The sequence below is a fragment of the Streptomyces sp. NPDC044033 genome (assembly GCF_056434425.1).
On the sequence record NZ_JBWKFF010000016.1, the window covers coordinates 1 to 57,042 of the forward strand.

47 protein-coding genes (1 of these 47 only partly in view) are annotated in these 57,042 nt (G+C 72.7%); 20 read left to right on the forward strand and 27 right to left on the reverse strand.

Annotation, left to right across the window (positions count from 1 at the left end; all coding sequences use genetic code 11):
* Positions 1-552: FAD-dependent monooxygenase (locus tag AC07AB_RS25820; protein WP_478571112.1), on the reverse strand; the 552-nt coding region annotated here is incomplete at its 3' end.
* 139 nt (positions 553-691) lie between these two features.
* Here AC07AB_RS25820 and AC07AB_RS25825 point away from each other — a divergent pair.
* The 6 genes from AC07AB_RS25825 (at position 692) to AC07AB_RS25850 (ending at position 6,790) form a co-directional block, all read left to right on the forward strand.
* Entirely contained in the window at positions 692-1,303 is a 612-nt protein-coding gene (locus AC07AB_RS25825) for a TetR/AcrR family transcriptional regulator (protein ID WP_478571113.1), read from the forward strand.
* A gap of 182 nt (positions 1,304-1,485) precedes the next feature.
* Positions 1,486-2,328, forward strand: coding sequence for a TIM barrel protein (locus AC07AB_RS25830; protein ID WP_478571115.1), 843 nt, complete (start codon positions 1,486-1,488; stop codon positions 2,326-2,328).
* A 168-nt stretch (positions 2,329-2,496) separates the two neighbouring features.
* Complete coding sequence (locus AC07AB_RS25835; RefSeq protein ID WP_478571118.1) at positions 2,497-3,393, forward strand: 2-hydroxy-3-oxopropionate reductase; 897 nt, start codon at positions 2,497-2,499, stop codon at positions 3,391-3,393.
* Positions 3,394-3,425: 32 nt separating this feature from the next.
* Complete coding sequence (gene gcl / locus AC07AB_RS25840; RefSeq protein ID WP_478571606.1) at positions 3,426-5,129, forward strand: glyoxylate carboligase; 1,704 nt, start codon at positions 3,426-3,428, stop codon at positions 5,127-5,129.
* A 252-nt stretch (positions 5,130-5,381) separates the two neighbouring features.
* A complete protein-coding gene (locus AC07AB_RS25845) occupies positions 5,382-6,113 on the forward strand; it encodes a hypothetical protein (protein ID WP_478571120.1) in 732 nt (243 codons plus the stop codon).
* Between the two features lie 290 nt (positions 6,114-6,403).
* Positions 6,404-6,790, forward strand: coding sequence for an MmcQ/YjbR family DNA-binding protein (locus AC07AB_RS25850; RefSeq protein ID WP_478571123.1), 387 nt, complete (start codon positions 6,404-6,406; stop codon positions 6,788-6,790).
* A 21-nt stretch (positions 6,791-6,811) separates the two neighbouring features.
* Here the strand turns inward: AC07AB_RS25850 and AC07AB_RS25855 are convergent, their stop codons facing one another.
* Together AC07AB_RS25855 and AC07AB_RS25860 are read right to left on the reverse strand one after the other, a co-directional pair.
* Positions 6,812-8,446, reverse strand: coding sequence for an AMP-binding protein (locus AC07AB_RS25855; protein WP_478571125.1), 1,635 nt, complete (start codon positions 8,444-8,446; stop codon positions 6,812-6,814).
* Entirely contained in the window at positions 8,443-10,146 is a 1,704-nt protein-coding gene (locus AC07AB_RS25860) for an AMP-binding protein (RefSeq protein ID WP_478571127.1), read from the reverse strand. The genes AC07AB_RS25855 and AC07AB_RS25860 overlap by 4 nt, the downstream gene beginning before the upstream one ends.
* Positions 10,147-10,216: 70 nt before the next feature.
* Here AC07AB_RS25860 and AC07AB_RS25865 point away from each other — a divergent pair, with 70 nt between their 5' ends.
* The gene (locus AC07AB_RS25865; protein ID WP_478571130.1) at positions 10,217-11,089 is read left to right on the forward strand and encodes a helix-turn-helix transcriptional regulator; all 873 of its coding nucleotides are present in this window, start codon (positions 10,217-10,219) and stop codon (positions 11,087-11,089) included.
* A 196-nt stretch (positions 11,090-11,285) separates the two neighbouring features.
* On the opposite strand, the gene AC07AB_RS25870 is transcribed toward AC07AB_RS25865, so the two are convergent.
* Both AC07AB_RS25870 and AC07AB_RS25875 read right to left on the reverse strand, forming a co-directional pair.
* Entirely contained in the window at positions 11,286-11,801 is a 516-nt protein-coding gene (locus AC07AB_RS25870) for an RNHCP domain-containing protein (protein WP_478571133.1), read from the reverse strand.
* Between the two features lie 267 nt (positions 11,802-12,068).
* Positions 12,069-12,656 carry a TetR/AcrR family transcriptional regulator gene (locus tag AC07AB_RS25875; RefSeq protein ID WP_478571136.1) on the reverse strand — a complete coding sequence of 196 codons (588 nt, stop codon included), beginning with the start codon at positions 12,654-12,656 and terminating at the stop codon, positions 12,069-12,071.
* A gap of 283 nt (positions 12,657-12,939) precedes the next feature.
* Between AC07AB_RS25875 and AC07AB_RS25880 the strand changes: the two genes are divergently transcribed.
* From AC07AB_RS25880 to AC07AB_RS25890, 3 genes are all read left to right on the forward strand, one after another.
* Positions 12,940-13,413: an SAV_915 family protein gene (locus tag AC07AB_RS25880; RefSeq protein WP_478571138.1), complete on the forward strand. Its 474-nt coding sequence runs from the start codon at positions 12,940-12,942 to the stop codon at positions 13,411-13,413.
* A gap of 255 nt (positions 13,414-13,668) precedes the next feature.
* A complete protein-coding gene (lysA, locus tag AC07AB_RS25885; RefSeq protein ID WP_478571141.1) occupies positions 13,669-15,024 on the forward strand; it encodes a diaminopimelate decarboxylase in 1,356 nt (451 codons plus the stop codon).
* A gap of 198 nt (positions 15,025-15,222) precedes the next feature.
* Positions 15,223-16,377 carry a magnesium and cobalt transport protein CorA gene (locus tag AC07AB_RS25890; protein WP_478571144.1) on the forward strand — a complete coding sequence of 385 codons (1,155 nt, stop codon included), beginning with the start codon at positions 15,223-15,225 and terminating at the stop codon, positions 16,375-16,377.
* Positions 16,378-16,527: 150 nt separating this feature from the next.
* Here AC07AB_RS25890 and AC07AB_RS25895 read toward each other — a convergent pair whose 3' ends face one another.
* Positions 16,528-18,069 carry an alpha/beta hydrolase gene (locus AC07AB_RS25895; protein ID WP_478571146.1) on the reverse strand — a complete coding sequence of 514 codons (1,542 nt, stop codon included), beginning with the start codon at positions 18,067-18,069 and terminating at the stop codon, positions 16,528-16,530.
* Between the two features lie 99 nt (positions 18,070-18,168).
* A complete protein-coding gene (locus AC07AB_RS25900; RefSeq protein WP_478571149.1) occupies positions 18,169-19,377 on the reverse strand; it encodes a serine hydrolase domain-containing protein in 1,209 nt (402 codons plus the stop codon).
* 207 nt (positions 19,378-19,584) lie between these two features.
* Here AC07AB_RS25900 and AC07AB_RS25905 point away from each other — a divergent pair, with 207 nt between their 5' ends.
* The gene (locus AC07AB_RS25905) at positions 19,585-20,151 is read left to right on the forward strand and encodes a DUF6314 family protein (RefSeq protein ID WP_478571152.1); all 567 of its coding nucleotides are present in this window, start codon (positions 19,585-19,587) and stop codon (positions 20,149-20,151) included.
* Positions 20,152-20,375: 224 nt separating this feature from the next.
* Here AC07AB_RS25905 and AC07AB_RS25910 read toward each other — a convergent pair whose 3' ends face one another.
* The 8 genes from AC07AB_RS25910 to AC07AB_RS25945 all read right to left on the reverse strand — a co-directional run bounded on the left by AC07AB_RS25910 (position 20,376) and on the right by AC07AB_RS25945 (position 30,146).
* The gene (locus AC07AB_RS25910; protein WP_478571154.1) at positions 20,376-20,600 is read right to left on the reverse strand and encodes an MbtH family protein; all 225 of its coding nucleotides are present in this window, start codon (positions 20,598-20,600) and stop codon (positions 20,376-20,378) included.
* Between the two features lie 115 nt (positions 20,601-20,715).
* Positions 20,716-21,786, reverse strand: coding sequence for a 4-hydroxyphenylpyruvate dioxygenase (gene hppD / locus AC07AB_RS25915; protein ID WP_478571156.1), 1,071 nt, complete (start codon positions 21,784-21,786; stop codon positions 20,716-20,718).
* Between the two features lie 283 nt (positions 21,787-22,069).
* Positions 22,070-23,056: a streptomycin biosynthesis protein gene (locus AC07AB_RS25920; RefSeq protein WP_478571159.1), complete on the reverse strand. Its 987-nt coding sequence runs from the start codon at positions 23,054-23,056 to the stop codon at positions 22,070-22,072.
* 148 nt (positions 23,057-23,204) lie between these two features.
* Positions 23,205-23,690 (reverse strand): cold shock domain-containing protein, encoded by a 486-nt coding sequence (locus tag AC07AB_RS25925; RefSeq protein ID WP_478571161.1) that lies wholly within the window; start codon positions 23,688-23,690, stop codon positions 23,205-23,207.
* A gap of 1,072 nt (positions 23,691-24,762) precedes the next feature.
* On the reverse strand, positions 24,763-27,615 hold the full coding sequence (locus AC07AB_RS25930) for a helix-turn-helix transcriptional regulator (protein ID WP_478571164.1): 2,853 nt from the start codon (positions 27,613-27,615) through the stop codon (positions 24,763-24,765).
* Positions 27,616-28,129: 514 nt separating this feature from the next.
* Positions 28,130-28,945: an SAM-dependent methyltransferase gene (locus AC07AB_RS25935; RefSeq protein WP_478571167.1), complete on the reverse strand. Its 816-nt coding sequence runs from the start codon at positions 28,943-28,945 to the stop codon at positions 28,130-28,132.
* A gap of 101 nt (positions 28,946-29,046) precedes the next feature.
* Positions 29,047-29,280: a DUF397 domain-containing protein gene (locus AC07AB_RS25940; RefSeq protein ID WP_363129973.1), complete on the reverse strand. Its 234-nt coding sequence runs from the start codon at positions 29,278-29,280 to the stop codon at positions 29,047-29,049.
* A gap of 5 nt (positions 29,281-29,285) precedes the next feature.
* Positions 29,286-30,146, reverse strand: a complete 861-nt coding sequence (locus tag AC07AB_RS25945; protein WP_478571170.1) for a helix-turn-helix domain-containing protein — start codon at positions 30,144-30,146, stop codon at positions 29,286-29,288.
* Positions 30,147-30,442: 296 nt separating this feature from the next.
* On the opposite strand from AC07AB_RS25945, the gene AC07AB_RS25950 reads away from it, so the two are divergent.
* Positions 30,443-30,871: an ATP-binding protein gene (locus AC07AB_RS25950; protein ID WP_478571173.1), complete on the forward strand. Its 429-nt coding sequence runs from the start codon at positions 30,443-30,445 to the stop codon at positions 30,869-30,871.
* Between the two features lie 63 nt (positions 30,872-30,934).
* Here the strand turns inward: AC07AB_RS25950 and AC07AB_RS25955 are convergent, their stop codons facing one another.
* From AC07AB_RS25955 to AC07AB_RS25985, 7 genes are all read right to left on the reverse strand, one after another.
* Complete coding sequence (locus AC07AB_RS25955) at positions 30,935-32,188, reverse strand: SLC13 family permease (protein WP_478571175.1); 1,254 nt, start codon at positions 32,186-32,188, stop codon at positions 30,935-30,937.
* Positions 32,189-32,267: 79 nt separating this feature from the next.
* A complete protein-coding gene (locus AC07AB_RS25960; RefSeq protein ID WP_478571178.1) occupies positions 32,268-33,443 on the reverse strand; it encodes a glycoside hydrolase family 6 protein in 1,176 nt (391 codons plus the stop codon).
* Between the two features lie 103 nt (positions 33,444-33,546).
* On the reverse strand, positions 33,547-34,857 hold the full coding sequence (locus AC07AB_RS25965; protein WP_478571180.1) for an XdhC family protein: 1,311 nt from the start codon (positions 34,855-34,857) through the stop codon (positions 33,547-33,549).
* 30 nt (positions 34,858-34,887) lie between these two features.
* Positions 34,888-36,345: an NCS2 family permease gene (locus tag AC07AB_RS25970; RefSeq protein ID WP_478571183.1), complete on the reverse strand. Its 1,458-nt coding sequence runs from the start codon at positions 36,343-36,345 to the stop codon at positions 34,888-34,890.
* A 196-nt stretch (positions 36,346-36,541) separates the two neighbouring features.
* Positions 36,542-38,923 carry a xanthine dehydrogenase subunit D gene (gene pucD / locus AC07AB_RS25975; RefSeq protein WP_478571185.1) on the reverse strand — a complete coding sequence of 794 codons (2,382 nt, stop codon included), beginning with the start codon at positions 38,921-38,923 and terminating at the stop codon, positions 36,542-36,544.
* A 2-nt stretch (positions 38,924-38,925) separates the two neighbouring features.
* A complete protein-coding gene (locus AC07AB_RS25980; protein ID WP_478571188.1) occupies positions 38,926-39,726 on the reverse strand; it encodes a (2Fe-2S)-binding protein in 801 nt (266 codons plus the stop codon).
* Positions 39,717-40,616 (reverse strand): FAD binding domain-containing protein, encoded by a 900-nt coding sequence (locus AC07AB_RS25985; protein ID WP_478571190.1) that lies wholly within the window; start codon positions 40,614-40,616, stop codon positions 39,717-39,719. The genes AC07AB_RS25980 and AC07AB_RS25985 overlap by 10 nt, the downstream gene beginning before the upstream one ends.
* 317 nt (positions 40,617-40,933) lie before the next feature.
* Here AC07AB_RS25985 and AC07AB_RS25990 point away from each other — a divergent pair, with 317 nt between their 5' ends.
* From AC07AB_RS25990 to AC07AB_RS26000, 3 genes are all read left to right on the forward strand, one after another.
* Positions 40,934-42,601 (forward strand): PucR family transcriptional regulator, encoded by a 1,668-nt coding sequence (locus AC07AB_RS25990; RefSeq protein WP_478571193.1) that lies wholly within the window; start codon positions 40,934-40,936, stop codon positions 42,599-42,601.
* A gap of 169 nt (positions 42,602-42,770) precedes the next feature.
* On the forward strand, positions 42,771-44,147 hold the full coding sequence (locus AC07AB_RS25995) for an MFS transporter (protein WP_478571196.1): 1,377 nt from the start codon (positions 42,771-42,773) through the stop codon (positions 44,145-44,147).
* A 315-nt stretch (positions 44,148-44,462) separates the two neighbouring features.
* Positions 44,463-45,167, forward strand: a complete 705-nt coding sequence (locus AC07AB_RS26000; RefSeq protein ID WP_478571198.1) for a glycoside hydrolase family 75 protein — start codon at positions 44,463-44,465, stop codon at positions 45,165-45,167.
* 122 nt (positions 45,168-45,289) lie between these two features.
* Here the strand turns inward: AC07AB_RS26000 and AC07AB_RS26005 are convergent, their stop codons facing one another.
* Positions 45,290-46,345 carry an alpha/beta fold hydrolase gene (locus tag AC07AB_RS26005; protein ID WP_478571200.1) on the reverse strand — a complete coding sequence of 352 codons (1,056 nt, stop codon included), beginning with the start codon at positions 46,343-46,345 and terminating at the stop codon, positions 45,290-45,292.
* Between the two features lie 426 nt (positions 46,346-46,771).
* On the opposite strand from AC07AB_RS26005, the gene AC07AB_RS26010 reads away from it, so the two are divergent.
* A complete protein-coding gene (locus AC07AB_RS26010; RefSeq protein WP_478571609.1) occupies positions 46,772-47,563 on the forward strand; it encodes a hypothetical protein in 792 nt (263 codons plus the stop codon).
* A 152-nt stretch (positions 47,564-47,715) separates the two neighbouring features.
* On the opposite strand, the gene AC07AB_RS26015 is transcribed toward AC07AB_RS26010, so the two are convergent.
* On the reverse strand, positions 47,716-48,135 hold the full coding sequence (locus tag AC07AB_RS26015; RefSeq protein ID WP_478571203.1) for a GNAT family N-acetyltransferase: 420 nt from the start codon (positions 48,133-48,135) through the stop codon (positions 47,716-47,718).
* Between the two features lie 323 nt (positions 48,136-48,458).
* Here AC07AB_RS26015 and AC07AB_RS26020 point away from each other — a divergent pair, with 323 nt between their 5' ends.
* Positions 48,459-49,163, forward strand: a complete 705-nt coding sequence (locus AC07AB_RS26020) for a TetR/AcrR family transcriptional regulator (protein ID WP_478571206.1) — start codon at positions 48,459-48,461, stop codon at positions 49,161-49,163.
* A 54-nt stretch (positions 49,164-49,217) separates the two neighbouring features.
* On the opposite strand, the gene AC07AB_RS26025 is transcribed toward AC07AB_RS26020, so the two are convergent.
* Positions 49,218-50,015, reverse strand: a complete 798-nt coding sequence (locus AC07AB_RS26025) for a DUF4232 domain-containing protein (protein ID WP_478571209.1) — start codon at positions 50,013-50,015, stop codon at positions 49,218-49,220.
* 297 nt (positions 50,016-50,312) lie between these two features.
* Positions 50,313-51,119 carry a GntR family transcriptional regulator gene (locus AC07AB_RS26030; protein ID WP_478571212.1) on the reverse strand — a complete coding sequence of 269 codons (807 nt, stop codon included), beginning with the start codon at positions 51,117-51,119 and terminating at the stop codon, positions 50,313-50,315.
* 152 nt (positions 51,120-51,271) lie between these two features.
* On the opposite strand from AC07AB_RS26030, the gene AC07AB_RS26035 reads away from it, so the two are divergent.
* Together AC07AB_RS26035 and AC07AB_RS26040 are read left to right on the forward strand one after the other, a co-directional pair.
* Complete coding sequence (locus AC07AB_RS26035; RefSeq protein ID WP_478571215.1) at positions 51,272-52,096, forward strand: (2Fe-2S)-binding protein; 825 nt, start codon at positions 51,272-51,274, stop codon at positions 52,094-52,096.
* Positions 52,097-52,294: 198 nt separating this feature from the next.
* Positions 52,295-53,332 (forward strand): DUF2637 domain-containing protein, encoded by a 1,038-nt coding sequence (locus AC07AB_RS26040; RefSeq protein ID WP_478571217.1) that lies wholly within the window; start codon positions 52,295-52,297, stop codon positions 53,330-53,332.
* A gap of 36 nt (positions 53,333-53,368) precedes the next feature.
* Here AC07AB_RS26040 and AC07AB_RS26045 read toward each other — a convergent pair whose 3' ends face one another.
* Positions 53,369-53,788, reverse strand: a complete 420-nt coding sequence (locus tag AC07AB_RS26045) for an ATP-binding protein (RefSeq protein WP_478571219.1) — start codon at positions 53,786-53,788, stop codon at positions 53,369-53,371.
* Between the two features lie 271 nt (positions 53,789-54,059).
* Here AC07AB_RS26045 and AC07AB_RS26050 point away from each other — a divergent pair, with 271 nt between their 5' ends.
* Positions 54,060-57,042, forward strand: the 5' portion of a protein-coding gene (locus AC07AB_RS26050; protein WP_478571222.1) for an alpha-mannosidase. The gene runs 221 nt beyond the window's last position; 2,983 of the gene's 3,204 nt are visible here — the first part of the coding sequence; the start codon lies at positions 54,060-54,062; its stop codon lies off the right edge, out of view.

Consider the following 57,042-nt stretch of genomic DNA (forward strand, 5'->3'; position numbering starts at 1 on the left):
TTGGGGGGGGAAGAATTTGCGTGTGGGTGTGCTGGGTGGGTGTTTTTCTCGTCCGCTGGGACAGAGGGTGGGGCGGCGGGTTGGGGCCTGCCCCCTTCCCCCCCCCACGACGAAGTCGAAGGTGCGCGGCTCGCCCTGCTCGAACTCGACCAGCACCTCGTCCTCGCCCTGGACCACGGACGCGATGGAGTCGCCGAAGACGTATTCGGAGTCGTCCCGGGTCGCCTCGTACAGGATTCGCGTCACGTCGCCCCGGAGGACTTCGAGTTCACCGGACATGAACTCGGCCGGCAGCGTGGCGAGGGTCTCGCCCGCGCCGTTCACCATGGTCACGCCCTTCATGGCCGTGTCGTGTTCGCGCACGGCCTCGAAGAGGCCCATCCGCTTCAGGACGTCCACCCCGGCGCCGCGGAAGTCGATGGCGTGGCCGCCGTCGCGCAGATCGGGCGCACGCTCCACGAGGGTGGTGCGGAAGCCGTAGCGGTGCAGCCAGTACGCGAGGGCGGGCCCGGCGACGCTCGCGCCGGAGATGAGTACGGACTTCTGGTTCATGGTGGCTCCGATTCCGTAAGGGCGCCGCGAGGCGGTGACGATCCCACTCGCGGCGACCCGCTCAGAAAAGCACAGTCACTAAAAAGATGCAATGACTAAACTTATTGAGCGGGTCCACCCATGCGGTAGCGTGGAGGGCATGACTCAGCCGACCGGGCGCCGCGAGCGCAAGAAGGCCCAGACCCGCAAGGCCCTGGCGGACGCGGCCCTGCGGCTGTTCTCCGAGCGGGGCTACGACCAGGTGACCGTCGCGGACGTGGCGGAGGCCGCGGACGTCTCGGTGACCACGCTCTTCAAGCACTTCCCGGGCAAGGAGGCCCTGGTCTTCGACGAGGACGCCGACCGGGCGGAGGGCCTGGTCGGGGCGGTGCGCGACCGGCCGGCGGGCCAGTCGATCCCGGCCGCCCTCCACTCCCATCTGCTGGAGGCGCGCCCCCTGCACGCGAAAGCGCCGGAGTTCCACCAGTTCGTCTCCCTGATCAGGTCGACCCCCGTGCTGAGCGATCACTTCCGGCGGATGTGGGAGCGCCACGAAGAGGCGCTGGCCCGCGCCATCGGCGAGGCGACCGGGGCGCCGGAGGGGGACCTCGCCACCCGCGCCCTGGCCCGGTTCATCCTCCAGGCGCCGCTGCTCGCCGAGAACGAACCCGATCCCGCGCAGGCGCTGACCACGATCTTCGATCTGCTGGAGCACGGGTGGGGGGCGCTCGGCACACGGACCGAGACGCGGACCGGAACGGAGACCGAGTAGCGCGCACCGACCGGCACATGGCGAGTAGTGAGCGGCTTCGAGCCGCGCACCACTCGCCGTCGCGCGCCCCCGCCCCTCTCGGCAGCCACCCCGACGGGTCCCTTGACAGCCGCGAGACGCCGCATGCACTCTTCCGTTGAGCAGAAGCATCTTTCCGCTATACGGAAGGAGTTGAGCGCCATATGGTCGCCCCCGATCAGCGCTTCGATGTGAACCTCTCGATCCTCTTCACCGAGCTCCCGCTCCTCCAGCGCCCCGCGGCCGCCGCCGCGGCAGGGTTCACCGCGGTGGAGCTGTGGTGGCCCTGGGCCGGGACCCCCACCCCGGAAGAGTCCGAACTCGACGCGCTACGAGGCGCGTTGAAGGAAGCGGGGACGCGGCTCGTCGGGCTGAACTTCTACGCCGGGCGGCTCCCCGGGCCGGACAAGGGCGTACTGTCCCTGCCCGGCGAGCCCTCCGACCGCTTCCGCGCGAACCTCGACGTGGCCGCCGGCTTCGCCCGCTCGGTCGGCTGCACGGCGCTCAACGCGCTGTACGGAAACCGGGTCGAGGGCGTGGACCCGCGAGCGCAGGACGCGCTGGCGCTGGAGAATCTCGTACGGGCCGCCCGCGCGGCCCACCGGGCCGGCGCGGATCTGCTCATCGAGGCGCTCAACGCCCCCGAGGCCCCGCTGTACCCGATCGTCAGCGCCGCCGCGGCCGTCGAGCTCGTGGACAAGGTCAACGCGGCCACCGGACTGGGCAACGCCAAGTTCCTGATGGACCTCTACCACCTGGCCATGAACGGTGCGGACCTCCACGAGGCCATCGAGCGCTACGCGCACAAGACCGGCCATGTGCAGATCGCGGACTGTCCGGGGCGCGGCGCCCCCGGCACCGGCTCCCTCGACATCGCCGGGCTCCTCGCCCGGCTGGCCGGGGCCGGGTACGAGGGGCGGATCGGCCTTGAGTACCGGCCGGGTGACGGACCGAGCGCCGACGCCTTCGCATGGCTCCCGGCGGAAGCCCGGTCCGCCGACCGCTGACCGGCCCTGCGCGCGCGACCAGCGCCGCGCCCGTACCGGCACTCATGTCCGTATCCGCGCCCGCACCCGCGCTCACGCTCGTACCGGCGCTCAGGCCCGTACCCGCACTCACGCCCGTACCGCATCCGCCCCGAGGCACACGACCAGCCATACGAGAGGTACATCGTCATGAGCAACCTCCCCAAGATCGCGTGGATCGGTCTCGGGATCATGGGCTCCCCCATGGCCGAGAACCTGCTGAAAGCGGGCTACGACGTCACCGGCTTCACCCTGGAACGACCCAAGACCGAACGGCTGGTCGCCGCCGGCGGCACCGGGGCCGCCTCGGTCGCCGAGGCCGTCCGCGACGCCGATGCCGTCATCACCATGGTTCCGGCCTCCCCCGAGGTCGAGGCCGTCGCCTACGGACCGGGCGGCATCCTCGCGAACGCCCGGCCCGGCGCGCTGCTGATCGACATGTCCTCGATCACCCCGCGGACCTCCGTCGAACTCGCCGAGGCCGCGGCCGTCAAGGGCATCCGCGTGCTGGACGCCCCCGTCTCCGGCGGTGAGGCCGGCGCCGTCGAGGCAGTCCTGTCGATCATGGTCGGCGGGGATACGGCCGACTTCGAGGCCGCCCGGCCGATTCTCAACGCGCTCGGCAGGACCGTCGTACGGTGCGGCCCGCACGGCAGCGGCCAGACGGTGAAGGCCGCCAACCAGCTGATCGTGGCGGTCAACATCCAGGCGTGCGCCGAGGCCGTGGTCTTCCTGGAGAAGTCCGGCGTGGACCTCGCCGCGGCCCTCGACGTCATCGGCGGCGGGCTGGCCGGCTCCACCGTGCTCGCCCGCAAGCGGGACAGCCTCCTCGCCCGCGACTTCGCGCCGGGCTTCCGGATCGACCTGCACCACAAGGACATGGGCATCGTCACCGCCGCCGCCCGCGAGGTCGGCGCGGCGCTCCCCGTCGGCGGCGTGGTCGCGGGCCTGGTCGCCGCGGTGCGCGCGCAGGGCGACGGCGGGCTGGACCACTGCGCGCTGCTGCGCGGCGTGGAGCGGCTGTCGGGGCACGGGGTGAGGGGGTGAGCGCCTCGGCCGGCGGGCGGCGGATTCCCGCGATGCAGGCAGCCGTCATGATCATGAAGGACGAGGGCGTCGACATCGCCTTCGGCTGCCCGGGAGCGGCGATCCTGCCGCTCTACAAGGCGATGGAAGTCGTGGGCGGAATCGAGCATTTGACGGTACGTCATGAAGAGGGCGCGACCCATATGGCCGATGGCTGGGCCCGTACGAACGGCAAGGTCGGCGTGGCGATCGCCACCTCCGGGCCCGGCGCCACCAACCTCGTCACCGGGCTGTACACCGCGCTCGCCGACTCGGTGCCGATGCTCTGCGTCACGGGCCAGGCGGTCTCGGCCAAGCTGCACCAAGAGGCGTTCCAGGCGGTCGACATCGTGGGGATCGCCGGGCCGGTCACCAAGTGGGCCGTCCAGATCAAGGAGGCCGCGCAGATCCCGTGGGCCTTCCGGGAGGCGTTCCGGATCGCCCGCCAGGGCCGCCCCGGCCCCGTACTCATCGACATACCCGTCGACCTGGCGCAGCGGGAGATCCGCTACGACGCCGGGATCGACACGAGGCTCCCCGTCGCGCCCGTACCGCCGCATCCGCCGCGCGTCGAGGCCGCCCTGGATCTGCTGCTGGCGGCCGAGCGGCCGCTGGTCCTCGCGGGCGGCGGGGTGATCCTCGCGGAGGCGGGCGAGGAGCTGCGCGAACTGGTCGAGTACGTGCGGGTGCCATTCCAGGTCACGCTGATGGGCAAGGGGGCAGTCGAGGACGGCCACCCGCTGAATCTGGGCACGACCGGCGTCCAGACCTCGCAGCGCTATGCCAACGCCGCCTTCCTGGAGTCGGACTTCGTCCTCGCCGTCGGCGCGCGCTTCGGCGACCGGCACACCGGCGCGGACCTCGGCGTCTACCGGGGCGACCGCACGTTCGTGCACGTGGACATCGAGCCGACGCAGCTCGGCAAGGTCATCGAACCGGAGCTGGGCATCGTCTCCGACGCCAAGCTGTTCCTGCGGGCCCTGCTGGCGGCGGCGCGCGAGCGCGGGGTGCGGGCCGAGGTGGGCGGATGGATCGAGCGGTGCGGGCACCTCAAGCGCACCCTGGTCCGCCGCGAGGACTTCGCCTCGGTCCCGGTCAAGGCCCCGCGCGTCTACAAAGAGATCAACGAGGCGTTCGACGAGGACACCTACTTCGTGACCGCCATCGGGCTGTACCAGATCTGGGGCGGCCAGCACCAGAAGGTCCACAAGCCGCGCCACTACCAGGTCTGCGGCCAGGCCGGGCCGCTCGGCTGGGAGATCCCCGCGGCCATCGGCGTACGGAAGGCGCTCGACGCCATGGGCGAGCGGTCCGCGGAGGTCGTCGGAATCGTCGGCGACTACGGTTTCCAGTACATGGCCGAGGAGCTGGCGGTCGCGGCGCAGTACGACATCCCGTACGTCCTGATCATGCTCAACAACGAATACCTGGGCCTCATCCGGCAGGCGTCCATCGGCTATGGGATGAACTATCAGGTCGACATCCACTACGACGAGTTCGGCACGGACAACGTGAAGCTCATGGAGGCGTACGGCTGTTCAGGGCGTCGCGTCGTCGACCCCTCGGACATCCGGCCGGCCCTCGACTGGGCCCGCGGGCAGGCCGCTTCGACCTCGCGTCCGGTGCTCGTCGAGATCATGATCGAGCGCGAGGCGAACACCCCGCACGGCCCGGACATCGACGCGGTACGAGAGTTCGAGCCGGCCCCGCCGGAGTGAGCCCCACCGGAGTGAGCCCCGCCGGAGCCCGCCCCACCGGAGTGAGCCCCGCCAGGGTCGGCCCCTGCCGGGTGGGCCCGGCCCCCTCGTCCCCGCCCGGCGGCGCGAGCGTCCATCGCGCCCGCCGAGATCGCGCCGCTGGGCGGCCCCCGTCCGTACCGCCGCGAGGCGAACCGGAGTTTCCTTCCCCAACTCGTCGCACATCATGGACGATGGACAGAACCTCCCCTACGGACCGCGCAGGAGCCGAACATGGCAGAGAGCGTGCCGGTGCACTGCCCGGCGTGCCGCCGCGAGCACTGTTTCACCCCGCCGACCTTCCCCTGCGCGTGCGGAGCTCCGCTCACCCTGCCCGTACTGCCCGGCGGCAGGCCGGAGTTGCTGGAGCACCGCACCTGGCAGGAGTCGTGGGTGACCGTGCGCTGCCCGTCCTGCGAACGCCAGGACTCCTGGCCCGCGCCGGAGCTGGGCTGCGCCTGCGGCGCGGTCGTCCGACTGCCCGTCACTCCCCCGCCGGGCCCCGGCCACCGGGAGGCCGGCCTCGCCACCGCCGCTACGTCCGCGGGCCCCGGCCGGCCCCCGTCGCCCACCTCGGCGGTGCTGCGGCCCGCGTTCCACCCGGTCACCATCCGCACGGCGCGGGACGCGGTGACGGCGGCGGCGCAGTATCTGAAGTGGCTGGGCTTCTCGGGCATCAGGCAGTCGCAGGACCGGTCGATATCCAAGGTGGACCTGCGGGGCCCGGGCATCATCGCCCAGGTCGACCCGACCACCCACCCCACCGGTCTGCGCGCCATCGAGTGCCTGTGGCTGCACGGCATGGGCGATTCGGCGCTCGGCGTCTTCTTCTCCCTGGCCGGGTACGGGCGCGACGCCCGGCAGCGCGCGGACGACCTGCTGATACCGCTGTTCGTCATGGACCTCACGGGCACCCCGCAGCCGGTCAACGACCCGGCGGACGACCTGATCCGGATGGGCCCGTGAGCCGGTTCGCACGGTCGCGGCAAGGGCCGCCGGCCCCGGTCGCACGGGCTGTCGCGGCACGGGCTGTCGCGGCACGGGCTGTCGCGGCACGGGCCCCAGCCACGGCCATAAGGGCAGTCGCGACCGTAAGGGCAATCGCGGCCGTAAGGGCAGCCGCGGCCGTAAGGGCAGCCGCGGCCGTAAGGGCAGCCGCGGCCAATACCGTCAGTCACGGCCGTGCCGATCGTGGGCCACGCCGCCCGGAAGCGGGCGTTCCGGGCCGCCCGGCGGCCCGGCGGCATACTGGTGCCATGACCCCCGACCAGCTCAGAGCGGCCTGCCTGGCGTTGAACGGCGCCACCGAGGAGTTCCCCTTCCACCGGAACCCGGACGTCTGCACGTTCAAGGTCGGCGGCAAGATCTTCGCGCTCACCACGCTCACCCATCGGCCGCTGACGGTGAGCCTCAAGTGCGATCCGGACCTGGCCGAGCGGCTGCGCGCCGCCCACCCGGAGATCGTCGCCGGCTACCACCTGAACAAGCGGCACTGGAACACGGTCACGCTGGACGGCGGGTCGCTGGCGCGGCGCATGGTGCTCGACATGATCGAGGACTCGTACGACCTGATCGTCGCCGCCTTCCCCCGCGCGCGGCGGCTCCTGCTCGACTGGCCCGGCGAGCGGGCGGGCCGCGAGTGAGAGTCGCCCGCCACCCCGCGGCTACGCGCCGGAGGTCCGCGCCGCCGCCTGTTCGCGCAGTTCGATCTTGCGGACCTTGCCGCTGACCGTCATCGGAAAGGCGTCGAGGATGCACAGATAGCGCGGGACCTTGTAGTGCGCGAGCCGGCCGCGGCAGTAGCGGGCCAGCTCCTCGCGGCTGAGCGTCCCGGCCTGGTCCCGGAGTATGACGCAGGCCATGATCTCCTCGCCGTACTTCTCGTCGGGGACGCCGATGACCTGGACGTCCGAGATCTTGGGGTGCGAGTAGAGGAACTCCTCGATCTCCCGCGGATAGACGTTCTCACCACCCCGGATGATCATGTCCTTGATGCGGCCCACGATCACCACATAGCCGTCCTCCCGCATGACCGCGAGGTCCCCGGTGTGCATCCAGTGGCTGCCGTCGACGACCTCGGCGGTGCGCTCGGGCTCGTTCCAGTAGCCGAGCATCACCGAATAGCCGCGGGTGCACAGCTCTCCGGCCTCGCCGCGCTCCAGGGTGCCCCCGGTCGCCGGGTCCACGACCTTCACCTCGATGTGCGGCAGCACCCGGCCGACCGTGCCGGTGCGGCGCTCCAGATCGTCCTCGCGCCGGGTCTGGGTGGAGACCGGTGAGGTCTCGGTCATGCCGTAGCAGATGGACACCTCGGCCATGTTCATCTCGCTGACCACGCGCTTCATCACCTCGGCCGGGCACGGCGAGCCGGCCATGATGCCGGTGCGCAGCGTCGAGAGGTCGTACGTCGCGAAGTCGGGCAGGCCCAGTTCGGCGATGAACATGGTGGGGACGCCGTAGAGCGCGGTGCAGCGCTCACGTTCGACGGCGTGCAGGGTGGCGACGGCGTCGAAGGTCGGCGCGGGGATGACCACGCAGGCACCGTGGCTGGTCGCGCCGAGGTTGCCCATCACCATGCCGAAGCAGTGGTAGAAGGGCACGGGCAGGCAGATCCGGTCCCGCTCGGTGTAGCCGACCGTCTCCCCCACGAAATAGCCGTTGTTGAGAATGTTGTGGTGGGAGAGGGTGGCGCCCTTGGGGAAGCCGGTGGTGCCCGAGGTGTACTGGATGTTGACGGGGTCGTCGCAGGAGAGCTGCGCCTCGCGCTCGGCGAGCCGGGCGCCCGGTACCCCGGCGCCCGCGCGTACCAGGCCCTGCCAGGTGGGGTCGCCGATGTAGACGACATCGCGCAGCGCGGGGCAGCGGCAGCGCACCTGCTCGACCATCCGCCGGTAGTCGCTGCTCTTGTGCTCGACGGAGGCGACCAGCACCTCGATGCCGGACTGCCCGAGCACGTACTCCAGCTCGTGCACGCGGTAGGCCGGGTTGACGTTGACCATGATCGCGCCGATGCGCGCGGTGGCGTACTGGATCAGCACCCACTCGGGGCAGTTGACCGCCCAGATGCCGACCCGGTCGCCCTTGCCGACGCCCTTCGCCAGCAGCCCGAGGGCGACCTCCTCGACGGCCCGGCCGAACTCCGCGTACGTCCAGCGGCGGCCGCTCGGGACGTCGACGAGCGCGTCCCGGTCACCGAACCGCTCGACCGCGCGCGCCAGGTTCGCGCCGATCGTGTCGCCGAGCAGCGGGACCTCGCCGACGCCGCTCGCGTACGACAGGGAGCTCTGCGGTGCGTTCATCGGTGGTCTTCCTCTCGGAACTCCGCGCCGCCGCCCTGCGCCGTGCGCTCGCGCAGTTCGATGCGGCGGATCTTCCCGGAGACGGTCTTGGGCAATTCCGCGAACTCCAGCCGGCGGATGCGCTTGTACGGCGCGAGGGCCGCCCGTGAGTGGGCGAAGAGCGCCGTGGCCGTCTCGGTGCTGGGCTCCCAGCCCGCCGCGAGGACCACGTACGCCTTGGGCACCGCGAGCCGCAGCGGGTCGGGGGCGGGGACGACGGCCGCCTCCGCGACGGCCTCGTGTTCCAGCAGCGCGCTCTCCAGCTCGAAGGGCGAGATCTTGTAGTCGGACGCCTTGAAGACGTCGTCGGCGCGCCCGATGTAGGTGATGTAGCCGTCGGCGTCGCGCGAGCCGATGTCGCCGGTCCGGTAGTAGCCGCCGGCCATCGCCTCGGCGGTGCGCTCCGGGTCTCCCTCGTAGCCCGTCATCAGCCCGACGGGCCGGGTGGACAGGTCGAGGCTGATCTCGCCCTCGTCGCCGGGCTTGCCGGACACCGGGTCGAGGAGGGCGACGGTGAACCCGGGGCTGGGGCGGCCCATGGAGCCGGACTTGATGGTCTGGCCGGGGCAGTTGGCGATCTGCACGGACGTCTCGGTCTGCCCGAACCCGTCGCGGATGGTCACGCCCCAGGCGCGCCGCACGGAGTCGATGACCTCGGGGTTGAGCGGCTCACCGGCGGCGACGGCCTCGCGGGGCGGGGTGCGCAGCGCGCCGAGGTCGGCCTGGATCAGCATCCGCCACACGGTGGGCGGGGCGCAGAAGCTGGTGACGCCGCAGCGGTCCATCTCGGCCATGAGGCGGGCGGCGTCGAAGCGGGTGTAGTTGTGGACGAAGACGGTGGCCTCGGCGTTCCACGGGGCGAAGAGGTTCGACCAGGCGTGTTTGGCCCAGCCGGGCGAGGAGATGTTGAGGTGGATGTCGCCGGGCCGCAGCCCGATCCAGTACATCGTCGACAGATGGCCGATGGGGTAGGAGACATGGGTGTGCTCGACCAACTTCGGCTGGGCCGTGGTGCCGGAGGTGAAGTAGAGCATGAGGGGGTCGCCGGCGAGGGTGGGTCCGTCCGGCTGGTACGCGCCGGGGTACTGGTAGGCGTCCTCGTAGACGAGCCAGCCGTCTTCCGTGCCGTCCGTGCTGTCCGTATCTTGCGGTCCCCCGCCGACGACGATCCGCGTGTAGTCGCCCGGCACGTCGGTGAACTTGTCGCGGTCCTCGGCCCGTACGAGCACATGGGCGGCCCGGCCGCGCTCGATGCGGTCGGCGAGGTCGGCGGGGCCCAGCAGCGGGGTGGCGGGGATGACGACGGCGCGCAGCTTCATCGCGGCGAGCGCGGTCTCCCACAGTTCGGCCTGGTTGCCGAGCATGACGACGATCCGGTCCCCGGCCCGTACGCCCTGGGCGCGCAGCCAGTTCGCGACCCGCCCGGACCGGTCGCGCAGCGCGTCGAAGGACAGCCGGGTCTCGGCGCCGCCCTCTTCCACGATCCACAGGGCGGTGCGCTCGTTGCCCACGGCGATCCGGTCGAACCAGTCGAGCGCCCAGTTGAATTCCTGCGGGCGGGGCCAGGAGAATCCAGCGCAGGCGGCCGTGTAGTCCTCCCGGTGCCCGAGCAGAAAGTCCCGTGCCGCGCGGAACTCTTCGGTCACATCGGTAGCCGTCACATGTCCTCCTCATTGCAGAACCCGCTCGTTAGCATCGTGCGACGAGTGATCTGAGTCTCACCACCCCCGGATGGGGGTGACCGCAATTCGCGAATTCTGGGAGTTGGCCGTGGCGCATCCGGACGGGGCGACAGAAGTACGCGCGGCGCTGCTGCGGATGCGCCGGTGCGGCGGGCTGCCGGTCGCCTTCGGCGGGCTGTTCGCCGGGCCCCGGCAGTTCCGTATCTCGGAGCTGGCCGGCACGGAGTCGGGGGCGCTGGGCGGGCTCGCGATCCGGCCGGGGTCCGGGCTCGGCGGCAAGGCGGCCACGCTGAGCCGGCCGCTCTCGGTGACGGACTATCACGCCTCGCGCGTGATCAGCCACGAGTACGACGCGGCGGTGGCGGCGGAGGGGCTCCGCTCGATGCTGGCGGTGCCGGTGGTCGTACGGGGCCGGGTGCGCGGCGTCCTGTACGGGGCGCTGCGCCAGCCGCTCTCGCTGGGCGACCGGCCGCTGTCGGTGGCGGTCGAGGCGGCGCGCGAGCTGGAGCAGGCGCTCGCTGTGCGGGACGAGATGCGGCGGCTGCTGTCCGTGGCCCGGCAGCCGGCGGCCGATCCGGCGGTGTGGGAGGAGGTGCGCGAGGCGCACGGCGATCTGCGGGCGCTGGCGCACCGGGTCGCGGACCCGGAGCTGCGGGAGGAGCTGCTGTCGGCGTGCGGCCGGCTGGCGGCGGCCTCGGGGGCCGTCCCGGACCGGGAGCGGCCGGCGGTGGAGCTGTCGCCGCGCGAGGTGGACGTGCTGGCCCGGGTGGCTTCGGGCGCGACGAACGCGAGCGCGGCGGAGCGGTTGGGGCTGCGGCCGGAGACGGTCAAGAGCTATCTGCGGTCGTCGATGCGGAAACTGGGCGCGCACACCCGGCTGGAGGCGGTGGTGGCGGCGCGCCGGGCGGGGCTGCTGCCGTGAGCTGACGCTCCGCCAGACCCGGCGGAGCGGTGCTGTGCGGTGGCTCATGGTGAGGTGCCGCCCTGAGGTGACCGTCGTCGGCGAGCCACGATGGAGTGAATGCCCGGCGAATTGACGACTCGTTCGAGTGAAGTTGCCCGATGAGGTGACCCGACCCCCGTGACGGGTCACCTCATCGGTTCTCACACCTGGTACGTCACAGCCCGGCGAGCCGTTCAAAGGGGAACGGCGGCTGGGCCAGTGGGCGGACCGCGAGCCGTGTGAGCGGCAGCGCGTTGTCGTCGCCCGCCGTCCGGTTGGCGTGCAGGACGCCGCAGCCGGTGCAGCGGTGGACGATCACCCACTCGCCGTCCTTGCGGACCGATATGGCGAGCGGCTCCATCCGCGCACCGCAGTCGGCCGCCCGGTCGCCGGGGGTGTCGTCGAGGTGACGGCTCCACAGGCAGTTGGGGCAGTGGTTGCGGTGACTGGTGCCGGCGGCGCTCATCGGTACGTCGAGGCCGCAGTTGAGGCAGCGGAAGGAATGGGCACGCGCCTGCTTGGCGGTGGCGCGGATGGTGCTGGGTTCGCGGTGGTCGCGATGGTCGCGGTTCTCGCGGTTCTCGTGGTGGTCGCGATGGTCGCGGTATTCGTCGCTGTCACGGTATTCGCGGCGATCACGGCGTGGGCGTCGGTCTCGGGATTCAGGCTGATCGCGGTGGTCACGGGACATGGTGAAGAGGACTCCTGGCTGCTGCGAGGTGACGGGACTGTACGGTCACCGCTCGCGTCCGAGGAGTACGTGCCGGGGTCAGCCCTGCCGGTCGGGCAGCGCCGCCGATGCGGACCGTCCTCGATGACGGGAGCAGTTCCGCGGGGCCCTGGGCATACAACACCACCTCATCCGCACCGCCCCGGCCGAGTTGCCGGGGTCGCGTGTCGCCCTCGATGAAAGCCGGTGTTCCCGCCTCGCGGCAACCGGTTTTCGGTGGGGGTGCGGCTACCCGCCGTCCAGGCCGAGGAGCCCGGCGACGGCGGGCGCGTACAGGTCGGCCACCTCGTCCGCGGTGAGCTCGGCGACGGCGGGGACCCGGATGAGATAGCGGGTGAGGGCGAGGCCCAGGAGCTGGGCGCAGAGCAGCCCGGTGCGACGGGCGTCGGTGATGGTGCCGAGCACGGGCGCGACCTGTTCGGCCAGGAGCCCGCGTACGTGCTCGGCGGCCCGTTCGTTGGTGACGGCGCAGCGCAGCAGGAGCAGCAGCGCGTCGTCGGTGGGGTCGCCCTCCCAGCGGTCGAGGAAGTGGCGCACGAGCCGGCGCGGAACATCGGCGCGGGGCACGTCCCGCAGCTCGGGCAGGCGCAGGTCGATGTCGAGGGCGGCGGCGAAGAGCCGGTCCTTGCTGCCGTAGTAGCGCATGACCATGGCGGGGTCGATGCCGGCGTCGGCGGCCACGGCGCGGATGGTGGTGCGCTCGTACCCGTGCTCGGCGAAGCGGTAGCGGGCGGCCGCGAGGATGGCGGCGCGCGTGCTGTCCGACCGCCGTACGGCGCGGTCCTCGCGCCCGCCGCTCCCGGCCCGTGTCGTCACACCGCCGACTGTAGGCCAACGCCTGTTGGCAGGTCACTCGGCCGGGAGGCGGCGATGCCCGGCGGTCTCCCCCACCCCTCAGCGGCCGGCTCCCCGGCGCCCCCGCCGGCCGGCCTCCGCGAACGTCCCGGGCGGCCTCGGCGACGTCCCCGGTGGCCTCGGCGTCAACAGCCCGTCAAATCCCCGTGACAGGGAATCAACAGCTTGTCAAGGCCCGGTACCGGGCCATGGCGGGCGGCCTAGCGTAAGAAGTGCACTGTTCCGACGCCTCGCAAGGACCGTCATGCATATCAGCCGCACCCCCGCCGAGACGCTCACCGCCGAGCCGCGTTCCGCCGGCGCCCTCCGCGCCACGGAGGACGGCGACCCCTCCGATAGTCGCGAGGCAGGGCCCCTGTACGTGCCCGTACAGACCTGCCCCGCCGGCTGCGCCCTGCGCGTCTTCCGCACCCCGCTCGGCACCCGGACCGCCGTCGCCTTCACCTCCAGGCGGCGGCTCTCGCACGTCCTGGGCCCGCAGCAGCCCTTCATCCGGCTCGCCCGGCCCGCCGTGCTGGCGCTGGCCGAGCCCCTCGGCATCGCACGGCTCTCGGTGGACCCGCTACTCACCGCCCGCGCGCCGAAGGCGCGGCAGCCCGAGCCCGGTCCCAAGCCACGCGCTCCGCGACGGCCCTCCTGGAACCCGGACGCCGTCGGCGCGCCGCGCGTGACGGGCACGGCCGCGGCCGTAGCCGCCCTCCAGGCATTCCTCACCTGAGCCGGGCGCCCCCGCTTCCCGCCGCTCGCCATGGTCCCCGGTCTCCCGCGCGTTCCCCTCCATCCGCGCGCCCCGATCCGCCCGCCCGTTCCCGTCCACCCTCGCGGCCCGCGCGGCCCTCACGGCCCTCGCGGCTCGATCCGCCCGCGCGCCCCGCTCCCTCCGCGCATCCGCACCCGGCCGCTCACCCGCGCCCACCCGCTCGGCGGACCCCCGCGGTTGTCGCCCCGCCCCGCCCCCGAAGGAGGCACTCCCATGTCTCTGTCACTCGCGCCCGTACCCCCGCCGCTGTCCCCGCGGCCCGCCGAGGAGAGCGCCGCGACGTCCCCGTGGCCCGCCTCGACGCGGTCCCTGCCGTCGGGCGACCTCTCGGTCGGCGGCGTCGCGCTCGCCCATCTCGCCGACCGCTTCGGCACCCCCGCCTACATCATCGACGAACAGGAGGTACGTGCGCGGGCCCGCGCCTGGCGCGCCGCGCTCCCACACGCCGAGGTCGCCTACGCGGGCAAGGCGTTCCTCTCCCGCGCCATGGTCCGCTGGGTCGAGGAGGAGGGGCTCTCCCTCGACGTCTGCTCGGCGGGCGAGCTGGATCTGGCCGCCCACGCGGGGTTCCCGGGCAGCCGGCTCGTCCTGCACGGCAACGCCAAGAGCCCCGCCGAACTGCGGATCGCCCTGCGGCTGGGCGTCGGCCGGATCGTCATCGACAGCACCGGCGAGATCGCCCGGCTCGCCGCCCTGGTGCCCGCGGGCAGCCGGCAGCGGGTGCTGGTCCGCGTCGTGCCGGGCGTCGAGGCGGGCGCGCACACGGCCGTACGGACCGGGGTGGAGGGCCAGAAGTTCGGGCTTCCGGTGGCGGGCGGCGAGGCGGCGGACGCCGTCGCGCGCATCCTCGGCCAGCCCCGGCTGGACCTGGTCGGCCTGCACTGCCACCTCGGCTCGCAGATCGCCGGCCTGGACCCGTATGTCACGGCCGTACGGCGGCTGGTGCCGCTGCTCGCCGAGATCCGCGACCGGCACGGCGTGGCGCTGCCCGAACTGGATCTCGGCGGCGGCTTCGCCATCGCCTACCGCGTGGGCGAACCGACGCTGGAGCCGCGGGCGTACGCCGACCGGGTCGGCGGTGAACTCGCCCTGAACTGCGCCCGGTTCGACCTGCCCGTGCCCCGGCTGGCGATCGAGCCCGGCCGGTGGATCGCCGGTCCGGCGGGGGTCGCGCTGTACCGCGTGCTGTCCGTCAAGCACACCGGCGACCGCACGTTCGTCGCCGTCGACGGCGGCATGAGCGACAACCCGCGCCCCGCCCTGTACGGGGTCCGCTACACCGTCCGGCTGGTGGGCCGCGCCTCCGACGCGGCCCCTCGCGCCGTGACCGTCGTCGGCCGGCACTGCGAGGCGGGCGACATCCTCGCCGACGGCGTCGAACTGCCCTCGGACATCCGCCCCGGCGACCTCCTCGCCGTCCCGGCCGCAGGCGCGTACCACGTCTCCATGGCCTCCGGGTACAACCTCGTGGGCAGGCCGCCGGTGGCCGCCGTCTCCGGCGGACACGCCCGGCTGCTCGTACGCCGCGAGACGTCGGCCGACCTCCGGAGCCGCGACGTCGGCGAATGAGACAGGGCCGCGGCCGGGGCGCGCACCCCCGACCCCCGGCCGCGGTCCACCTCATCCTCACGGTCTCGAATTTCGGCCCGTATATCCTGCTCTGTGATCCAGCGGTCCGAAGTGGTCCGGTCACAGCGCGGCCGGGCGGCGGTGTCCGCCCGGTGTACCCGCCGATGTCCCAGCGACCGTTACCGTGAAGGAATCCCGATGCCCGATCGCCGGAAACCGCCCCGGAGGACCGGGGCCTCCACCAAGAAGCACTCTTGGCTGCGGCCGCCCGGAACGCCCGGCGAACCGGACCCGCCGGCCTCCGCGCCCGACGCGGCGGAGCCGGCCGGCCAGGGCAGTGTCGTGCGGGCGGCGGTCTACCGGGACGGCCACCGCGTCGCGACCCCGGCCACGCTCGCCGACACCTACCGGCAGCTGCACGCGGAACCGTCCGGCATGGCGTGGATCGGTCTGCACCGCCCCAGCGAGGCCGAACTGGTCTCCCTGGCCGAGGAGTTCGACCTGCACCAGCTCGCGGTGGAGGACGCGCTCGAAGCCCATCAGCGCCCCAAGCTGGAGCGGTACGGAGAGACGCTCTTCGTCGTGCTGCGCGCCGCCCGCTACCTCGACGCCTCGGAGGAGGTGGACTTCGGCGAACTGCACGTCTTCGTCGGCCCCGACTTCGTCATCACCGTCCGGCACGGCGCGGCCCCCGCCCTGTCCACCGTGCGCAGCCGGATGGAGGCCACGCCCGAGCTGATGGCGCTGGGTCCGGAAGCCGTCCTCTACGCCATCCTCGACGCGGTCGTCGACGGCTACGCCCCGGTGGTGGAGGGCGTGCAGAACGACATCGACGAGATCGAGACCGAGGTCTTCGGCGGCGACCCCGCCGTGTCGCGGCGCATCTATGAACTCTCGCGCGAGATGGTCGAGTTCCAGCGGGCCACCCGCCCTCTGGTGGGGATGCTGCGAGGGCTGATGGCGGGGTTCACGAAGTACGGCACGGACGAGGAGCTACAGCGCTATCTCCGCGACGTCGCCGACCACGTCACCCACACCAGCGAGCGCGTCGACGGCTTCCGGTCGGCTCTCGCCGACATTCTCGCCGTCAACGCGACGCTGGTCACCCAGCAGCAGAACGCCGAGATGCGGGCGCTCGCCGAGGCCGGTTTCGAGCAGAACGAGGAGGTCAAGAAGATCTCCAGCTGGGCGGCGATCCTCTTCGCCCCGACCCTCGTCGGCACGATCTACGGCATGAACTTCGACCACATGCCGGAGCTGCACTGGCTGCTCGGATATCCGTTCGCGATCGGCCTGATGGTGCTGGTCTGCGTGAGCCTGTATTTCATTTTCAAGCGGCGCGACTGGCTCTGACGGTTCCGATGACGCTGATGGCTCTGTCGGCTCCGATGGCTCTGTCGACTCGGTCGGCTCTGTCGGCTCCGATGGCTCCGATGGCTCCGATGGCTCCGATGGCTCCGATGCGGAGGGAGCCGGCCGCGCCGATCGGGGTTCCGGCGGGCGTCAGTTGCCTGCCGCGGCCTTCTCGCACGTGGCGTCCTTCACGGGCAGCCGGCCCGTACGCAGATAGTCGTTGACCTGCCGGTCCACGCAGGCGTTCTGATAGAAGCCGTACACGCCGTGCACCCGCGCCTTGAGGGTGATCAGCCGGGAGTTCGGCATCTTCCGGTGCAGGCCCTGCCCGTTGGCGTAGCTGGTGCGCGGGTCGCCGGTCGACTGGACGATGAGGCCGGGCACGTCATTGCCGGTGAGCACCGGCGCCTCCACCGGCTTGCCGGGCCAGAACGCACAGGGGGACACGGCGTTGAAGAGCGGCCCGTACAGCGGGGCCTTCGCCCGACTGGCCTCGATATTGTGCCGGTACCAGGACAGGTCACGCGGCGCTGCCCGGTCCGCGCATATCAGGGCCTGCTGCAGGGAGTTCTGGGTGTCCGTCTCGGCGTCGGGCGGACCGAACGCGGCGGCCAGGGTCTCGGTCGGCTCCACCGTCCGGCCCTGGGCCGCGTCGTACAGCAGCCGGATGTTCTTGGCCGCCTCGGCGAACTCCCGGTCGCTGGACATCATCATGGCCAGCGCGGACGGCACCTGCTGGCCGTCGGCGGTGTACGGGCCGATCTTCAGCGGTTCGCGGGCGGCCTGCCGGGCTATACCCTCGACGGTCGCCCGCGCCTTCGCGGGCGTGTCGCCCAGACCGTACGTACCGTTCTTCGGCGCCACCCACCGCGCCCAGGCGTCCAAGAACTCCTCATTGGCCTGTGTCGCGTCCCTGAACGCCTGGACGCCCCACCGGGCGGGGTCTATGGCGCTGTCCAGCAGCAGCCGATCCACGCGGCCGGGGAACATGTTGGCGTAGGCCGCCCCCAGATACGTGCCGTAGGAGACGCCGAAGTAGGAGGTCTTACGCTCCCCCAGGACCGCGCGGAGCAGGTCCATGTCACGGGCGGTGTTGCGGGTGGTGAAGTGCCGCAGATACGGCACCTTCTGCCCGTACTTCTGCTGGCAGGACTTCACCAGGCCGGCCTCGTAGCGGGCCTGGGCGTTGAACCCGGCGGTGTCGTAGCCGGCGGAGCGCAGCCAGTGGCCGCCGGTGTCGCAGTGCAGGGGGCTGCTGCGGCCGACGCCGCGCGGATCCATGCCGATCAGGTCGTACCGGGCGGCCAGATCCTTGCCCATCGCCGCCCTCGACATCAGGGGCATATCGAGGGTGACGCCGCCGGGGCCACCGGAGTTGTGCATCATCAGCCCGATGCGGTGACGGGTGTCGGTCGCCTTGATCCGAGAGAAACCGACGGTCAGCGTGGGCCCGTCCGGCCGGCTGTAGTCCAACGGCACCCGGACCGACGCGCACCGCGCCCCTGCCTCGTCCAGACCCTTGACGCCGCACTTCTCCCAACGCACCTTCTGCTGGGTGAACTTCCGGAGGTTCGAGGGCTCGGCGCGCTGCTGAGCGGCGGCGGTCGGGGCGGGGGCGAGCAGGCCCGCGGTGGTGGCCGCCGCCAGCGCGGCGACGGCCGCGGTGCGGCGCAAGGGTCGCAGTCTCTTCATGGGAGGATGCACTCCATACCTGGGTAGTCGGCTGGAAAGACAGCTGATGCACGGCCAGTTGACAGGCCGTCAGCTGATGAGTCGACGGCTGGTGGGCAGTCAGCCGGATACGGCCGCGGGTACGGCCTGGAAGATGTGGTCGACCGCGTCCACGACCGCCTGGGAGGCGTTCTCGCGTTCGGGGACCTCGTTGACGGCGACGAACACGGCCCGGCCGTCCTCGGTGACCCCGCCCCGGGTGCGGGTCCCGTCGACGGTGCCGCCGTGGCCCCAGTACCGGCCCCCGGTGCCTCCGTCGATCGGATAGCTCGCCAGCCCCAGCCCGTACTCGGCCCCGCGGGCGATGTCGGCGGGCATGGTGTCACGCATCGCCGCGAGCTGCGCGGGCGGCAGCAGCTCCCCGGCCAGCTGGGCCGAGTAGAGCGCGGTGAGGTCCTGCGCGGTGGACACCAGGGCTCCCGCCGCGCCGATCAACGAGGTGTTGATGAACGTGATCTTCCGGTGCCCGCCGCCGGCCACCGGGGCGTACGCCTGCGGGTGCGGCCCGCGCAGCCGCTGCTCGGGCCAGCACGGCCAGTAGGTGTGCGCCAGCCCCAGCGGCTCGATGACCCGCCGCTCCACCTCGCGCCCGTAGCCGTGCCCGGTGACCCGCTCGACGAGCATGCCCAGCAGGATGTAGTTGAGGTTGCAGTACGACCACCGGTCCCCCGGCGGGAACAGCGGCGGCTGGGACAGCATCCGCCGGGTCAGCACCTCGGGGGTGAAGTGCCCGGGGGTCTCGTCGGTCAGACCGTCGGGGAAGTCCGGCAGGCCGCTGGTGTGCTGGAGCAGCTGGTGCACGCTGATGCGGCGGCCGTCGTTGCCGTTCCCCCGGACCACACCGGGCAGATAGCGCTCCACCGGCGCCTCCAGCCGCACCCGCCCCTCCGCCACCAGCTGAAGCACGACCGTCGCGACGAACGACTTGCTGTGGCTGGCCACCCGGAGCCGGGAGAGGTGCGGATACGGACGTCCGGTGGCCAGGTCGCCGGCCCCGGCGCCGACCTCCCGCACCCGGCCGTCGGCACCGGTGATCACCGCCTGCGCCCCCGGCAGCCCCTCGGACGCGACCAGATCGGCCAGCACCCGCCGTATTCGCCCCAGGTCGGGAGCGTCCCGGCTGCCGGGCGGGCGCGGTGACGCGGCGTGCGCCGCCCCTAACCCGGACCCCGCGCCCAGCGCGGCCACGGCGGCGACGGACGTGCCGCGAAGGATTTGGCGCCTGGTGACGGACGCCCGTGGGGTGGCCTTCGGGGCGGGCGTGTTCAAAGGTTCTCTGTGAACTGCTGTCATGGCACAGCAGCCTCCAGCACCCCCGGCCCGCCGCCAATGGGGCTCCCTCCCCGGCGGACGGTGTACCCAAGTCACCGCCGAAGGGTAGGGGTTACCCGATTGCGCGGGTCCGCCACGCCTCCCGACGCCCCCCGATACGCCCCCGGTTCGCGTCGGCGGGCGGTGGAATCGGACAATGGGGCCATGCCCTCCGCTGCACCGCCTCCGCACCCGGCCGACAGGCCCTCGGCCGGGGTCCATCCCGTTCCCGACGTCGCGGCCTACCTGTCCGGCGCTTGGACGGTCGACCGTGAACTGCTCGACCTCAGCACCGGCACCAGCGGCAGCTTCCACGGCACCGCCGTCTTCCGCGACGGCGACAGCGACGGCGGCGGTGACGGTGACAACGGCAGCGACGACGGCAGTGGCAGCGACAGCGACAGCCGCGGGGTGCTGCTGCACATCGAGGAGGGCGAGCTGACCTGGGACGGCTCGGTGAGCCGGGCGGGCCGCACCCTGCGGCTGCTCCCCCGCCCGGACGGCACCGCGGAGGTGACCTTCGCCGACGGGCGCGCGTTCCACGGCCTCGACCTGCGCACCGGGGTCTGGACCGCGCGCCACCCCTGCGTCGACGACCTGTACGAGGGCGCATTCACCGTCGTCTCGCCGGACGAGTGGCGGGTGAGCTGGCGCGTCGGCGGCCCGGCGAAGGACCAGTCGCTGCGCTCCGTCTACCGGCGGCGCCGGCCGTACGGCTCAGAACGCCCGTAACCGCTCGGCGCTCTGCGCGGCCGGGCGGTCGGCCCCGGCCTCGGCCGCAGCCGCAACCGCAACCGCAGCCGCAGCCGCAGCCGCAGCCGCAGCCGAGCGTGCTGACCACCGATCGCTCCGGGGGTTCGGCGCACGCGCAGGGACCGGACGAGCCATAGGCTCGCCCGGTCCCAGGCCACGCGCCCCTTCCGTCCTCGCGGCCGGGGTGCCGGCCGCTCAGGAACTCAGGCCGTCTGGCGGTCGTCGCTCATTTCCGCGATGAGGCTCTTCGGGCGCATATCGGTCCAGTTCTGCTCGATGAACTCGATGCACGCCGCCCGGGTGTCCTCGTTGTGCACGACCTCCCAGCCGTCGGGCACCTCGGCGAAAGCGGGCCAGAGCGAGTGCTGTCCCTCATCGTTGACGAGCACCAGGAAGGTGCCGTTCTCGTTGTCGAACGGATTGCTCATGGTTCAGTCCTCTTCGGTGCGGTGGCGGTGGTGAGGGTGCTGGTGCTGGTGCTGGTGCTGGTGCTGGTGCTGGTCATAGGGGCGATCGTTCCCGGCGCCGGCATACGCGGTCCGGTCACGCCGACGGGGCCGCGGAGTCGGAGAGCGCGTTCTGCTCCACCGCCTCGTACAGGGCCTTGATGTTGTTGCTGCCGAACGTGCGCGCCCCGCGCCGTTCGATCAGCTCGTAGAAGAGGGTCCGCCGGGGATGCCGGGACTCGCTGAAGATCTGGAGCATCGCTCCCGAACTGTCGCGGTCGGCGAGGATGTTGAGCTCGCGCAGCGTCCTCACGGGTACGGACAGGTCGCCCACCCGCTCCGTGAGGGTGTCGTAGTACGCGGCCGGGCTGGACAGGAAGCGCGCGCCCCGGTCGGAGACCGTACGCACCGCGGTGGTGATGTCCTTGGTGAGGAAGGCCACGTGCTGGACGCCCGCACCGCCGTGGGCGAACACGAACGCGTCGATCTGGCCCAGTTCGCGGGTCGTGTCGGGCTCGATGAGGGTGAGCGTCACCTTCTCCGAGGCGCTCTGCACCACCTTCGAGTCCATCGCCTGGAGGCCCACCACGATCCGCTCCTCGAAGGTCTGGGTGAACCCGAAGACCTCCTGGTAGTGGCGTACGGCCGCGTCGAGTTCGCCCGCGGGCAGGCAGACCGCGATGTGGTCCACGCTCTCGAACAGCTCTGTGCCGGCCGGGGCCACGGACCCGGTCTCCTCGATCAGGCCCGGCGCGAACGGCGCGCCGGCCCCCTCCCTGGAGGTGAACCGGTGTTCCACATCGCCGAATCCGAGCACCGACGCGAAGGTCACACGGCTCCCCGCCTCGCCCAGCACCACCGGCGGAGCGGTCGGCACGGCCCCGCGCTCCACCGCCTCGGAGAACGCGGCGTCCGCGTCGTCGACGGCCAGCCCGATGATCGCGACGCCGTCGCCGTGCCGCTCCACGTACGCGCCGGCCGGGTGGTCACCCGGCAGCGCCGACGTCACGAGGAGGGCGATCTCCCGCTGCCGGAGCAGGATCGTCCGGCAGTCCCCCAGGCCGCCGCGCCCGTGCACGGTGAACCCATAGGCGTCGCGCAGGTGGGCGGCCGCCTCCTCGGCGTCCTCCACGTACAGCTCAAGATGGTCTATCGCACGAACATCCATCCCAACTTCCCCCTTGTTTGGGCCCTTCTCGCAGAACATGGCTCTTCTTGCTGGAACGTCGCCCCACTCTTCCGGCCCGCGGCTCTTTCGGCACGCGGCTCCTTCGGCACACGGCTCTTCCGACACACGGCAGACCACCGCTTCGGCGCACGCGCGCCTGTCCGCCTCACTCGCCCCGCCCGTGGGACGGCGACCGCCGTCCAACCGGGCGATTCCGCGCTTGGACGCCGCGCCGGAGGGCTGCCGGTGCGCTACCGGCGCACTGCCGGTGATGTGCCGGAAGCTATACGGTCTCGGCGACCCGGTGCTCCACGCGGACGGCGAATTCCGCCCATATGCCCGCGCACTCGCTGGCCAGACGGGCCACGATATTGCTGCAGTGCGGCGGGACGTTGTCGATGATCTCCTCCCACTCCTCGGCGCTGATCGTGTGGATGGCGAGCAGCCGCAGCAGGGTCCGCCCGGTGTCGGTCATCCGCAGTGCCGGATCCGCCTTGAGCCGCTCCACGATCGCGGTACGGTCCTGCACCGGCGCGCGCTGCGGAATCGCCCCGGTTCCGAAGCCTTTGCGTGTGCTCATCGACGCCTTCGCGGCGTCGACGCGCCCCTTCCCCCGCGGCTTGGGCAGCGGGTCCTCGCCCCGGCGCAGCCGGTTCCTGACGTCGCGGGCCGTCTCGGGGGAGATCCCCGCCGCCCGCGCTATCTGCCGCAGCGAGAGGCTGGGGTTCTCCGCGATGACCTCGCTGGCGAGCCTGCGCCCCTCGGCGCCGTTGACCGGGCGTATCCGGCCGTCCTGGCCGATCCTGCTGCTCACGGCGGTCAGGCCGACCGTACGGCGCCTGCGGATCTCGGCGACCGTGCCGGGGGCGATGCCGGTGACCGAGGCGACGATCCGGTCCGACCACTGCGGGTGCGAGTCGATGATGCGCCCGGCCGCGCGCTTCCTGTCCGCCAGTGACAGCGGGAGGCCGTGCGCGATGTTCGACTCGACGGCCAGGACGAAGGCGTCGGCCTCGTCGCCGTCGAAGAACCTGACCGCGATCTTGTCGTGGCCGCAGAGCACGGCGGCCCGCAGCCGGTGCACCCCGTCGATCACGCGCATCGTCGCGCGGTGCACGATGATCGGCGGCAGCTCGGTCTGCGCCACCGTCAGCGCTTTTACGTGTTCCGGATCTTCCCCGGAGATCCTCGGTGAATCGGCCACCGAGAGCGAATTGATCTCGACTCCGACGGCCATCTGCTGATCGAATCGAACCTGCTCCGGCTCCAACGCCAGCTCCTCACGATCTGATTTCCCCCGTGCGCAGGCGAGCGTCGGCACACCCAAGGCGTGCGTCGGCGCACCTGACGACTCATGCAAGGCCGCCGCGCGGCGCTCCCCCGCTGGTCTGCCCCGGCGAACGGCGCCGCCCCGCCGGTCAGACATCGACCCAGCCGTGCTTTCCGGCGAGTTCGGTCAAGGCCCGGCGCGCCTGTACGACCTGACTGCCAGTCAGGGTCGGCACGGCCTCCAGAAGGAGTTCGGTGACCTCGTGCGCGAACTCGGGCGATGAGAGGGCCGGGTGGGCCGAGGGTGCCGGGGTGCCCGGGAGGACGGCGCTCTCCCGGGCACCACCGGACACACCGGCCCGACCGGACGCACCGGGCGTCGTCGCGGGCACGGCCGGTTCCGGCCGTCCCTCGGAGCGGGCCGGCCCCTCGGCACGGTGTGCGGTGACGGCCTTCCGACCGCGCTCACCGGCCATGATCTGGAATTCGATGCGCGCTCCCGGGATCAGCTCTCCCGGCTCCCCGGCGAAGACCGACGTATGGAGGAACACATCCTCGCCGCCGTCGTCGGCCGCGATGAAACCGAAGCCGCGCATCTCATCGAATTGCAGGATTCTGCCCGTCGCCAAATCCACGCGCCCTCCCCCCGTTGCTCCGCCATGCGCCACGTGGCATGCGCCGACGGTGAATTTCCCCTATTTGGGCTCCGACTCTAACAGCGTCTTTACCGGTCAGGCACCCCTATCCGAGGCGGCCCGACTCCTGGTGTCATGATTCGCTTATCCGGGGCAGCTATCGGTGAGGACAACTCGGTACTGCATTGTGCGTAAGGCCCTTCTGGCGGCGGACCCGGCGCCGTCGGCTTGCCGGGGTATTCCCCGGCGCGCGGCCTCATCCGCCGGGACGACGAGACCCCCGATAGTCAACACACCGCTTTCACCTGCGGCCATGCCGCCTTCACCCGGCGGACCGCCGTGGTTTTCCCGGTACGGGCCGCACGGCGCGACCGGACCCGTTACGACCAGCGAGGACGCCGGGCCGCCGCGCGGCCGCCGGTAAAGGTACAGGCCATCGGGAATCACGGCCCGGGGCCGCGCGAAAATCAGGAGCCGAAGGCCGAATGAAATCATGAGCTCGGATTTGGTACCCCTATTGGGGAATATGCGACGCACCGGGTGATAACCCGAGAAGCTTTGGCCGCACAATCAACGGAACGTGCCCGGTACAACCGGAAGCCCACCCGCGCCCGCTACGGAAAACTCCTGATGGACGCCGCACCGGCCCGGAGCCGAGCGGTTCCGCCCGGAGCCTCGGCGGCCTGCTGGGAGCGGTCGCCGCACCAGTGCCAGGCCACGGCCCTGCGGAGCACCCCCTACCAGACGATCGGCCGCGGGCGACAGGCGTGTCAGCAGGCCGCCGGCCCGGACCCGGTCACCGGAAGGGGGGCCCACGCGGGAAATCCGCGCGCCTGAGCGCCAGTTCATGGGCTGCGAGCGCGGCAAGCACACCAAAGTCCGCAAGCACGGCAAGGCCCGCGAGCGCTGTAAGGACTTCGCGGACGGACGCTGATGAATCCCGGGTAGCAGGTGTGCGGCCGCGCCCGGAACGCCGCCTATTGCCCGTTCGACGCACTAGGAGTTCCGGGGTGTTCCCCCAAGAATTCCGCGCGGCTTCCCCTTCGGAATCCGCCCGGCCGGCCGGTTCGGTCTAGACCGCGCGGAGCCGGTCATGGGCGGCGCCATTGCCGCCCCCTTCCGAATCGCCCGGCCCCGCGACGTCGAGTCGGAGCTTCGGCGCGAGGTCCGTGCGGCGCTGGACGTCGAGCTTGCGGTAGACACGGGTCAGGTGCTGCTCGACGGTGCTGACGGTGATGAACAGCTTGCCGGCGATCTGCCGGTTGGTGTGCCCGCGGGCGGCGAGCGTGGCCACCCGCAGCTCCGCGTCGCTGAGTTCGACGGGCTGCCAGCCGCTGCCGGGCGACCACTGCCGCCCCACGAGCGGGAGGGACGCCCCGGCGCCGGCGGCCGGGGTCTCGTACGCGGACGGCTCGGCGCCGCTCTCCCGCATCAGCTGCTGCGCCTTGCGCGCGAGCGTCCGTGCCCGGCCCTCGTCGCCGAGGTCCCGGTGCGCCCGGGCCAGCGCGTCCATCGCGCGGGCCAGTTCCAGCCGGTGGCCGCGCTCCCGGAGTATCTCCACGGCCTCGCCGAGGAGCCGCGGCCGCTGGCCGGGGTCGGCGACGGACGCGAGCACCCGCAGCGCGACGCCGCGCGTCCAGGAGCGGCCGGTGCCGCCCCTGGCCAACTGCTCCTCCGCGAGCGCCCGGGCGCGCCGGTGGTCGCCCAGCGCCAGATACGCCTGGGCGGCATCGGTGCGCCACGGTACGAGCGCGGGGAGGTCCCGGTCCCAGCCGGACATCAGGTCCCCGCAGGAGCGGAAGTCGTCGAGCGCGGCGTACGGGCGTCCGGTGGCGAGGTAGAAGTGGCCGCGCGCCCAGAGGTAGAGCAGCCCGCCGGGGCTGTGAAAGGCCGCGTCGGGCACGGGGATGCTCAGATGGGCCGCTGCCTCGTCGACGCGGCCCATCGCGGTCTTGGCGTACAGCAGGGCGGCGACGGGCGTGGCGACGGCCGCCCCCCACTCCTCGGGGGAGACGAGGGTGAGCGCGGTGTGCGCCGACTCCTCGGCCGCGGCGAGTCTGCCCAGTCTGATCTCGACGAGCGCCTTGGCCGCCGCGAACATCGACTGCCACATCGGGGCCCGCCGCTCCGTCGCCTCCTTGAGCAGGGCGTCGCACCAGGAGGCGGCCCGGTCCAGGCCGTCGGCGAAGACGAGCGCGGCCAGGGCGGCGGTGACGGCCGGGAGCGTACGGTCCTCCAGCCGGGTCTCCCGGAGCAGCCGCTCCGCGCGTAGTACTACCTCGTCGGCGCCGGAGCCCCGGTCCACCGCCTCCTCCAGCAGCGCGATCGCCCGCCGCTGTGCGCTCTGCGCCGGGGTCAGGTCCCGCCGCCCGGCGAGCGCGCCGGCCCGGGCCGGGAGGCCCGGTAGCCCCGGGTAGCTGTAGGCGGCCCAGAGCCGGAGGAATCCGAGCTCGCGCGGCTCCGCGCCGTCCGCCTCGGGCCCGCCGTGCAGGTCGACGGCGTCGAGCACTTCGACGGCCGTTCCCACCTGTCCGAACCACAGCAGATAGCCGGCCAGTGCCCTGGCGTCCCGGCTGCCGAGCCGTCCCGCGCGTGCGGCCGCGGTCAGTTCGGGCAGGTACTGGGCCGCCGCGGAGGGGCTGACGCGCCATCCGGCCCGTAGCAGGGCGGCCTTGATGGCCAGGGCCTGTCCCTCGTCGGAGCAGGTGTCGTGGGCGACGCGCAGGCAGTCCAGGGCCAGTCCGGCCGCGTCGGCGGCCAGCGCCTGGTCGGCCGCCGCCAGCAGGGTGGGCAGCACCCATGGCGCGTCGATGGGCTCGGCCATGATCAGGTGCCGCGCCAGCGCGGTCGGCGGTTCCCCGTGCTCGTACAGCACGTGGGCGGCGCGGGCCTCCAGCCGGGCCCGGTGCCGGGGCTCCATGCTCCGCAGCACCGCGGCCCGGCCCGCCTCGTGGCGGAACCAGCCGCAGCTCAGCAGCCCCATCTCGGTCAACGCGGTCAGGCTGTGGCCGACTGGCTCGGCTCCGGTGCCCAGGACTTCCGCCAGTTCGGCGCGGGCGGTGCGCGGGCCGAGCACCGCGAGCGCCCACGCGGTGCTCCGGGTCGCGGCGGCGCTGCGGTGCAGGCAGGCCGTGACGGCCCGCTCGAACGCCTCGCCCGGCACCAGTTCGGCGGGCCGGGCCCGGCCCGGGGCGTGGTAGTCCTCCAGCAGTGCCCGCAGCAGCAGCGGGCTGCCGCCGCTCAGCCGGTGGAAGTCGGAGACGAGGGGGCGCGCCCGCCAGCCCTCCTGGCCGGCGGCGATCAGCTCGGTCACGCCGCGCCAGGGCAGCAGGTCGAGCCGGAGCGAGCGGCAGTTGGGGCGGCGCAGCAGTTCGGTGCGGAACTCCGGGTCCTTCGAGGGGAAGCCGCTGCTCTCGCCGAGCACCACCAGCATGCGGCTGACGTCCAGCCGGCGCGTCAGGTAGAGCACGCACTCCAGGGAGTGGGGGTCGGCGTGGTGCACGTCGTCGACGACGATCACCACGGGGCGCTTGCGGGCCTGGGCGAGCAGGATGCCGCAGAGCCGGGGGAAGACGTCGACGGCCACTTCGGTGGGGATGGTGCCTTCGGCTCCGCGCACCGGCGCGGTCGCCGCGACCAGGTTCAGCAGCCGCGCGGCGCGGTCGGCGTCGGCGCCGGGCAGGTCCGCTCCGAGCAGCAGTTGCCGCATGACGCCGAGCGGCTGCTCGGGTGCGTCCCCGGCCGCCGTGGCGCGCAGCAGCAGCGCGCCGGTCTCCGCCGCGCGTTCCCCGAACGCGCTCAGCAGTGCCGTCTTTCCGCTGGCCACCGGGCCGCTGACCCAGGCCACTCCGCCGCGCCCGGCCGCACAGGCGTCGAGCATGTTCCCCATCGCCGAAAGCTCTTTGTCGCGTTCCACCAACCTCATGAGCTGGTTTCACCCCCGAGTGCTGACTGCCGATCCGTGCCGTGAACCGTGCCGCAAGAGTGTTCGCCGCCGCGGTGGGGCTCCCCGCCGCGGGGCCGTCGCCCGCGAGAGCGCCTGCCGCGCGTCGCACAGAGGCCGAAGCCGTTCCTTCCGCTTCGGCCGCACCGTGGAGAGCGAAGGCGAGTGTGAAGGTAGGAGTGTTCCGGATGGGGCGGTGGGGTCGGTGGTCTTGCGCTCTCCGCTGACGGCGGTACGGTCAACCCGTGCGCGGATCGCCGCCGACGGTCGGCCGGCCTGACGATCGCGCAGGGAGCGGCCGCGGTTCCGGCGGAGCCGTCCCCGTGCCAGCGCTCTGCCCCACCCCGTCATCCACCTATTTTTGCCTGCTCCTTACCTGGTCGCCAGTCCCATCGTGAAACAGTTTCGGGAGTTGGGAATTCCGTGGCGTGCTGTACGACGGGGTTCGGCCGCACAGCACGCCCGGGGTCGGGCTCCACCGGTGTCGGTGGCACGGTTACGGCTTCCGGGCCACGCCCGCGTAGAAGGAGACCGCCGCGTCGGTGATGTCGGGGGTCAGCTCGGCGCCCTCGTTCCGCCAGCGGTGCGGCACCTCCACTCCGGGGTCGAGGAGTTCCAGACCGTCGAAGAATCGTTCCACCTGCGCCTTCGAGCGCACCCGGGCGGGGATGCCGCTGCGGTGGTAGATGGAGATGACCTTCTCCCACGCCTCCGGGTCGAAGTCCGGTGTGCAGTGGGAGAGCACGAGGTAGCTGCCCGAGGGCAGGGCGTCGACGAGCCCCTTGACGATCTCGAACGGGCCGTCCGAGTCGGGGATGAAGTGCAGCAGCGCGTTGAGCGACATCGCGACCGGCTGGTCCATGTCGAGCGTGGCGTGCAGTTGGACGGCCTTCAGGATGGACTCGGGGTCGCGGACGTCGGCGTGGATGTACTCGGTGCGGCCCTCGGGGGTGCTGCGCAGCAGGGCCTGCGCGTGGATCAGCACGATGGGGTCGTTGTCCGCGTAGACGATCCTGGCGTCGGGGGCCACTTCCTGGGCCACCTGGTGCAGGTTGGGGGTGGTGGGGATGCCGGTGCCGATGTCCAGGAACTGCCGGATGCCGGCCTCGGCGAGCGCCCGGGTGGCCCGGTGCATGAACAGCCGGTTGGTCTGGGCGCAGATCTTGATGCCGGGGAAGACCGCCTCGACGTCCGCCGCGGCCAGGGCGTCGACGTCGTAGTGGTCCTTGCCGCCCAGGTAGTAGTCGTACATACGCGCCGGGTGTGGCTTGCTGGTGTCGATGGTGCCGGATGCGCTTCCGGTTTCGGCCATGGGTGTCCGCCCTCCGTGCTCAGGAGTGATCTGTCGAAATGTGCGTGCCGCCGGTGGTCCGGGGGTGCCGGTGAGCCGGGGGCGGGGATGCTGCGGGCCGGTCAGTGGACGAGGAAGTCCGCGTCGCCGGCGCGGGCGCCCTGGATGAACGCCTTGATCTCGGCCTTGGTGTAGATGAGGGCGGGACCGTCGGGGTCGGTGGACTGGCGCACGGCGATATGACCGTCGGAAAGCTTCTTCGCTTCCACGCAGCTGCCGCCGTTGGGTCCGCTCCAGGGCTTGTGCCAGCCCTCGGTGCCGAGGGCGTTGGCGGGCATTCCGTTGTGGATCTCCATCTGCGTCACAGCTCCTCTCTCAGGTCCTTGAGGATGGTCCTGGTCTGCTTGAACGAGGCGGCCTGGACGGCCATGTGGTCCAGGGCCTCGATATAGGCCGCGACGTCGGGTCGGTCGTCGAGGTACCCCGCGCCGGTGAGCCCCTCGGTGTAGATGACATCGGGCTGTTCGCGCAGCCGGCAGCGGAACAGATGGAAGGGGCCGAAGGCGCCGCGGTGCGGTCCGGCCGCGAACGGCATGATCTGGAGCCGGACGTTCGGCCGCTCGGAGATCTCCAGGAGGTGGTCGATCTGGGCGCGCATGACGTCGGGTCCGCCGACGGACCGGCGGAAGACCGTCTCGTCCAGGACGGCCCATACGGTGGGCGCGTGGTCCGTGGTGAGCAGGTCCTGGCGCTTGACGCGGAAGGCTACCCGGCGTTCGAGCTCACCGGCGTCCCCGTCGGAGCCGACCAGCAGGACGGCGCGCGCGTAGTCCTCGGTCTGGAGCAGCCCCGGTACGTAGTGCGGCTCGTACGAGCGGATCAGTTCGGCCGCGTCCTCCAGGCTGACGTAGGCGCTGAACCAGTCCGGCAGGACGTCGCGGAAGCGGTGCCACCAGCCGGGCTTGTTGGCCTCCCGTACCAGGGCGAGGAAGTCCTCGCGCTCCTCCTCGCCGAGCCCGTAGCGCGCCACCAGCTCCTTGACGTAGGGGATCTTGAGCCCTACCTCGGCCTTCTCCATCCTGCGAATGGTCTGGTGGGTCACGTCGATGGCCGCCGCGGCCTCTTCGAGCTCCAGCCCGGCGCGCTCTCTGAGCCCTCGGAGCTGTATGCCGAGCACCAGACGCAGGACGGTGGGCGCGGTACCCGTTCGCGCGTCACCCATACAGCACCTCCTCAACTCTCCGGCACATCATGCCCTGAGCCATAGCGTTGAGGATAGAAGCAATCTGGGATTGCCTTCCTGAAATTATCAGGATGACCGCTTGCCAGTTGACTGTGTCGGCACCCATAGTGATCGAGTGGCGAACCTCACGAACCACGAGCGGCCCACGCCAACCAGCCGTCCGCGCGGTCGAGTTGTCCTGCCGGTGACCGACACGCCGACGCGCGCCCTTGGCCTGCCGTGCGGGACCGCGAGGCCGTCGACAGACCCGCCCCCTCCGCTGGAAGGCGCTCCTCGTGCACGTTTTGCCCCCCACCCCGCAGTCGCAGCAGCAGGAGGATGTCTTCCAGCTGCCGAGCCGCACGACGTCCGTGGCCGAGGCCCGGCACCGCACCCGCCAGTGGCTCGACCGGTGCGCCGTCCCCGACGGGATATGCGCGGCCGCGGTCCTCGTCGTCTCCGAGCTGGTGACCAACGCCGTGGTCCACACGGACAGCGAGCGGATCTCCTGTCGCGTACGGGCGGACACCGCCCAGGTGCGCCTGGAGGTAGGGGACAGCGGCTCGGGGCGCGGCGGCCCCCGGCAGCGGAGCGCGGGGCTGGACGCGGAGACGGGGCGCGGGCTGCTGCTGGTGGGGAGCATGGCCGACGCGTGGGGGGTGGCCGCCCCCGGGCACAGCACGGGCCACACCGTGTGGGCCACGCTGCGCATCGCCGGCGGCTGACGGCGGGATCGCGCGGCTGAAACGTTCCCGCTGAACGCCTCCGGCAGTCCGCGGAGCCGGCCCTCAGCCGCCGATGGCGCGCAGCATCGCCCACAGGGCGACGGTCGACGCGGCGAGGGTGGCGGGCACCGTCAGGAGGCCGAGGCGGGTGAACTCGCCGAGGTCGGGGTCGGCGTCCCGCTCGCGCAGGATGCGCCGCCACAGGAGGGTGGCCAGGGACCCGACATAGGTGAGGTTGGGGCCGAGGTTGACGCCGATGAGGACGGCGAGCACGGGGCCGGCGCCGGCCGGGGCGGCGAGCGGCAGCAGGGCCAGTACCGCGGGCAGGTTGTTGATGACGTTGGCGAGGACCGCGGCGAGGGCGGCGACGGCGAGCAGTTCGGGGAGCGAGTCGCCGTCCGGCAGCAGGTCGCCCATGGCCCCGCCGAGGCCGCCCGCGACGACCGACTTGACGACGATGCCGAGCGCGAGGACGAAGAGGCAGAACAGCGGGTTCGCGGAGCGCACCAGAGCGGGCACGGTGGTGCGCCCGCCGCGCAGAGCCCGGGCGCCGAGTACGAGCGCCCCGCCGAGTGCGGCCCAGGCCGGGTTCACGTCGGCGAAGGAGGTGACGACGAAGCCGCCGAGGGTCAGCGCGAGGACGACGAGCGTGAACGCGGGCACGGCGTGCGGGGCCGGGGACCGTACGGCGTGCGCGCCCTTCGTCAGGTCGGCGCGGAAGAAGCGGCGGAAGACCGCGTACTCGACGGCGATGGCGGCGAGCCACGGCAGGGCCATCAGCGCGGCGAAGCGCGTGAAGGTCAGGCCGCTGGCGGCGAATGCCAGCAGGTTGGTGAGGTTGGAGACGGGCAGCAGCAGGGACGCGGAGTTGGCGAGGTGCGCGGTGGCGTAGGCGTGCGGCCGGGCGCGGGCGCCCACCCGCGCGGCGGTCGCGAAGACCACGGGGGTCAGGAGCACCACGGTGGCGTCCAGGCTGAGCACGGCGGTGACGACGGCCGCCACCGCGAACACCCCGCCCAGCAGCCGCCCCGGGCTGTCGCCGCAGCGCCGCGCCACCGCGTCCCCGGCGGCCGCGAAGAGCCCGTCGTCGTCGCAGAGCCGGGCGAGCGCGAGCACCGCCGCGAGGAAGCCGACGACGGGCAGCAGGGTGCGGGTCTGCTCCCAGGCGTCGGCGGGCGAGACCGCGCCGATGGCGACCGCGGCGGCCGCGGCGGGCACGGCCGCGACCGCCTCGGGCAGGCCCCGGGGCCGTACGACGGCGAAGGCGAGCACCGTCAGCAGCAGAAGGACCGAGACCGTCTCGTGCACGGCGGTCACAGGGCGGTGCTCACGGTGCTCGGTCCTCCCGGCGGCGTTCAGGTGCTGCCGGCGGTGAGCGGGGCCGGGCGGCGCGGGCTCAGATCAGCGGCTGCTGTGCGAAGCGTACGAGCTCCAGTGCCTGGTCGGGGAACCAGTCCCCGGCCTTGGGGTCGGGCGAACCGCGCTCGGGGTCGGCGGGCCCGGGGGTGCCGCGCAGGCACTGGCCGTCCGACTCGCCGGGGTTCTTGATCCACAGTTTGGCGTCGTGGAGCGCGTCGCCGGTGCGGGTGGTGGGCCGCTCCCCCAGACCGCGGTCCGGCGGATTGCACCAGTCCTGCGGGTCGGAGTAGACGCCGTCCGGCGGCGTCCAGGGGCCTTGTCCGTTGCGGCTGGTGTCGGTGACAAAATGGGGCATACGGGCCGGGTCGGCGGGCGGGTGGGCGGCCAGCCACCGCCGGGCCTCGGCGCGGGGCCACCGCTGGTCCGGGCAGCCGGCGGGGTCGCCGCCGCCGCGCGCGTAGCCGACGCAGGCGGAGATCAGCGTTCCGTACCAGGCGTTGGCGTCGTCGTCCTGGTAGTTGGAGGCGTTGGTGAAGAATCCGGTGGCGCGGGCGACCCCGGCCTTGAGGAGGCGCGGCACGAGGGAGCCGACGGAGTGCCAGCCGGGGTGGCCGGTGTCGAGGTAGACCTTGGTGCGCGGCAGCGGTGCGAGGCGGTCGACGGCGTGGTTCAGCTCGGTGTAGCGGGCCGCGGTCCTGGTGCCGCGCTCGTCGTCCTGCCCGCAGTCGGCGGGGAGGAGCGCGAGCGAGTCGGGTTCGAGCACGACGAGCGCCGGGCGGTGGCCGATGCCGCGGGCCACGGCGTCGATCCACGCGGCGTACTCGGCGGTGTCGTGGGCCCCGCCGGCCGAGTAGCCGGCGCAGTCGCGGCCGGGCACGTTGTAGAGGGCGAGGACCGGGGTGGTCCCGGTGCGGGCGGCGGCGCGCACGGTGGCCCGTACGGCTCGCTCGGCCTCGGCGGGACGCTGGTCCCCGTACCAGATCGCCTGCGGTGCGCGGGCCATGGCGAGCAGGCCGGCGGCGTCGCCGACCCGGCCGCGCATCATGAGCCCGAGGGCCTGCCGGTAGGCGGCGGGGTTGGCGGGCGGCGCGTAGAAGCCGCGCGGGGCGGGCGGTTCGGGGGCCGTGCGGGCGGCGGGCGCCATGGCGGTCAGGGAGGCGAGCACGGCGAGATGGGCGAGGAGCGCGGCGACGCGTCCCGGTCTGCTGCTCATGGCCCCTCCCGGTCCACGCGGGCCGCTGGGGCCCGCGGTGCGATGGCGTCCTGCGAGGCTCCGAGACTCGTCCAGTGCGTGGTGCGCGTCAAGACGGGGCGGGTCAGGCGACGGAGCCGACGCGCCCGAGGGGCGTACGGGCGTCGTGGTGGATGGGGGTGTGGGCGCCCGTCAGCGGGGCGCCGGTGCCGCCGCGGCGGGCCGCGACGATCTCGCCCGCGATGGACAGGGCCGTCTCCTCGGGCGTACGGGCCCCGAGGTCGAGGCCGATCGGGGAGTGCAGCCGGGCCAGCTCCCGTTCGGTCAGACCGGTCTCGCGCAGCCGCGCCAGGCGGTCCAGGTGGGTACGGCGCGAGCCCATCGCGCCGACGTAGGCGACGGGCAGCCGCAGCGCCCGTTCCAGCAGCGGCACGTCGAACTTCGCGTCGTGGGTGAGGACGCAGAGCACGCCGCGGCCGTCGAGCGACTGCGTGTCGAGGTAGCGGTGCGGCCAGTCGACGACGATCTCGTCGGCCTCGGGGAAGCGCTGCCGCGTGGCGAAGACGGGGCGCGCGTCGCATACGGTGACGTGGTAGCCGAGCAGCTTGCCGACCTTGACGAGGGCGGCGGCGAAGTCTATGGCCCCGAAGACGATCATGCGGGGTGGCGGGGCGCTGGACTCGACGAGCAGCACGACGCGCTGCCCGCACGCCGGGCTTTCGCTGCCTTGGGTCTGCGGGGCGGCCCGATCGGGGCTCGCGGGGGCGGACGGGTCCGGGTCCGCGGCAACGCCCTCCCCCTCCGCCCCCAGCGGAGCCGCCACGCCCGCCGTGCCGACCGTGAGCGTGCCCGTACGTCCCGCGTCGAGCATCGCGCGGGCCTCCGCGGCGACGGTCCGGTCGAGCTCCGGAGGGCCGCCGAGTCCCCCCTCGTACGGTCCGTCGGGCCGTACGAGCAGGGCGCGGCCCAGCAGTTCGGCCGCCCCGTCGACCGTGCGGACGACCCGGGCGAGCGCCGCCGCCTCGCCGTGCGCGGCGGCGGACAGCGCGGCGGCGAGCGTCCGCGCGTCGGCGTCAGCATCGGCATCGGCATCGGCATCGGCATCGGCGTCGGCGGAGCCGGCGGCGCGGACCGGCGTGATGAGGATGTCGATGGTGCCGCCGCAGGTCAGACCCACCGCGAAGGCGTCCTCGTCGCTGAACCCGAACCGCTCCAGGACGCTCTCGCCGGTGTCCAGGGACGCGCGGCACAGTTCGTACACCGCGCCTTCCACGCATCCGCCGGACACACTGCCGATCGCGGTGCCGTCGGAGTCGACGGCGAGGGCGGCGCCGGGCCGGCGGGGCGCGCTGCCGTGCGTCGCCACGACGGTGGCGACGGCGAAGCCGCGGCCCTGCTCGCACCACTGGTGCAGTTCGGCGGCGATGTCCAGCATGGTGGTCAGCTCCTCATCCGTCCCGGTCCCTCACTTGACGCCCAGCCACCGTTCGATCGGGCCGAGCGCGAAGTAGACGAGGAAGATAACGCTCAGCCCCCACATGAACGATCCCGGCTCGCGCCACTTGCCCTGTGCGGCCCGGATGGCGGTGTAGGCGATGACGCCCGCGCCGACGCCCGCGGTGATGCTGTACGTGAAGGGCATCAGGGCGACCGTCAGGAAGACGGGTACGGACGCCGAACGGTCGCCCCAGTCCACATGCTTGGCGGCGCTCATCATCATCGATCCGATGACGACGAGCGCCGCCGCGGCCACCTGGGCGGGTACGAGCCGGGTGAGCGGGGTGAAGAACAGGCAGGCGGCGAAGAACGCTCCGGTGACGACGGACGACAGGCCCGTACGGGCGCCCTCGCCGGCCCCGGTGGCCGATTCGATGAAGACGGTCTGGCCGGAGGCTCCGGCGACGCCGCCGAGCGCGCCGCCCGCCCCGTCGATGAACAGCGCCCGGGACAGGCCGGGCAGCCGCCCCTTGCCGTCGGTCAGCCCGGCCTCGGTGCCGACGCCGATGATGGTGGCCATGGCGTCGAAGAACCCGGCCAGCACCAGGGTGAAGACGATCATGCCGACGCTGATGGCCCCGATCCGGTCCCAGCCGCCGAACTCGACGTGCCCCAGGAGGGCGAAGTCGGGGGTGGAGACGGCGCTGCCGTGCAGCGCGGGGGTGGTGCCGCCCCAGTCCCGGTCGGTGAGGCCGCCGAGCCGGGTGACCGCGATGGACAGGACCGTGCCGACCGCGATGCCGATGAGGATGGCGCCGGGGACGGCGCGGGCCTGGAGCATGAGGATGAGCAGCAGGGTGACGGCGAAGAAGAGGACGGGCCAGCCGGTGAGTTCGCCGGTGGCGCCCAGCTGGACGGGGGCGCCCACGCCCTTGCCGACGAAGCCGGCCTTCACCAGGCCGATCAGCGCGACGAACATGCCGATGCCCATGGTGATCCCGTGTTTCAGCGGCAGCGGGATCGCGTTCATGATCATCTCGCGGAGGCCGGTGACCACCAGGAGCATGATCACCACGCCGTACATCACGCACATCCCCATGGCCTGCGGCCAGGTCAGCCGCGGTACGACCTGAGTGGTCAGGGCCGCCGAGACGTTGAGCCCGGCCGCGAGGGCGAGCGGCACCTTGCCGATGAACCCCATCAGCAGCGTGGTGAGGGCCGCCGCGGCGGCGGTCGCGGTGATGACGGCGGTGCGGCCGAGGGTGTGCTGGTCGGCGTCGGGGCCGCTCAGCAGCACCGGGTTGAGCAGCAGGATGTACGCCATCGCCATGAAGGTGGTGATGCCGCCGCGCACCTCGCGCGCGAGGGTCGAACCGCGGTCGGTGATGTGGAAGTACCGGTCGGGCCACGACCGCCCGGCCGGCGGGCGCGAGCCGCTGCCCGCGTCCTTTGCCGCGGCCTGCGGCCGTATCGAGTGATGGGTCATGTGCCTACTCCCAAGGTTCACAGGGACACCCGCGCGCGGCGCGGGATTTGGGATGGTGCGTGGGCTGCACGACCCGGGGGACGGCCCGAGGCGAACGGTTCGCGGTGCGCGTTCGCGCACCGCCGTACGGGGTGGGGCGCCGGAGCCCGTTCATCCCCTGCCGGGCGGCGGGCGCGGCCGGGGATATGACACCGGCTCAGGTGCCGGTGAGGTGTTCGGGCCGCACCGGCACGCGCTTGAGGGGCAGCCCCGTCGCCGCGCGGATCGCCGCCACGACGGCCGGGGTCGAGGACAGGGTGGACGCCTCGCCGACGCCGCGGAGCCCGTACGGGGCGGCGGCGTCGGCCAGTTCGAGGATGTCGACCGGGATGGCCGGGGTGTCGAGGATGGTGGGGATGAGGTAGTCGGTGAAGGAGGGGTTGCGGACCCGGCCGTCGTCGCCGACGACGACCTCCTCCATCACCGCGAGGCCCAGGCCCTGCGTGGTGCCGCCCTGTATCTGGCCGACGACCGACAGCGGGTTGAGCGCCTTGCCGACGTCCTGGGCGCAGGCCAGTTCGACGACCTTGACCAGGCCCAGTTCGGTGTCGACCTCGACGACCGCGCGGTGCGCGGCGAAGGAGTACTGGACGTGGCCGTTTCCCTGTCCGGTGCGCAGGTCGAGGGGCTCGGTGGGGCGGTGCCGCCATTCGCGTTCGACGTCGACGGCGTCGCCCGCCAGGACGTCCGCGAGATCGGCGAGCACCTCGCCGCCGTCGGTGACGACCTTGCCGCCCTCCAGCAGGAGTTCGGCGGTGGCCCACGCCGGGTGGTACGTGCCGAACCGGGCGCGCCCCAGCTCCAGGGCCTCGGCCCGGACGGCCTCGCAGGCGTGCTTGACCGCGCCGCCGGTGACGTACGTCTGCCGGGAGGCGGAGGTGGAGCCCGCCGAGCCGATCCGGGTGTCGGCTGGGTGGATGGTCACCTGCGCGACGCCGAGTTCGGTGCGGGCGATCTGGGCGAGTACGGTGGTGCCGCCCTGGCCGACCTCGGCCATCGCGGTGTGCACGACGGCGACCGGCTCGCCGCCGACCGCCTCCAGGCGGACGCGCGCCGTGGAGTAGTCGTCGGCCCCCTCGGAGAAGCCGACGTTCTTTATGCCCACCGCGTAGCCGACGCCCCGCACGACGCCCTCGCCGTGGGTGGTGTTGGACAGCCCGCCGGGCAGGGCCCGTACGTCGGCGCCCGCGCCGGCCGCGAGCCACTGCCGTTCCGGCGGCAACGGCATCGCCTTGACGCGGCGCAGCAGTTCGGCGACCGGGGCCGGCGCGTCGACGGCCTGGCCGGTGGGCATCAGGTCGCCCTGGGACATGGCGTTCTTGCGCCGCAGCTCCACCGGGTCCATGCCCAGCTCCTCGGCGAGCCGGTCCATCTGGGCCTCGTACGCGAAGCACGCCTGGACCGCGCCGAAGCCGCGCATCGCGCCGCAGGGCGGGTTGTTGGTGTAGAGGGCGATCGCCTCGATGTCGACGTGGTCGACGGCGTACGGGCCGACGGAGAGCGAGGAGGCGTTGCCGACGACGGCCGGGGACGCGGAGGCGTACGCGCCGCCGTCCAGCACGATCCGGCACTTCACATGGGTGAGGGTGCCGTCCTTGGTCGCCCCGTGCTCGTACCGGAGCCTGGCGGGGTGGCGGTGCACATGGCCGAAGAACGACTCGAACCGGTTGTAGACGATCTTCACGGGCCTGCCGGTGCGCAGCGCGAGGAGGCTCGCGTGGATCTGCATCGACAGGTCCTCGCGGCCGCCGAACGCGCCGCCGACGCCGGAGAGCGTCATCCGCACCTTGTCCTCGGGCAGGCCGAGTACGGGGGCGATCTGCCGCAGGTCGGAGTGGAGCCACTGGGTGGCGATGTAGATGTCGACGCCGCCGTCCTCGGCCGGCACGGCGAGGCCGGACTCCGGGCCGAGGAACGCCTGGTCCTGCATCCCCACCTCGTACTCGCCCGTCACGATGGTGTCCGCGCGGGCCCGTGCCGCCTCGGCGTCGCCCCGGACGATCGGCTGGCGGTGCACGATGTTGGGGTGCGGGACGTGGGCGGCGTGGTGGTCGTCGCGGCCGGGGTGCAGCAGCGGCGCGTCCTCGGCGGTGGCGCTCTCCTCGTCGGTGACGACGGGCAACTCGGCGTACTCGACCTTGATCTTGGCCGCGGCGCGGCGGGCCGTCTCGGGGTGGTCGGCGGCGACGATCGCCACGGGCTCGCCGTGGTGGCGGACCCGGCCGTGGGCGAGTGCGGGGGTGTCCTTGATCTCCAGGCCGTAGTTCTTGGTGGCGGCCGGCAGGTCGTCGTAGGTGAGGACGGCGTGGACACCCGGCTGGGCCAGCGCCTCGGCGGTGTCGATGGAGCGGATCTCGGCATGCGCGTGGGGGCTGCGGAGGGTGAAGCCCCACAGCATGTCCTCGTGCCACAGGTCCGAGGCGTACGCGAACTCGCCGGTGGTCTTCAGCGTGCCGTCGGGGCGCAGGGTGGACGCGCCGATGCCGCCCTGGGTGGCGGCGTCCTGGGTGAGGCCGGTGGGGATGCGGGTCGCGCCCATGGTCAGCGCCCCGCTTCCGCGGCCGGGGCGGCGGCACGGGCGGCCGCGAGGCGGACCGCGTCGAGGATCTTCTCGTAGCCGGTGCAGCGGCAGAGGTTGCCGGAGAGCGCCTCGCGGATGTCGGCGTCGGACGGATCGGGGGCGCGCTCCAGGAGTTCGTCGGCGGCGACGAGCAGACCGGGGGTGCAGAAGCCGCACTGCACGGCCCCGGCGTCGATGAACGCCTGCTGTACGGGGGCGAGTCCGGCGGCCCGCGCGGTGGTTCCGGGCCCGGGCTGCCAACGCCGGGCGACGCCCGCGCCCGTACCGGCGTCAGCTGTACGGTCCGCGGCGCCCATCCCCGTACCGGCGTCGCGCGTACGGCTCGTGTCATCCGCGCCCGTACCGGCGTCGCGCGTACGCCAAGCGTCACCCGCGCCCGTATCGGCATCGCCCGCACGCCACGCGTCACCCACGCCCGTACCGGCATCGCCCGCACGCCACGCGTCAGCCACGCCCGTACCCGCGTCGCCCACACCCGTACCCCCGTCGGCCGCGCGCCCCGCGGAGCGGTGCTCCGCGAGGTCGGCGAGCCCCTCGACGGTGATGACCGCGCGGCCCTCGGCCTGTCCGGCGGCCACCAGGCAGGCGCAGACCGGAATGTCGTCGAGGCGGACCGTGCAGGAGCCGCACTCGCCCTGTTCGCAGGCGTTCTTGGAGCCCGGCAGGCCCAGCCGCTCGCGCAGCACGTACAGGAGGCTCTCGCCCTCCCAGACGTCGTCGGCCTCCTGCGGCCGGCCGTTGACGGTGAAGTTCACGCGCACGACGCGCCTCCCTCGGTGGAGCGGCCGGAGCCGCGGAATTCGTCCCAGGTCCAGGCGAGCGTGCGGCGCGCCATGACGCCGACCGCGTGCCGCCGGTACGTGGCGCTGCCGCGGACGTCGTCGATGGGGTTGCAGGCGCCGGAGCACAGCTCGGCGAACTGCCGGGCAATCGACGGGGGTACGGCCCGCCCCGACTCCCAGAACCCGCCCTCCGCGAGCGCCGCGTTCAAGAACTCCTCCGCCACGCGGGCCCGTACGGGCGTGGGCGCGGCCGATCCGATGCCGGTCCGCACGGTGCGGGTCCCGGGGTGGAGGGCGAGGCCGAAGGCGCAGACGGCGATGACCATGGCGTTGCGGGTGCCGACCTTGGAGAACTGCTGGGGCCCGTCCGCCGTGCGGATGCGGACGGCGCGGATCAGCTCGTCGGGGGCGAGGGCGTTGCGTTTGACGCCCGTGTAGAACTCCTCCACCGGGATGAGCCGGGTGCCGCGCACCGACGCGGCCTCGACCTCGGCGCCCGCGGCGAGCAGCGCGGGGTGGCAGTCGCCGGCCGGGGAGGCGGCGCCGAGGTTGCCGCCGACGGTGCCGCGGTTGCGGATCTGGGGGGAGCCGACGGTGTGCGCGGCCAGCGCGAGGCCGGGCAGTTCGGCGCGGAGCCGGTCCATGATCCGGGTGTAGGGGACGGCGGCGCCGAGGCGAACGTACCCCTCGTCGGTCTCCCACTCGGTAAGCTCGCCGACGCGGCCGAGGTCGAGCAGGTACTCGGGCCGCCGGTGGTCGAAGTTGATCTCGACCATCACGTCGGTGCCGCCCGCGATGGGTACCGCCGTGGGGTGCTCGGCCTTCGCGGCGAGCGCCTCCCCCCAGGCGGTGGGGCGCAGGAAGTCCATGGGTGTGTCTCTTCTCGATCGAATTCGAGGGAGCTGCTCGGGGCTGTGCCGGGCGGGTGGTGCCGGGGCGTGCCGGACCGTGCTGTCGCGAATGCCGCGCTCGGGCCCGTACCGGGCTCGCGGTACCGGGTTCTTCCTGTCCCGTCGGGGCGGCGTGCGCCAAGTACACAGAGGAGGCGGCCTCCGGGTGCAGTCACCGAAACCATGAAGCAGTTGGCTGGTCGCGGGCCCGGTCTTGTAGATTCGAACGAAAGACGGGGTTCGGAAACCTCACTGCATTCCACTGGTGACAACAAGACAGATCGGCGGAGACGACGATGCGGCTGCGCACCCTGCTGGAGACCGGGGCCCTGGGCCTGCGGCTGCTCGGTGGCGACGATGAACTGGAGCGCACCGTCCGCGGCGTGATGACCACCGATCTGCGCGACCCGAGCCGGTATCTCTCCGGCGGCGAGCTGGTGCTGACCGGCCTCGCCTGGCGGCGCGAGCCGGAGGACTCCGAGCGCTTCGTGCGCATTCTCGCGGCGGCCGGGGTCGCCGGGCTCGCGGCGGGCGAGGCCGAGATGGGCGCCGTTCCGGACGATCTGGTGCTGGCCTGCGCCCGCCACCGGCTGCCGCTCTTCTCGGTGGTGGAGGCCGTCTCGTTCGCGTCGATCACCGAGCACGTGGTGCGGCAGGTCTCCAGCGAACGGGCCGGGGACCTGGCGGCGGTCGTCGACCGGCACCGCCGGCTGATGACCGCGGGCCCCGCGGGCGGCGGGCCGGACGTCGTGCTCGACCTGCTCGGCTCGGACCTGGACCTGCGGGCCTGGGTACTCTCCCCCACCGGGCGCCGGATCGCCGGCGCCTCCCCGGCCGGGTCCGGGCCGGAGCTGTCCGCCGAGCTCCGCGCCACGCTCGCGGGCGAGCAGCTGGCCGCGTCCCGTACGGGCCGCCGCGGCCCGCACCGCTGCACGGCCGGGGGCGGTACGTACTCCCTCTTCCCGGTCCGCGGCGGCGGGCGCGACCTGCGGGAGACGGTGCTCTCGGACTGGGTGCTGGCCGTCGAGGCGGACGCCGGGGACTGGCCGGCGGAGCGGCTCGACCTGCTGCACGGCGTCACCCAGCTGATCGCGGTGGAACGGGAACGGCGGGACGCCGCGCGGACCGTGCGGCGCCGGCTGGCGCAGGAGGTCCTGGAGCTGGTGCAGACGGGCGCGCCGCCCGCCGAGATCGCGGCCCGGCTGCGGGTGGCGGCCCCCGTGCTGCTGCCGGGGCTGGGCGCGGCCCCGCACTGGCAGGTCGTCGTGGCGCGCGTCGAGTGGGCGGGCGGGGACGTGCCGGGTGGCGCCGTGGCCCAGTCGCTGCTGGAGGAGGTGCTGGTCGACCCGGTCGCCGCGGGCCCCGAGCCCTCCGACCGGATCGCGGTCGCGCACACCGGGGACGAGGCCGTGGCGCTCGTACCGATCCCCGCGGTCTCCGACGACGACGCGGAGGACGCGCCGGCCCCCGGTCTGCACGCGGACACGCTGCTGGCCGCGGTGCGCGAGCCGCTGTCGCGGGGGCTGGCGGACGACGGGCGGCTCACGCTGGGCGTCAGCGCGGCCGTGCACTCCGCGGAGGGGCTGCGCGGGGCGCTGGAGGAGGCACGGCACGCCCGTCGCGTCGCGGCGGCGCGGCCCGGCGCGGTCTGCGCCGCGGGCCACCAGGAGCTCGCCTCCCATGTGCTGCTCCTCCCCTTCGTGCCGGACGACGTGCGCCGCGCTTTCACGGCCAGGCTGCTGGACCCGCTGCGCGACTACGACCGGCGCCACCGCGCCGAGCTCGTCCCCACGCTGGAGGCGTTCCTCGACTGCGACGGCTCCTGGACGCGGTGTGCGGCCCGGCTGCACCTGCATGTGAACACCCTGCGCTACCGGGTCGGGCGGATCGAGCAGCTGACAGGCCGGGATCTGTCCCGACTGGAGGACAAGCTGGACTTCTTCCTGGCTCTGCGGATGAGCTGACCCGAACAGCCGAAACGGCCCCCTGGCGAACGTTCGCCAGGGGGCCGTTCGCGTCCGCGGGCCCGTCGGCGGCGACGGGGAGCGGGGAGCCCGTGGGGGCGGCTTCCTGCGGTGATCTAGTATTTGCATACAGAATGCAATTGCGCAGCACGACGCTTACGGAGCCCGCATGGCGAAGTTCTCCGCGGCCTTCCGGCTCCGGCCGGACGCGCCGACCGCGACCACCGGCCCGCCGTCGCGGGCCAGCTGGGCGATGGCCCTGCTCTACCTGGGCCATCTGGTCAGCATCGATTACGTGGCCTCGGCGCTCCCCGTCCTGGTGCGGGCGGGCGGCGGCTCGCTGCACCAGGTCGCCCTCTTCGGGTACGTCATGGTGCTGTGGTCCACCCGGTTCGTGGTCGCCCCGGTGCTGGACCGCCTCGCGGAGCGGCGGTTCACCTACCGCCTCCAACTGCTCGTCTTCCGGCTGCTGGTACTGGTCTCGCTGAGCACCCTGCTCTTCACCCGCTCCTGGCCGGCGCTGGCCGTCTGCGGGGTGGCCGTGGGGCTGTTCAGCGGATGGGAACGGGCCGCCGGGGACGCCCTGGTGATGCGGGTGGCACCGGCCCGGCACCGCAGCAGGCTCTCCGCCGCGGAGTCGATGGGCATCCTGCTGGGCACCGCGATCGGCGGCGGCGTCGCCCTCACGCTCGGCTACCGGACGGCGGTGCTGCTGATCCTGGCCATCGGCGTGGTGACGGCGGTGCCGGTACTGCTGCTGCGGGAGCGGACGGAGACCGAGGGGGCCGCGGCCGACCCGGACCGCGCGCGGGACCGTACGGCCGCCGCTCCCGGCGTCCGCCTGGTCGGCCTGCTGGCCGTCGCCGGGCTGACGCTGAACTGGCTGGGCGTCGGCCTGGCGCACAAGCTGACCTCGGTCCTCATGGTGGACCAGCACCTCTCCCCCCGGACCATCGGCGCCTTCATGGGCACCGCGGGCCTGGCCATGTCCTTCGTGGGCGCGCTGCTGTGGATTCCCGTGCGGCGGTTCCCGCGGCCTCGGCTGGTCCTCGCCGTGGCCTGCGGAGAGGCGCTCTCCTGCGCCCTGCTGATCGTCGCCGCCGCCCTGCACGCGGCCCCGCTGACCCTGTTCTCGGTGCTGGTCTCCCGGGTCTCGTACGCGACCTTCTCCGCGCTGTCGACGCTGCTCGCCTTCACCCTCACCCGGCAGGGCCGGCCGGCCACCCAGGTGGCGTGCTTCACGGCGATCCCGTTCCTGCTCTCGCACTTGGCGATCGCGCAGTTGGTACCGCTCGCCGGCCCGAAGTCCCTGGGCTACCCGGCGGTGTTCGCGGGCGCCACGGTCCTCACCCTGCTGAGCGCGGCCTTCCTCGCCGAGGCGGTACGGCGCCACCACCGCGCCACCGCTGCCGGTGCCGGTGCCGGTGCCGACAGCGGTTCGGGCTCCGGCTCCGGTGCCGGCAGCGGCTCCGACTCCGGCTCCGGCTCCGGCGGGACATCACTGCCCTCCGGCGGCGCGCACCCCGTGCCCGCCGGGGCGAAGTGAGCGGCTCCGGCCCCTGACCCGGCCGCCCGGGTACGTACGGCGCCGCACCCCTCCGAGCGCCACCGCCCGCCCCCCGGCGCGAAGGCACCGAAGGACCACTCCCAGGCCGCGCCGGGCCGGTGGTGGAGCACATGCCCCTCAACGGGGCGGCAGTCGGCCGTACCCAGCCCCTTGTCGTACGCGAACGGGTGCAGCGGCGGCCGCGGCACCCCGACGTCCCGGAACTCTCCGTGCCGCAAGGGTTGACGCGGTCATGCCCAAACGGAGACATTGACGCCGCACGGTAAGGAAGGTTTCCTAACAAAGGGATCCCCCATGCGTAAACGCTCCCTCGCCGTAGGCATCGCCGCCGCGGCCACCGCTCTCGCCGTCATCCCCGCCGCCGCACAGGCCCACAACTCACCGTCCGGCCCGACCGCTCCCCGGCTCCAGGAGGGTTCGGTCAGCGCCGCGGCCCTGCTGGCCAAGGTCGACGGCTGCAAACAGATATCCAAGGGCAAGTACCGGACGGACGAGGAGACTTCCGCCACCGTCCCGGTCTGCGAGAAGACCGGCGCCGTCTTCTGGAAGGCGGACCTGGACGTCGACTGTGACGGCCAGGTCACCTCCAAGTGCAACAAGCAGACCGACCCGTGGTTCCAGGACGACACCTACTACCACACGTCCGGCGACAAGCCCCTCAACGCCGAGAAGCTGCCGTACGTCGTCGTGCCGAGCGTCAGCGGCATCTGGGACTACACCAAGTCGGGCATCAAGGGCGGCGGCGTGGTGGCCGTGATCTACAACAACCAGGTCGAGTACGCCGTCGTCGGCGACACTGGCCCCGACAAGATCATCGGCGAGGCTTCATACGCCGCCGCCAAGGGGCTCGGCATCGACCCCGACCCGGAGACCGGGGGCACGGAGTCCGGGGTCACCTACATCCTCTTCAAGAACTCGCAGGCCAACCCGATCGAGAGCCACAGCGACGCCGTGCAGCGCGGCGACGCGCTGGCGAAGAAGTTCGTGGCGGCCAACTGACGCCGTCCGTACGGCAGTCGGCCGCCGCCTGAGCGCCGAAACTCAGGTGGCGGCCCCGCCCATACGCTCCCGACGTACGGGCGGGAGCGGGCACGAACAGCTGAAACCGATGGGCAGTCAGGTCACACGCCGTCAGGGGACGCCTGGGCGGCAGCGCCGGGCAGCACGTCCCCGGGCAGCCCCCGCAGCCACTCCGTCAGCAGCCCGTTGACCTCCTCGGGGCGCTCCTGCTGGATCCAGTGGCCGCAGCCGTCGAGGATCCGGGAGGTGACCAGGCCGGGCAGCGTCTGCGGGTACGCCTTGATCGCGTCGGCCATCCAGGTGGTGGAGGAGTCGAGTTCGCCGCCGAGGAAGAGCGAGGGCTGCACGATCGGCGCCCCGTCCCAGGCGGCGAGGTCCACCCAGTCCTGGTCGACGTTGCGGTACCGGTTGAGCGCCCCGGTCACTCCGGTCCGCTCGAACTCGCCCGCGTAGAAGTCGAGATCGGCCTCGGTGAGCCAGGAGGGCAGGACGTCCCGGGGGAAGCGGTCCGAGAGCCGCGCGCCCTCGGGGACGAAGAAGAGGCCGCCCGCGCCATCCTTCGGCATCGTGTCGGCCGACAGCCCGGCGTAGAACCCCGCCAGCCACCCGCGGACATCGGCCTCGATCTCCACCTCGGCCCGCCCGGGCCGCTGGAAGTAGCTGACGTAGAACTCCTCGCCCCCGCCGATCATCGCGAAGGCATCGGTGGGCCGGAAGCCGCCGCGGGGCGCGTACGCCACGCTGAGCAGACCCACGGCCGTGAAGACGTCGGGGCGGAGCAGCGCCGTGTTGGCGGCGATGGTCGAGCCCCAGTCGTGGCCCACGATGACCGCGCTCTCCTCACCGAGGGCGCGCACGACCGCGACATTGTCGGCGACATGGGCCGGCATCCGGTACGCGGCCACGTCGGAGGGCTTCGACGAGCGTCCGTAGCCGCGCACGTCGATGGCGACGGCGCGATAGCCCGCGGCGGCCAGCGCCGGGAGCTGGTGACGCCAGGAGTACCAGGACTCGGGGAACCCGTGGACCAGGAGGACCAGGGGGCCGCTGCCCTGCTCCACGAGATGGATCCGGCCTCCGGGCACCTCCACCAGCCGGTGCCGTACGTCCAGCGCCGCCGCGGCGGGCGAAAGGGGCGAGGGGGCGGGCTGCTGCATGGTTCCTCCTGGAGGCGCTGTTCAGTCGTCGTGTCCGTGTGGCGGGCGCCGCGATCCGGCCGCCGCGCCCTTCTTCACGATCGTGCGGGAGCGCGGGCCCCGGTGCCAGGGAAATTGCCGATGCGGCAAATGAACCGACGGCGTACGGGCTACCGTCCCGTCGCCCGCCTCCGGCCGGTGACCTGCGAACCCTTCGGTAACCTTCCTCCACCGCGGGGAGTCGCGGGACATGACGATGCGGCAATCCTCGTCGGGCTCACCGGACTTCGGCTGCCGCGTGAGCGAGGCCGGCGGCCGTGAGCGGCCGAGCTGTTTGTGAATTGCTTCACACCAGCCCCTTGGCCGCACCCATGTCCCCGTGCTGAGATGCGGACAGGCTTCCAGCTCGACGGCGCGCTTGGGGAGGGCACTGTGGCGGATACCGCCATGCGGGATTCTGGGTTGTCGGAGCCAGAAGGATCACACCCCCCGGGGGGTGATCCGCTCGAACGGGCGGTATGGAGACTGCGCTCGCGCGCCTGCTGGGACGACGCGGCCGCGCTCCTCGCGCCACGCGCCGAGACGGAGCCACGGCTCGCGCTGCGGCGCGCCCGGGTGCTGATCGAACAGTGCATGTTCACGTCGGACGGCTGGGAGGCGGCGGCCGACGCGCTGCGCTCGGCGGAGGCGCTGGCCGGCGACGACGAGGAGCGCGGGGCGGCGGCGTGCGAGCGCGGCTGCCTCGCCTACGCCTCCACGCTGTTCGCGGTGCGGGACCGTGCCGACGAGGCCCGTTCCGCACTGGGCCGCGCGGCGGCCCTGCTCGGACCCGGGTCACCGACCCGCCCGCTGCTCGACTTCCGGCGCGGCCTGATCGCCCAGCACCTGTCCCAGAACCCGGCGAGCGCGTCGGCCGCCTTCCAACGCGCCCACGCGGGCGCCACGGCCCACGGCCACCGGCTGCTGCTCTCCTCCACCTGGCGGCATGTGGCGGCGATGGCGGAACAGGACGGCAGACTCGCCGAGGCCCGGCACGGCTTCACCGAATCCCTGCGCATACGCGAGGAGTTGGGCTACCTGATCGGCATCGCCCCGGCACTGGCGTCCCTCGCGGAGGTCGAACCCGACCCCGGCCAGGCGGCGCGGCTGCGGGAAGAAGCCCGCCGGCTGGTGCATCTGCTCGGTGGCGTGCCGTCGTGGCTCGCGAAGAGACTGGAGGACGCGGCGCCGCCGGAGTGAGCCGTGCGCGACGTCCGACGCGGCGGCGACGGAGTGAGGCACTCACACGGCGCGCGACGCACCGGCCCCGCCGCGCACCGCGACGGGGCCGGCGCCGTCCGCCGACTGACTAAGCGTCTGAATGGGTGTCCGGCCGGGCGCCTGACTGGGTGTCACCTATAGACGTACATCATCCACTGGTCCGGCTCCGTCAGCCCCTGGAAGCCGATCTTCGCGTAGACCCCGTGGGCGTCCGGCGTGGAGAGCAGCATGCGCCGCAGCCCGTACGGCTCCAACTCGTCGCGCGCCGCCTCGACCAGGGCCGTGCCGAGCCCCTTCCCGCGCGCCGCGCGGTCGATGTAGACATCGCAGAGCCAGGCGAAGGTCGCGTGGTCGGTGACCACCCGCGCGTAGCCGACCTGGGCGCCGGACACCCGGTCGTAGACACCGAAGTTCAGCGAACCGGCGATCGCCCGGTCCTGCTTGTCCCGCGAACGGCCGAGCGCCCAGTGCGCGTCGGTCGAGAGCCAGTGATGGACGAGGGCCGCGTCGAGGCGGGCCGGGTCGCTCGAAAACTCGTAGTCGTCGCTCATCCCGAGGACCCTGCCATACAGGCCGCTCGAACTCGCGGCTGATTAGCCGCCGGCCTTGCCGGGGGCGGCGGCCCATTCGGTCGGCGCGGCACCGCGTTCGGTGTGCCGGGCTCCCCGGTCGGGGCGGTGTGGGCGGCCCGGGCGACGTGGCCGTCGGGGCGTACGAGCACTTCGCTGCGTGCTTTCAGCGCTCCGCGACGGCGACCGGTGACCGCGGTGACACGTGAGGTTCACTGGCAGATGGTCCGCGCCTCCGGCGAGATCGCCCGTGTCCCGTTCAGCGCACACCGTCCACATGAACGGCGTTCACTATAGTGGGCCCCATGAGTTCTCCGCCAAGCGCGCCCAGAGGCCGCCCCGCCCGGCTCGACCCGTCGCGCACCGTCGAGACGGCGCTGAGGCTGCTGGACGAGTCCGGCCTCGACGCGCTGACCATGCGACGGCTGGCCGATGCCGAGGGCGTACAGGCCGGGGCGCTGTACCGCTACTTCGCCACCAAGCAGGAGCTGCTGACCGCGATGGCGGAGCGGATGCTGGCCGGGGTCCCGGCGGCGGAGACCTCCACGTCGGGGGGCGCGGGCGGGGCGGCGGGCGGCTGGAGCGAGGAGCTGGCGGGCCTGGCCAGGTCCATGCGCACGGCCCTGCTCGCCCGGCGCGACGGCGCCCGCGTCTACGCCGGAACCCACTCGACCGGCGCGAACACGCTGGGCTTCGCCGAGGCCGTCACGGGTGTGCTGCGCGAGGCGGGATTCAGTGACGAGGACGCGGCGCGCACCCTCCTGACGGTGACCGGCTTCGTCGTCGGCCACACACTGGAGGAGCAGGCCACGCTGGAGACGGGGAGCGCTGAAAGCGACGCGTCCGCGAACCCCGAACGCCTGCGCGACGCCGTGGCAGCGGGGCGCTTCCCGCACCTGACCGCGGGTCTTCCCACCCTCACCGAAGGTGACTTCACCGCACATTTCGAATTCGGGCTGCGGCTGCTCATCGAGGGTTTGCGGTCGGTGGAACGAGACCGCCGACCGTAGCCGCGGCGCCCGGCGCCGACCGTGCGGCGCCGAGTGCCCCTCGGTCGAGCTGGATCAGCTCGCGTTGACGGGGTTGACGAACGTCCCCGGGTAGGTGGCGTCCGACTGGTCCAGGATGGCGCCGCCGTACGGCCACTTGAGCTCGAAATGCTGCTTCTCGTTCGGCGGGGTGACCAGCACCGTGCTCGGCTTGATCGTGCGGTCCTCCGAGCTGGTCGTGGGGAGCAGCCGGATGGTGAAGGACGTGTCCTCGCCCGGCTTCAAGGTGACGGGGACCGGCTTCGTGGCCGAGCGCGGCAGGTCGATGGCGCTGCCGCTGGCGGGCTTGAGCCGGAGGCCGGGGAATCCGCTCATGGTGCACTTGCCGCTGCCGGTGTTCTTCAGCCACACGGCGGCGGTCTGCTGAAAGTCGCTCTTCATGTCCGGCTTCACGCCGTTGGCGCCCCAGCCGGCCTTCATCTGCGCGGTGGTGCAGCGGCCGGTGGAAGTACTGCCCGACGACCCGCTATGAGCCGCCGCGCTGTGCTGAGCATGAGCGGCGGACGAAGCGGCACCGGAACCGCTGCCGGAACCGCTGCCCGCACCGCTACTGGAGCCGGGCCCGCTGCTGGATCCGGACCCGCTGCCGGAACTCTTGTCGCTCGACGGGGCGTCCCTGGTGACCGACGCCGCCTCCGAGGAGTCCGCCGAGGCGTGGGAGCCGGCCGAGGCGGAGGAGGAGGAGGAGGGCGCGTCCCCCGCCGAGTCGGACTTGCCCCCGTCACAGGCGGTGAGCGCGAGGGCCGAGGCGGCGACCAGGGCGGCAGCGGCGGCGGCCTTGCTGCCTCGGCGGAGCGCGGTGCGGTGCGACATGGGGTTCCCCTTGGTATTGCGGTGGCGTGCGGGCCTATCTCGTCCGCGAGGAGAACTCTGCTCGGAGCCTCTGATGATCCACTAACGGATCACTAACGTCCCGCGGCGGCGCACTCGAAGGCAGCGCTCCCATAGGGCCCGGCGCAGGTCAGGGCGCAGGTCAGGCGCAGGCTCGGCGCAGACCCGGCGCTGACCGCTCGTACCGACAGGGACCGTACGGACCGGCGGGAAGCACCCGTACCGGCGGGGAGCACCCGGTCGCGCCGGTGACCGCTCGTAGCGGCGCTGACCGACCGGTCAGGCAGCTCCCGTGAAGTGCTCCGTCACCAGCGACTCGACGGTCGCGGAGTCCTGCGCGGCGAGCGCTTCGAGCAGGGCGAGGTGTTCGGCCGCGTCCGCGACGAGGTCCGCGGTGCGGGTCACCGGGCTGTCCGGGGCGGGCCACTGCGAGCGGCGGTGCAGGTCGTCGGCGACGAGGACGAGCTGGTGGTTGCCGGTGAGGGCGAGGAGAGCGCGGTGGAAGGCCCGGTCGGCCTCGGCGTAGACGGCGCGGTCGCCGCGTGCGGCGGCGGTGGCGGTGGCCTCGGCGAGGGGGCGGAGGGCGGACCAGTCGACGGTCTGGCTCGTACGGGCGAGCCGCAGCATGGCGGGGATTTCGAGCAGGGCCCGTATCTCGGCGAGTTCGGCGAGGTCGCGGGCGGTGCGGCGGGCGACGCGGAAGCCGCGGTTGGGGACGACTTCGACGGCGCCTTCCAGGACGAGCTGCTGCATGGCCTCGCGGACGGGGGTCGCGGAGACCCCGAAGCGCTCGCCCAGCACCGGGCCGGAGTAGACCTCGCCGGGTATGAGTTCGCCGCAGACGAGGGCCGAGCGCAGGGCGTCGAGTATCTGGCCGCGTACGGAGTGCCGCTGCGGCATCTTCCGCCCAGGGGACGGCGAGGGCGGCGGGGGCGGCGCGGCGGCGGGCGCGGGGCCCGGCGCGGTGGCAGGGTGGCCGTATGCGGTCTCGGCGCAGGGGTGCCCTCCGCGAGTGGTCGGTGTGGCCTGCGCCGGCACACTGGCCCGCAGCCGTGTCGGCGCGGTCTCCGTTCGGCCCTGCTCCATCAGCTTCCTCCTGTCGTCCTTCATGAACGATAGGCGTGCCCTGTGACAGTTCAAACAGTAGAGCGGTTCAACACTGGACCAGTTCGAACGGCACAAGTGTTGGGTAAGGTAAGGCTTACCTGTCAATGATCGTGATTCGGTGGTGCCCCCGCATGTCCACTGCCGCAGCCCTCCCCCGCTCGCCGGTCTCCGCGGCGTACGCCAGGCTCTCCGAGGTCTTCCCGGGGCTGACCGTCATCGAAGAGGCTCCGCGGCGAGGGGACGGCTGGGTCTCGGCGGCCGAGCTCGCGGCCGGCGGTTCCGCGCTCGACGCCTTCCTCTCCTGGGACGCCGCGCAGATCCTCGGCGACTACAAGCAGCGGGCCCGTCCCGACGTCGTGGCGAGCTTCGGTCTGCACCGCTACGCCTGGCCCGCCTGCCTGCTGTTCACGGTCCCCTGGTTTCTCGACCGCCGGGTGCCCCGCGTCCCGGTGGAGGGCGTTTCCTTCCAGCGCACTTCGGGCCGGATGACCGCCCAGGTCGCCTCCTTCGCCTGCCTGCCGGGCGATCCGGCCGCGGCGCTGCCCGGCGCCCGGGTCGTGGCGGACGAGGAGGAGTTGCGCGCGGCGGTACGGTCGGCGGTCGCCGAACACCTGGAGCCGGTACTGGAGGGGTTCCGGCCCCGGATGCGGCGGGGGCGGCGGGCGCTGTGGGGCATGGCGACGGACGAGATCGTCGAAGGGCTCTGGTATCTGGGGCACCTGTTCGGCGCGGAAGCGCGGGCCAAGAGCGAGCTCGGACTGCTGCTGCCGGGCGGCACCGGCCCGTACGTCGGCGACGCCGCCTTCCGTGAACTCACCGGCCGTGGCGGCGAGTCGCTGGCGACGCGGGACCGGGCGAGCTGCTGTCTTTTCTACACGCTACGGCCGGAGGACACCTGCGTCACCTGCCCGCGCACCGGTGATGCGCAGCGCATTGAGCGGCTCTCCGTAATGTGAGTCCGTTCATTCCACCCGATCGAGTGGTGAGAATAGAACGCAAACGGTTTTTCCCTCACGCGAGTTCGAGCGAAGACGCACCTATTCGTAGGCCGTTGGAGCCCATTGGCGACTTCTTGCTCCGAAACCCCTTGGCGAACAGTCGGATTACTCCAGGATGGCGCGAGAAACGCCGTACTGCTACGCAAGGGACGCGAGATGAGACTGACCGACATATCGCTGGACTGGGCGCTGCCGGGTGCCGTGGCACTCGTCGGGGTCGCGGTGGCGGTGGCGGTGTTCCTGCGCGGCCGGCGCGAGGGCGCCGCGGACGACGGGGCCAGGACCGGGGACACCTGGGAGCGCAGCGAGGAACGCCGGCGCCGCAAGGAGGCCGTGTACGGCAGCGCGTCGTATGTGCTCCTCTTCTGCTGCGCGGCGGTCGCCGCCGCGCTCTCCTTCCACGGCCTGGTCGGCTTCGGGCGGCAGAACCTCAACCTCTCGGGAGGCTGGGAGTACCTGGTGCCGTTCGGGCTCGACGGCGCGGCCATGTTCTGCTCGGTGCTCGCGGTGCGCGAGGCGAGCCACGGCGACGCGGCGCTCGGCTCCCGGCTGCTGGTGTGGACGTTCGCGGGCGCCGCCGCCTGGTTCAACTGGGTGCACGCGCCGCGCGGGCTGGACCACGCGGGCGCGCCGCAGTTCTTCGCGGGCATGTCGCTGTCGGCCGCCGTGCTCTTCGACCGGGCGCTCAAGCAGACGCGCCGGGCCGCGCTGCGCGAACAGGGCCTGGTGCCGCGCCCGTTGCCGCAGATCCGCATGGTGCGCTGGCTGCGGGCGCCGCGGGAGACGTTCCGCGCCTGGTCGCTGATGCTGCTGGAAGGGGTGCGCTCGCTCGACGAGGCCGTCGAGGAGGTGCGCGAGGACCGCCGGCAGAAGGAGCGGGAGCGGCTCCGCCGGCGCGAGGCGGGCAAGCTGGAGCGGGCCCGCATCAAGGCGTACAACCGGCAGCACCGGGTGTGGGGCCGGGGCCGCGGCCGGCAGGTGCCGGCGGCTCCGTCCGCCGTGCAGCAGCCGCAGATCGGCTCGGAGCCCGCGATACCCGAGCCGGAGCAGCTGCCCGTGCGCCCACACCCCTCCCTCCAGGCCGTGAGCGCCCCGGAGCCGATCGACCTCACCGCCGAGGACGACACGCAGACGATCCCCCGGCTCGACTCCCTCGAAGAGAAACTCAAGGAGATCGAGCGGCAGTTCGGCTGATCCTCGCCGGACCGCGGCGGACCGGACGCCCCCTCATCAGGCCGGTCCGCCGTTCAGTTCGAACCACACGGCCTTCCCCACGCCGTGCGCCCGCACCCCCCAGGCATCCGCGAGGGTGTGCACGAGCTGAAGGCCCCGCCCCGAGGTGTCGTCCGCGTGGGCCGCGGCACGCAGCGTCGGGCGCCGCGCCATGAAGTCCCGCACCTCCACCCGGAGCCGCCCCTTCAGGGACCCGTCCGGGCCCTCGACGATCGCGGCCGTGACCACCGCGCCGCCGTCGGTGTGCACCAGTGCGTTCGCGACGAGTTCGCTCGTCAGCAGTTCCGCGATATCGGCCTGTCCCGGTACCCCCCACTCCCGCAGCATTTCCCGCAGCGACCGGCGGACGTCCGCGACCGCTGACAGATCGGCACGCCGGAGCCGCCTCTTGAGATACGGCTGGATGTCCCCCTCCATGGGTTTGGAGACATGGTGGGAACCGTCACCGCAATGTCGGCTCCCCGTGCCTGCCCAACCTGAAATACGCCTCTTCATTCCTCCCCGCCCCGACCGCTCCCTCGACAGCCCGGCATCGAACACGTTCACGGGAATGCATGCCCCGCGCCACCGCGTCCGACTCCTGTTGAGCCGTCAACATGGACATGGGGACGAAAGACGGGTGCGCCATACCCCGAGGGGGAATTGATGCTATGACCATGAATGCGGTGACCGACGCCTAGGAGCCGTGATGCACAACGACCGACCACTGGTGGAAGGGCGCCTGGAACGGGCGCTCAGCCAGTTCATCCGGCCCGCGCAGTACGCGGAGCGGACCCCACTGGCGCTCAGCGTCTGGCACGCGCCCGGCGAGCCGGTGCCCGCGCGGGAGGCGCTCAAGGGGACGTACGAGCCCTTCTCCACCGGCACGGCCTGGGGGCGGCCCTGGTCGACGAGCTGGTTCCGGCTCGACGGCGCGGTGCCGCGCGCGTGGGCGGGGCGGCGGGTCGAGGCGGTCATCGACCCCGGGTTCTCCGGCGACGGACCGGGCTTCCAGGCGGAGGGGCTGGTCCATGACGCCGGCGGCGTGCCCATCAAGGGCATTCACCCCCGCAACCGGCATGTGTCCGTCGCCGCCCGCGCCGCCGGGGGCGAGCCGGTCCACCTCCTCCTGGAGGCTGCCGCCAACCCGGCCGTGCTGCGCCACGGTTTCGCGCCGACCCGGCTCGGCGACGTCCTGACCTCGGGCGATACTCCGCTGTACCGCTTCGCCTCGGCGGATCTGGCCGTGCTCGACGAGCACGTATGGCACCTCCTCCTCGACATCGACGTGCTCGTCGAGCTGATGCGGGAGCTGCCCGACGACCGGTCGCGGCACCACGAGATCCTGCGCGCGCTGGAGGACCTGCTCGACGCGCTGGACCTGCACGATGTCGCGGGGACCGCGGCGGCGGGCCGGGCCGCGCTGGCGGAGGTGCTCGCCCGGCCCGCGCACCCGAGCGCGCACCGCGTCTCGGCGACGGGGCACGCGCACATCGACTCGGCCTGGCTGTGGCCGCTGCGCGAGACCGTGCGCAAGGCGGCCCGTACGTTCGCCAATGTCACGGAGCTCGCCGACGAATACCCCGAGCTGGTCTTCGCGTGCTCGCAGGCGCAGCAGTACGCGTGGGTGAAGGAGAATCAGCCGCATATCTGGGAGCGCATCAGGCGGGCGGTGCAGGAGGGAAATTGGGCGCCGGTCGGCTCCATGTGGGTCGAGTCCGACGCGAATATGCCAGGAGGAGAGTCGCTGGCCCGTCAACTGGTGCACGGGAAACGCTTCTTCCTGGAGGAGCTGGGGGTGGAAACGGAAGAGGTGTGGCTGCCCGACTCCTTCGGATATACGGCCGCATTCCCGCAGCTCGCCAAGTTGGCCGGAATCCGCTGGTTCCTCACCCAGAAACTCTCCTGGAACCAGTCGAATCGAATGCCGCACCACACCTTCTGGTGGGAGGGCATCGACGGCACCCGTGTTTTCACGCATTTCCCTTCGGTGGACACATACAACTCTCAGTTCAGTGGCGCGGAACTCGCCCACGCCGAGCGGAATTTCGCCGAGAAGGGCCGCGCCACGCGCTCGCTCGTGCCGTTCGGCTGGGGCGACGGGGGCGGCGGGCCGACCCGCGAGATGCTGGAGCGGGCCCGCCGGCTGAGGTCGCTGGAGGGGTCGCCGCGCGTCGAGATCGAGCGGCCGGCGGCCTTCTTCGCGGCGGCCGAGGAGGAGTACGGGGCCCAGGCGCCCATCTGGTCGGGCGAGCTGTACCTGGAGTTCCACCGCGGCACGTACACGACGCAGGCGAAGACGAAGCAGGGCAACCGGCGGAGCGAACACCTGCTCCGGGAGGCGGAGTTGTGGGCGACGGCGGCGGCCGTGGACGTGCCGTCGTACGCCTATCCGCACGACGCGCTCGACCGGATCTGGAAGACGGTGCTGCTGCACCAGTTCCACGACATCCTCCCCGGCTCCTCCATCGCCTGGGTGCACCGCGAGGCGCGCGACACGTACGCGCGGGTGCGCGCGGAGCTGACGGAGATCACGGCGGCGGCGGTACGGGCACTGGACGCGCACGCGTCAGGGGACTCGGGGAGCTCAGGGAGCTCAGGCGGCTCAGGGGGCCCGGGGAGCTCAGGGAGCGGAAGCCGCGACGAGGCCACCGGGCTCGCCGTGCTCAACGCCTCGCCGTACGGGCGGCGCGAGGTCGTCTGCCTCGACCGGGACACGGCACGTGCGCTGCCGTCCGGCGCCCGCACGCAGCCGCTCCCCGACGGGCGGGTGGCGGTGACCGCCGCCGCTCCGGCGCTCGGGTCCGCGCCGCTCGGCGAGGCGGACGCCCTGGAAGCGGTGAGCGCCACCGCCGAGGGCGGCTCGTACGTGCTCGACAACGGGCTGCTGCGCGTCGTCGTCGACCGCGACGGGCTCGTCGCGTCCGTACGGGACCTGACCGCCGGGCGCGAGGTGCTGGCCCCCGGGGAGCGCGGCAATCTGCTGCAACTGCACCCCGACCACCCCAACCAGTACGACGCCTGGGACATCGACCGGCACTACCGGCGCAAGCACACCGACCTCACCGACGCGGTCTCCGTCGAGCTGACCGCGGCGGGGCCGCTGCGCGCCGAGGTCACGGTCGTACGGGCCTTCGGGGCGTCACGCGTCGAGCAGGCGGTGCGCCTGGACGCGGGCGCCAGGCGGCTCGACATCGTCACGGACGCCGACTGGCACGAATCGGAGAAGGTGCTCAAGGCCGCCTTCCCCCTCGATGTGCACGCCGAACGGAGCGCCGCGGAGATCCAGTTCGGGCATGTGCACCGGCCGACGCACGCCAACACCAGCTGGGACGCGGCGCGTTTCGAGATCTGCGCGCACCGCTGGCTGCGGGTCGCCGAGGAGGGCTACGGCGTCGCGCTGCTCAACGACTCGACGTACGGGCACGATGTGACGCGGACCCCGCACGCGCGCGGGCTCGGCACGACCGTACGGCTCACCCTGCTGCGCGCCCCGCACAGCCCGGACCCGGAGACCGACCAGGGCACGCACCGCTTCGCGTACGCGCTGCTGCCGGGGGCGGCGGTGGGCGACGCGGTCGCGGAGGGGCTCGCACTCAATCTGCCGCTGCGGACGGCTGCCGCGCCCGCGCGGCCGCCGCTGGTCTCCGTGAGCGATCCGGCGATCACCGTGGAGTCGGTGAAGGCGGCGG

Coding starts and splice junctions, on each gene's coding strand:
- AC07AB_RS25880 (WP_478571138.1), top strand. CDS start 12,940: ATGCATATCAGCCGCACCCCCGCCGAGACGCTCACCGCCGAGCCGCGT.
- AC07AB_RS25970 (WP_478571183.1), bottom strand. CDS start 36,345: ATGACCCATCACTCGATACGGCCGCAGGCCGCGGCAAAGGACGCGGGC.
- AC07AB_RS25990 (WP_478571193.1), top strand. CDS start 40,934: ATGCGGCTGCGCACCCTGCTGGAGACCGGGGCCCTGGGCCTGCGGCTG.
- AC07AB_RS26020 (WP_478571206.1), top strand. CDS start 48,459: ATGAGTTCTCCGCCAAGCGCGCCCAGAGGCCGCCCCGCCCGGCTCGAC.
- AC07AB_RS26025 (WP_478571209.1), bottom strand. CDS start 50,015: ATGTCGCACCGCACCGCGCTCCGCCGAGGCAGCAAGGCCGCCGCCGCT.
- AC07AB_RS25895 (WP_478571146.1), bottom strand. CDS start 18,069: ATGAAGAGACTGCGACCCTTGCGCCGCACCGCGGCCGTCGCCGCGCTG.
- AC07AB_RS26030 (WP_478571212.1), bottom strand. CDS start 51,119: ATGGAGCAGGGCCGAACGGAGACCGCGCCGACACGGCTGCGGGCCAGT.
- AC07AB_RS25930 (WP_478571164.1), bottom strand. CDS start 27,615: ATGAGGTTGGTGGAACGCGACAAAGAGCTTTCGGCGATGGGGAACATG.
- gcl (WP_478571606.1), top strand. CDS start 3,426: ATGCAGGCAGCCGTCATGATCATGAAGGACGAGGGCGTCGACATCGCC.
- AC07AB_RS25870 (WP_478571133.1), bottom strand. CDS start 11,801: ATGTCCCGTGACCACCGCGATCAGCCTGAATCCCGAGACCGACGCCCA.
- AC07AB_RS25985 (WP_478571190.1), bottom strand. CDS start 40,616: ATGGACTTCCTGCGCCCCACCGCCTGGGGGGAGGCGCTCGCCGCGAAG.
- AC07AB_RS26035 (WP_478571215.1), top strand. CDS start 51,272: ATGTCCACTGCCGCAGCCCTCCCCCGCTCGCCGGTCTCCGCGGCGTAC.
- AC07AB_RS25830 (WP_478571115.1), top strand. CDS start 1,486: ATGGTCGCCCCCGATCAGCGCTTCGATGTGAACCTCTCGATCCTCTTC.
- AC07AB_RS25910 (WP_478571154.1), bottom strand. CDS start 20,600: ATGAGCAATCCGTTCGACAACGAGAACGGCACCTTCCTGGTGCTCGTC.
- AC07AB_RS25995 (WP_478571196.1), top strand. CDS start 42,771: ATGGCGAAGTTCTCCGCGGCCTTCCGGCTCCGGCCGGACGCGCCGACC.
- AC07AB_RS26005 (WP_478571200.1), bottom strand. CDS start 46,345: ATGCAGCAGCCCGCCCCCTCGCCCCTTTCGCCCGCCGCGGCGGCGCTG.
- AC07AB_RS25855 (WP_478571125.1), bottom strand. CDS start 8,446: ATGAACGCACCGCAGAGCTCCCTGTCGTACGCGAGCGGCGTCGGCGAG.
- lysA (WP_478571141.1), top strand. CDS start 13,669: ATGTCTCTGTCACTCGCGCCCGTACCCCCGCCGCTGTCCCCGCGGCCC.
- AC07AB_RS26000 (WP_478571198.1), top strand. CDS start 44,463: ATGCGTAAACGCTCCCTCGCCGTAGGCATCGCCGCCGCGGCCACCGCT.
- AC07AB_RS25945 (WP_478571170.1), bottom strand. CDS start 30,146: ATGGGTGACGCGCGAACGGGTACCGCGCCCACCGTCCTGCGTCTGGTG.
- AC07AB_RS26040 (WP_478571217.1), top strand. CDS start 52,295: ATGAGACTGACCGACATATCGCTGGACTGGGCGCTGCCGGGTGCCGTG.
- AC07AB_RS25825 (WP_478571113.1), top strand. CDS start 692: ATGACTCAGCCGACCGGGCGCCGCGAGCGCAAGAAGGCCCAGACCCGC.
- AC07AB_RS25835 (WP_478571118.1), top strand. CDS start 2,497: ATGAGCAACCTCCCCAAGATCGCGTGGATCGGTCTCGGGATCATGGGC.
- AC07AB_RS25965 (WP_478571180.1), bottom strand. CDS start 34,857: ATGCTGGACATCGCCGCCGAACTGCACCAGTGGTGCGAGCAGGGCCGC.
- hppD (WP_478571156.1), bottom strand. CDS start 21,786: ATGGATGTTCGTGCGATAGACCATCTTGAGCTGTACGTGGAGGACGCC.
- AC07AB_RS25960 (WP_478571178.1), bottom strand. CDS start 33,443: ATGAGCAGCAGACCGGGACGCGTCGCCGCGCTCCTCGCCCATCTCGCC.
- AC07AB_RS25845 (WP_478571120.1), top strand. CDS start 5,382: ATGGCAGAGAGCGTGCCGGTGCACTGCCCGGCGTGCCGCCGCGAGCAC.
- AC07AB_RS25865 (WP_478571130.1), top strand. CDS start 10,217: ATGGGGGTGACCGCAATTCGCGAATTCTGGGAGTTGGCCGTGGCGCAT.
- AC07AB_RS26045 (WP_478571219.1), bottom strand. CDS start 53,788: ATGGAGGGGGACATCCAGCCGTATCTCAAGAGGCGGCTCCGGCGTGCC.
- AC07AB_RS26010 (WP_478571609.1), top strand. CDS start 46,772: ATGCGGGATTCTGGGTTGTCGGAGCCAGAAGGATCACACCCCCCGGGG.
- AC07AB_RS25935 (WP_478571167.1), bottom strand. CDS start 28,945: ATGGCCGAAACCGGAAGCGCATCCGGCACCATCGACACCAGCAAGCCA.
- AC07AB_RS25940 (WP_363129973.1), bottom strand. CDS start 29,280: ATGGAGATCCACAACGGAATGCCCGCCAACGCCCTCGGCACCGAGGGC.
- AC07AB_RS25905 (WP_478571152.1), top strand. CDS start 19,585: ATGCCCTCCGCTGCACCGCCTCCGCACCCGGCCGACAGGCCCTCGGCC.
- AC07AB_RS25850 (WP_478571123.1), top strand. CDS start 6,404: ATGACCCCCGACCAGCTCAGAGCGGCCTGCCTGGCGTTGAACGGCGCC.
- AC07AB_RS25890 (WP_478571144.1), top strand. CDS start 15,223: ATGCCCGATCGCCGGAAACCGCCCCGGAGGACCGGGGCCTCCACCAAG.
- AC07AB_RS26015 (WP_478571203.1), bottom strand. CDS start 48,135: ATGAGCGACGACTACGAGTTTTCGAGCGACCCGGCCCGCCTCGACGCG.
- pucD (WP_478571185.1), bottom strand. CDS start 38,923: ATGGGCGCGACCCGCATCCCCACCGGCCTCACCCAGGACGCCGCCACC.